The sequence below is a fragment of the Aquabacterium olei genome (assembly GCF_003100395.1).
In the GTDB taxonomy this organism is placed as follows: Bacteria; Pseudomonadota; Gammaproteobacteria; order Burkholderiales; family Burkholderiaceae_C; genus Aquabacterium; species Aquabacterium olei.
In genome coordinates this window covers 683,804-739,995 of record NZ_CP029210.1, presented here as the reverse complement: position 1 = coordinate 739,995, position 56,192 = coordinate 683,804, and the positions used below count along the sequence as shown (strand labels likewise).

Sequence of the window (56,192 nt, the reverse complement as noted above, 5' to 3'; positions counted from 1 at the left end):
ACTTCGACGAATCACTGTACAAGGAGGAGCTCGAACGCATCTTTCAGTCCGGTCCGCGCTACCTCGGCCACGCCCTGAGCGTGCCCGAGGTCGGCGACTACTACGCCCTGCCCCAGGAGAGCGAAGGCCGCGCGCTGGTGCGCACCAAGGACGGCATCGAGCTGATCTCGAACGTCTGCCGCCATCGCCAGGCCGTCATGCTCAAGGGCCGCGGCCACAGCCGCAACAACATCGTGTGCCCGCTGCACCGCTGGACCTACTCGCACAAGGGCGAGCTGATCGGCGCGCCGCACTTCGACCACGACCCGTGCCTGAACCTGAACAACTACAAGGTGCGCGACTGGAACGGCCTGCTGTTCGAGGACAACGGCCGTGACATCGCGGCCGACCTGGCCGGCATCGACGCGCGCTTCAAGCCGGGCGGCGACCTGGACTTCTCGGGCTTCGTGCTCGACCGCGTCGAGCTGCACGAGTGCAACTACAACTGGAAGACCTTCATCGAGGTCTATCTGGAGGACTACCACGTCGGCCCCTTCCACCCCGGTCTGGGCAACTTCGTGACCTGCGACGACCTGCGCTGGGACATGGCGAAGGAATACTCGGTGCAGACAGTGGGCGTGGCGTCCACCTTCGACCGCCCGGGCTCCGACGTCTACAAGAAGTGGCACGACGTGGTCATGAAGTACCGCGGCGGCGAGAAGCCTTCGCAGGGCGCCGTGTGGCTGACCTACTACCCGACGATGATGGTCGAGTGGTATCCGCATGTGCTGGTGGTGTCGAACATGTACCCGCAGGGCCCGCAGAAGACGCTCAACGTGGTGGAGTTCTACTACCCCGAAGAGATCGCCGCCTTCGAGCGCGAGTTCGTCGAGGCCCAGCAGGCCGCCTACATGGAGACCTGCATCGAGGACGACGAGATCGCCGAGCGCATGGACGCGGGCCGCAAGGCGCTGCTGGCACGCGGTGACAACGAAGTCGGTCCTTACCAGAGCCCCATGGAAGACGGCATGCAGCACTTCCACGAGTGGTACCGCCGTGCCATGGCCTGGCCGGCCGAATCCGACGACCGTCCCTGATCCTCGCCCTTGCGCGCCGCCTTCAACCGCCTGTCGGCGCCGTGGCTCATGGTCACGGCGACCGTGCTGTTCGCGTTGATGGGCGTCTGCGTGAAGATGGCCTCCCAGACGGCCTCCACCGGGGAGGTCGTTTTCTTTCGTGGGGGTGTGGGCGCGGTGCTGATGGGGCTGCTGGCGTGGCGCACGGGCCTGAACCTGCGCACCGCCGTTCCGATGCTGCACCTGCAGCGCGGGGCCTCGGGCGTCTCGGCGCTGGCCATGTGGTTCTACACGCTGGGCACGCTGCCGCTGTCCACCGCGGTCACGCTGAACTACATGTCCTCGGTGTGGATGGCGGTGTTTCTGGTGCTGCAGGTGGCGTGGCGCCGCTGGCGAGGCCAGGCCGCTCCCGCCGTGCCGATGCCGCTGCTCGCGGCCGTCGCCATCGGCTTCCTTGGGGTGACGCTGGTGCTGCGGCCCACCATCGAGCGTGACCTGTGGCTGCCCGGCCTGGTCGGGCTGGTCTCGGGCACGCTGTCGGCCACCGCCTATTTCCAAGTCGCCAGCCTGGGCCGCGCGGGCGAGCCCGAGGTGCGGGTCGTCTTCTACTTCTCGGTGTTCGGTGCGGTGTCGGGCCTGCTCATCAGCGCCGTCGAACTGCTGTACCAGGGGCACGGCTGGACACCGCCCACCGGCACCACGCTGATGTGGTTGCTGGGCACCGGCCTGTTCGCCACACTGGCCCAGGTCTGCATGACGCGGGCCTATGCGCGGGGCAACGCGCTGGCGATGGCCAGCCTGCAGTACCTCGGCATTGCGCACGCCTTCGTCCTGGGCGTGCTGCTGTTCGACGATCCGGTGCATGGCATCGCGGTGCTCGGCATGGCGCTCATCGTGCTGGCCGGCATCGGGGCCACTCAGGCCAGCGCGCCCCTGAAAGCACGACGCTGAGGCGGGTTCAGCGCGCCGGGGTCTGCTCGGCCGGAGCGGGCTCGTGCGCGTGGTCCGGCGTGTGCGCGTGGCCCGTGCCATGGCCCTGTTCGTGCAGGCCGCTGACGATCAGGCCGATCATCCCCAGCCCCACCGCCAGCCACACGATCTGCAAGGCGGTGTCCCGCCAGTGCAGACGCTTCTGCAACTGCGGGATCAGGTCGGCCACGGCGACATAGATGAAGCTGCTGGCCGCCACCACCATCATGTAAGGCAGATAGGCCTGCCACGGCGCGATCAGGAAGTAGCCCAGCACGCCGCCCACCACCGCCGCCAGGCCCGAGATCATGTTGTAGGTCAGCGCCCGCATGCGTGAAAAGCCCGCGTTGACCAGCACGATGTAGTCGCCCACTTCCTGCGGGATCTCGTGCGCGATGATGGCCAGGGCGGTGACCGCGCCGATGTGCGGGTCGGCCAGGAAGGCGGCCGCGATCAGCACGCCATCACAGAAGTTGTGGATGCTGTCGCCGATGAGCACGCTCCAGCCACCGCGCCCGGCCTGCTCGGCATCGAACCCGTGGTGATGGTCGTGGTCGTCGTGCTCGTGGTGGTGACCGTGGCGGTACAGCTCGGCCTTCTCCAGCAGGAAGAAGAACATCAACCCGCCCAGCAGCGTGAGGAACAGCGAGTGCGGTGCCACGTCGCTTTCGAAGGCTTCAGGCAGAACATGCAGCAGGGCCGTGCCGAGCAGAACCCCTGTGGACAGGCTGACCAGGTGACGGACGATGAGGCCCAGCAAGGGCGCCGACACGGCCGCGGCCAGGCCGACAGAGATCACGCCGCCGAGGAAGGTGACAGCGACGATGTAAAACAGGGTCATCCAGTGATCCTAGCAAACCTGTCAACACCGCCCCGGCCGCCTCGGCGGGACTGTCATGCAGTCGGAGGACAATACGCCGATGGACACACTGCTGCGCACCAAGACGGCCAAGGGCCAGGGCACCCTTGAAACCAGCCGCTTCCCCCATCTGCTGGCCGCCATCGACATGGGCTCCAACAGCTTCCGGCTCGAGATTGCCGAGCTGAGCAAGGGACGCTACAAGCGGGTCGACTACCTGAAGGAAACGGTGCGCCTGGGCGCCGGACTGGACGCCCGTGGCCTGCTGACCGAAGAAGCGACGCAGCGTGGCCTGGCCTGCCTGGCGCTGTTTGCGCAGCGCCTCAAGGGCTTTGCCCCGTGGCAGGTGCGGGCCGTGGCGACGCAGACGCTGCGCGAGGCCCGCAACCGTGATGCCTTTCTGCAACGCGGCAACCTGGTCCTGGGCCACCCGATCGAGGTGATTTCCGGCCGCGAAGAAGCCCGGCTGATCTTCCAGGGCGTGGCGCGCCTGCAGGCCAGCGAACTGCCCCGTCTGGTGATCGACATCGGCGGGCGCTCCACCGAGATGATCCTGGGCCACGGCCGCACCCCGCAGCGCACCGAATCCTTCGGCGTGGGCAGCGTGAGCCTGTCGCTCCAGCACTTTCCGCAGGGGCGCTACACGGCCGAGGCCTTCCGGGCTGCGCAGATTGCCGCCGGGGCGGAACTGGAAGAGGCGCTGACGCTGTTCCAGCGTGACCAGTGGCAGGAGGCGCTCGGCTCATCGGGCACCGTGGGTGCGGTTTCGCAGATCCTGGCGGCCAACGGCATCACCGACGGCACGATCACGGCCGACGCGCTGCGCTGGTGCATCTCGCGCTGCATCGAGGCCGGCCACCAGGACGCACTCAACCTGCCGGGGCTCAAGCCCGAGCGCAAGGCGGTGCTGGGTGGCGGCCTGAGCATCCTCTACACGCTGGCCATGCAGTTCGACATCGAGGCGCTGCGACCGGCCAAGGGCGCGCTGCGCCAGGGCGTGATCTTCGATCTGGAAGAGCGCGTGGAGGCCGCGCGCAACCACCGCCTGCCCGACCCGCGCGACAGCTCGGTGCGCGAGCTGCAGCAACGTTTCCAGGTCGACGCACTGCAGGCCGAACGGGTGCGCCAGCGCGCCTTGCAACTGTGGGGCAGCCTGCGGGAAGGCCAGACATCCGGCGACGGCGAAGACGTGCGCGAACTGGGCTGGGCCGCCGCCCTGCACGAGATCGGCATGATGGTGTCTCACCACGACCACCACCGGCACAGCGCCTACCTGCTGGGCCATGTGGATGCGTCGGGCTTCTCGCAATCGCAGCTGCGGCGGCTGGCCACGCTGGTGCTGGGTCAGCGCGGCGAACTGATCAAGCTCGCCGAGTTCCTGCACGACACAGCGTTGATGAACCAGGTGCTGTGCCTCAGGCTGGCGCTGATCCTGCACCATGCACGGGTCGACCTGCCGACAGAAGTGGCGGCCCTGCGGCATGGCCGTACGCGCACGCGCCTGATGCTGTCGCGCCGCTGGGCCGAGCAACACCCGCGCACGCTGCACCTGCTGAACGAAGAGGCCCTGCGCTGGGCCCGTCAGGGCGACCGCAAGTTCGAGATCGCGCTGGTGGACTGAGCCTGCTTCGGGACGGCGCTCAGCGCGCCGTCTTGCGAGCTGCGCGCGGGCGCGTCTCTGCCATGGCACGCTGGTACGTGCGCGCCCACATCGGGTGACCCGACTCGGTCTTGCTCAGCGCGAAGGCCGGGTCCGCGGCCCGGGCAGCCTTGAAAGCGTCCAGGCACAGCTTCTCGCGCTGGCTGGTGCAGTAGATGAACGCCAGGTGCTTGTGTGCGCTGGCACGGTCTGCCGACGCGGCCAGGCCTTCTTTCAGTGCCAGCTTGAGCTGCACTTCGGCCATCGCGTACTTGCCGCCCTGGTACGAGCGCACCCCTTGCGCCAGGGCCTGCTCCGCCGCAGGCAGGGCAACAGGCGCAGCGGGCGGCGGTGAGGCCGGGGCGGCCGCTGCCGTCGGGGTGGCCGACGTCAACACAGGCGGCGCGCCCGGGTCCACGCCCGGACGGGTCGGCCCGCTCTGGCAGGCGACCAGCGCCAGCAAGGCCGGCACGGTCAGCCAGCGCGCGTGGCGCGCCCATGCGGACACGGCCCCTCCCTGGGGACGACGGCTTGATACAGACTTCATGGTGTGTGGGGTCAGAACTTGTGGCGGATGCGCAGCTCACGACCGGGCTGCACCTCGACAGTCTGCCGGAAAACGGGCGCCTCGCCGTTGCGGATCGTGACGGTGTACCGGCCGGGCGCCAGCTTCAGCTGATTCAGCGGGGGCGTGACGCCCTTGACCTCGCCGTCCACCGCCACCTCGCCCCAGGGGCTGATGGCGAGACGGACGGTGCCCGGGGTCGTGTCCGCCGCCTCCACCGGACCGGAGGTCGCCACGGCCGCGGACGCGGGTGGGGGCGCAGCGAGCGGCGGGAGCGAGCGCGATTCAGCGACAGCCGCCCGTGCGGGGGGTGGCGTCGATGACACCGCGGCCACCTGGGATGCGGCGACACGCCGGGCGGTCGGGGTCGAGCTCATCCACCAGCCGGCCACGGCTGCGGCGCCAACCACCGCCACCACACCGCCGAGCAGGCGCCGATGCGGTCGTGTGCCGCCGGAACGGGCTTCCCGGGCGGCGTCTCGCCCGATCTTCGGCAAGGCGGCGTCACCATGGCCGGCCAGCCCTTCCTGGGCCCGCTCGGCGATCTCGAGCCAGTCACGCAGCTCTTGAGCCAGCCGCCGGGCCGACCGTGTGCGTTGATCCGGATCCCGCGCCATCGCGCGCTCGACGATGCCCGACAGCGCCTGGGGCACGGCGGGGTTCACGGCACGCACCGGCTCGCGGGGACCGTTCAGCACCGCATCGGTGATGGCCTCCAGCGTGTCGCCCGCAATGGCCCGCCGGCCCGTCAGCAGCTCGTACAGCACCGCTCCCAGACCGTAGACATCCACGCGGCGGTCAACCGGCAGACGGCGCATCTGTTCGGGCGCCATGTAGTACGGCGAGCCCCCGGCGATGTCCTGGAAGCGGCTCTGCGGATCGTCGCGCTGGGCCAGCGACTCCACCTGCCGGATGCGGGCGATGCCGAAATCCAGCACGCGTGGCTGGGTGCGGCCGACCATGAAGATGTTGGCCGGCTTGATGTCGCGGTGGATGACGCCCTTGTGGTGCGCGTAACTCAGCGCATCGGCCACCCGCCTCACGATCAGCGCGGCCTGAATGGGCGAGGGCTGCCAGCCCATCTGCAGCAGCTGCCGCAGGTCCTTGCCCTTGAGCAGCTCCATCGCGATGTAGGGGCCGCGCTCGCTGGCACCGGCGTCGTACACGGTGACGATGTGGGCGTGGTTCAGGCTGCCGGCCGCCTTGGCCTCGTTCAGAAAGAGCGCATCGAACTGCGCCCGGTCGGCCTGCGGCAGGTCGACGTGCAGCGTCTTGATGGCAATCAGCCGCGACAGCAGCGGGTCATAGGCCGCGTAGACCGTGCCCAGCCCGCCTTCGCCGATCACGTACTTGAGCGCGTATCGGCCGATGTGCCCGATGCTGGGCAACAGGTCCGGGCGTTCGGGCGTCCGCTCCGAGGGCGTGGGGTCGGGCAGGGGCCGGGTCTCGGCCACCGTGTCGCGGTCGTCGTCCGCCGGCGCGTCCAGGTCGAGGTCGAGTGGCGCGTTCAGCGCGGGGCGGCTCGGCGACGTGGACACGGAACGGCGATCTCCTGCGTGCGCGCCCTCAGCGGGAACCGGAGCGCGCGGCCTTGACTTCCTCCGGACGGAGATCCGGCGCCAGGTGGTCCAGCACGCCGTTGACGTACTTGTGGCCGTCAGTCCCCCCGAAGGTCTTGGCCAGTTCGACCGCTTCGTTGATGGCGACCTTGTACGGCACTTCCAGGCAGTGCGTCAGCTCGTACGCGCCCACCCACAACACGGCATGCTCGACCGGCGACAACTCTTCGACCGGACGATCCAGAAACTTGAGCAGCGTTGCATCCAGTTGCACGCGCTGCTCGATGCAGCCGTGCAGCAGCGCGTCGTAGTGGGCGCGGTCGCACTTGGCGAAGTCGTCCTGCTCGCGCACGTGGGCGTCGATGGCGCCCGGATCGCGTGCATTGATCTGCCACTCGTACAGCCCCTGCAGGGCGAACTCGCGTGCGCGGCGGCGCGAAGACTTGGCACGGTCACGGCCAGGCACGCCGCCCTTGCGGGCAGGACGGCCTTCCAGCGGCTTGGGGGTGTCAGACGGGGCGCTCACAGCAGGTCATCCAGCAAGTTGGCCATCTCGACGGCAACACGGGCCGCATCACGGCCCTTCTCTTCAATGCGGGCTTCGGCCTGGGCGAGGTTCTCGACCGTCAGGATGGCGTTCGCGATGGGCACGTGATGGTCAAGGCTGACGCGGGTCACGCCGGCGCCACTCTCGTTGGCCACCAGTTCGAAGTGGTAGGTTTCGCCGCGGATGATGCAGCCCAGCGCCACGAGGGCGTCGAAGCGCTCGCTGTCGGCCATGGCCTGCAGGGCCACCGCCACCTCGAGCGCGCCCGGCACGGTCACGTGCTGGATGTGCTTGCGCACCACGCCGAGCTTCTCGAGCTCGGCGATGCAGACCTCGGCCAGCCGGGAGGTCAGTTCGTCATTGAAGCGGGCCTGGACGATGCCGACACGCAGATCGTGTCCATCGAGCCGGCCGGCTTGTCCTTTGTCAGCGCCTTGCATGGTGGGATTCCGTAAAGAGCGAAAAGTGAAGGTGAAAAGAGCGAGGGATACCGCGCGAGGTCAGTGTCCGGGCATGGGGTGCTGGCTGCCGTCGGCCTTCATGAAACCGACGACCTCCAGGTTGTAGCCCATCATGCTCGGCAGCCGCTGGGGGTTGCCCAGCAGGCGCATCTTCTGCACGCCCAGGGCACGCAGGATCTGGGCGCCCACGCCATAGGTGCGCAGGTCGACCGGGGTCTTGGGACGGGCGGCCTGCGGGTCGGGCAGCAGGCGGCCCAGCAGGCGCTCGTTGTCATCGCCCGCGTTGAGCAGCACGATGACACCGCGGCCGGCTTCGCGCACGGTGCCCAACGCCTTGGGCAGCGGCCAGGCGTGGCCGCAGTTGCCGGCGTCGAGGAAGTCAAGTGCCGAGAAGGGCTCGTGCGCACGCACCAGCACCTCGTCGTCCGGGCCCCAGCTGCCGACGCTCAGCGCCAGGTGGGTTGCGCCGGTGCGGTCGCGGAAGACCTGGGCCTCGAACTCGCCTTCCGGCGTGGCCAGGGTGCGGGTGCCGAGGCGCTCGATCAGCGATTCGTTGCGGCTGCGGTACTGGATCAGGTCGGCGATGGTGCCGATCTTCAGCCCATGCTGCTGCGCAAAGACTTCGAGGTCCGGCAGGCGGGCCATGGTGCCGTCGTCGTTCATGATCTCGCAGATCACGGACGAGGGCGTGAGGCCGGCCATGCCGGCGAGGTCGCAGCCGGCTTCGGTGTGACCGGCGCGCATCAGCACGCCGCCATCCTGGGCCTGCAGCGGGAAGATGTGGCCGGGCTGCACCAGGTCGGTCGGCTTCGCGTCGCGGGCAACGGCGGCCTGCACGGTGCGGGCACGGTCGGCGGCCGAGATGCCGGTGGTCACGCCTTCGGTGGCCTCGATCGACACGGTGAAGGCGGTGCCGTGCTTGGTCCCGTTGCGCGTGGCCATGGGCGGCAGCTGCAGGCGCTCGCAGCGCTCGCGGGTCAGCGTCAGGCAGATCAGGCCACGGCCGTACTTGGCCATGAAGTTGATTGCCTCGGGGGTGACGTGGTCGGACGCCAGCACCAGGTCGCCTTCGTTTTCGCGGTCCTCTTCGTCAACGAGGATGACCATGCGGCCGGCGGCGAGTTCGGCAATCAGCTCGGGAATCGGGGAAATCGGCATCTGGACATTGTAGAGGGGGCGCCGTGGCGTTTCCGGGAAAACGCCCGGTTCTCCCCGCTGAAATCAAAGGCGCCGAACTTGAATGGCGTTCAGCCCGCCAGCTTGCCATCCGACGACAGCATGCGCTCGACGTAGCGGGCAATCAGGTCGACCTCGAGGTTGACCGGGCTGCCGGCCTTGAGTGCGCCCAGCGCGGTGTTGGCGATGGTGTGCGGAATGAGGTTGATGTCGAAGGCGGTCTGGCCGTCGGGCAGGTCTTCGACACGGTTGACCGTGAGGCTCACCCCATTGACGGTGATCGAACCCTTGTAGGCCAGGAAGCGACCCAGTTCGCGCGGCGCGTGGATGCGCAGCAGCCATGACTCCCCCACCGGCTCGAACACGGCCACGCGGCCCACGCCATCGACGTGGCCGGTGACGATGTGGCCGCCCAGACGGTCGTGCGAGCGCAGGGCCTGCTCCAGGTTCACGGGGCCCAGCGTGTCGAGGCCCGCCGTGCGCGCCAGGCTCTCGGCCGACACATCGATCGTGAAGCGACCAGCGGCCACGTCGAACGAGGTGACCGTCATGCAGGCACCGTTGATGGCGATGCTGTCACCCAGGCCCACGCCGTCCAGGTAGCCGCCGGGGGTCTGCAGGGTCAGGCGGCGGCCGTGCTCGGGCGCGTGGCCGAGCGGCTGGGAGTCGACGATCTGGCCCACGCCAGTGATGATGCCGGTGAACATGGTGATGAAGTCGGTGTGCGGTTGGTGATGGGGCCGGTCAGAACAGGTCTCGGCCGGGCGGGCGGGCCACGACGCGCAGGTCGTCGCCCACCAGGGCCACGTCAACGAAGCGCAGCGTGGTCGCGTCGGCCAGTCGGGCCAGCGGGGGCAGGTCGGCCAGCGCGCGGCCCGGACCGATCAGCTTCGGCGCAAGATACAGCAAAAACTCGTCGACCCAACCGGACTGGATCACGCTGGCGTTGAGTCGGGCGCCCGCTTCCAGATGCAGTTCGTTGACACCGCGCGCGGCGAGGTCGGCCAGCACCCAGGCGAGGTCGGGCCGGGCGTCCGCGCCCGTTGGCGCGTCGATGGCGGTCGCCCCTGCATCGACCAGGGCCTGCCGGCGCGCCATGGCGGCGGCCGCCTCCGGCCCTTGCGCCGTCGCGCCGTACACCAGCGCCGTGCCGGGCGACTGCAGCAGGCGGCTGCCCGGGGGGGTGCGCCAGTGGGTGTCGAGCACCACGCGCCAGGGCTGGCGCGGCGTCTGCACGGCGCGCACATCCAGGCGAGGGTCGTCGTCCAGCACCGTGCCGACACCCGTCATCACCGCTGAGGCGCGGGCGCGCCAGGCGTGGCCATCGGCGCGTGCGTCCGGGCCGGTGATCCACTGGCTCTCGCCATTGTCGAGGGCCGTGCGGCCGTCGAGCGAGCCGGCAATCTTCATGCGCACCCACGGGCGCTGGCGCACCATGCGCGAGAGGAAACCGATCATGGTGTCGCGGGCAGCCCGGGCCTGCGGGTGGTCGGGCGGCAGCAGGGTCACGTCGATGCCGGCGGCCCGCAGGCGTTCGACACCGCGGCCGGCCACCAGCGGGTTCGGATCGGCGAGGGCCACGACCACGCGCGCCACGCCCTCGCGGACCAGGGCGTCGGCGCACGGCGGCGTGCGCCCATGGTGAGAACAGGGTTCGAGCGTCACATACGCCGTGGCGCCGCGGGCGTGGGCGCCGCGCGCATGGAGGTCGGCCAGCGCGGTGGCCTCGGCGTGCGGCCCGCCCACTTCGGCCGTGTGGCCCGTGGCGATCACCTGCCCGTCGCGCACCAGGGCGCAACCCACCGGAGGGTTGGGCGCCGAGCGCCACAGCGCCTTGCGCCCTTCAGCCAGCGCCAGCGCCATGCCTTCGAAATCGTCCACCTGCCCGCCTTTCGCGATACGTCCCATACAGCCGGCGACGTGTCAGCGATAGGACTCGTCGTCGGACGCAATTTCTATCACGAGGTGAGCCGCCTGCGGCTGGCCGTGCCACTGCCCGGGGCGCATCGGGGTCTGGGGCAGGCGGGTCAGGGCCAGGGCCGCCCATTCGCCCGGTGGTTCAGCGTGCAGCAGGCGCCATCGCACGATCTGCCCCTGGGCGGACACCCACAGCGCGATGGTGAGGCGGGCCCGCCCCTGCTGCTGAAGCAAGGCTTCGTCAAGCCACCAGTCCGTTTCCGGGGTGGGCGCCACATCAAGTTCGTGTGCGGGACGAAAGGCCGTAGGGTGCCAGCCGGGTGCAGGAACGATGCCGGATGCCGCGGCCGTTGCCGGCTTCTCGGGGAGGGCGTCTGGCACACGGTGAGGCACCCGCGCCAACGCCTGAGACGGGGCCAGCCCCGCAGCGGGCAGCCCGGCGTCGTCCGCGCCGCGATCGGCTGGTCTGGCCACCATCCGCACCTGCCAGCCTGGCGCGACCTGTGCCGCGCGGTGCGCCAACTGCGTGGGCCCCGTGCGCCAGGCCCACCACCCGGCGACATGCGCCAGGCACACACCGACCACAATGGCGACCAAGGTGCGCCTGCTCGCCACGTGCACCGGCCGCATCGACGCCACGGCGGTGCTCATGGGCAGCGCCACCGCCTGCCCGTCAACGCCAGCAGGCCGCCACGGCCGCCGCTGCATCGGCATACCGCGTGCCGTACGTGGACGCCGCCACACCCTTGACGCCCTTGCCCGTGAGTGTCGGGTTCCCGCAGGGGTCGGCCGACATCGGTCCGCCGGCGGCCCGCGTGGCGGTCAAGGTGTAGGACTGGCCATCGGCCGCGACGGCCACGGCAAGGGTGTAGGCTGTGGCGCCCTCGCCTGCTGGCGGGCTGGTGCTGAAGGGTTGCGCGGCAAACAGGCCCGCCACCGCATTGCCCGCCGTGTTCTGGTCGTAGCGGTAGGTGTCGCTGTAGAAGCGCTCCATCCATTGCTGCGCCAGCACCATCTGCGTTTTCACCTGGGTACGATGGCCCTTGGCCACATGCTCGGTGTAGGCCGGGTAAGCCACCGCAGACAGGATGGCCACCACGGCCACCGTGATCATCAGCTCGATGAGGGTGAAGCCGGCCGCAACGCCCGTGCGATGCGGCAGCCGGTGCCGAAGAGTCTCACTGCAAGGCAACATCACTGGGTCCTCATTCCCGGAATTTCACGCCACTGGATGCGCAGCTGGTTCGCTGGCGCACACATGTTGGCGTCCGTGCTGGCGCCCAGCCGGCGCGTCTTCATCTTGCCCGGCGGGCACACCGAGGTGGCATCCGTCACGCAGGTGCCGTCGGTGCACACCTTGCGCACTGAGCCGTCGCTCACGTTGATCACGCGCTGGTCGTTGCTGTCCACGCCGTAGGGGTTGACCGACGTGGTCGTGGTGCCGTCGGCGTTGGTGATGTTCACCTGCCGGAAGAGCCCCGGTACCGGCAAACCCGAGACCGGGCTGAGCGCATACACCGAGGCCAACGGGGCCACGCTGCACGATTGCGACTCGTCACCGGCTGGCCGCACAGTGGTGAACAGCATGAAGGTCTGCCGGTTCACCGGGGAGGCGATCACGGCCTCGCCCCCCGTGGGGAAGTCGAAGAACCAGCCGTCATGGGTGCTCGGGTCGAAGCCCGAAGCGACCTCGGTCGATCCCACAGGCACCACGTTCGCCCCCACCCGGCGCGCCAGGTAGATGGAGCCCGTGGTGGGGTCACGCACCAGCAGGCGCTCGAGGAATGCCGTGCTGCCCACCGTGCGGGTGCCCGTACCCGGCAGCGCGCGGGGCGTGCTGTCCGCAGCCGGCGGATAGACCTGGTCGCCCTCGTAGCGGCCCCTGTCCCACACGGTGAAGAACCGATGGGTGACGGTGCTGCGCGGGAAGTCGCTCGACTCGATCGCCCGCCCGGTGCCGAAACTGACCAGCGTGCCGCCAAAGCTCGGGAAGCTCACGATCGGCGATGTGGTGATGGGCAGCGCCGCGCCGGCAGCGTCCACCGCGCGGAAGAACGGAACAGCGACGCTGCTCGCATCCAGGAACGCACTGCGCCATTGCGCGCGGTCACTGGAGCGGATGTCGAACTTCCACACCTGCCCCTTGAGGTCCGTCGCGTAGACGATGTCGGCCGTGGTGTTGTTGTCGAGGTCCACCCAGGTCAGCCCCATGAGGCCGTTGTCGGTGTCGCTGGCCGCCGTCAGCAGCTTGCGATAGGCCTGCGGGTTGCCGGCGCTGTCCTTCCAGCCCGTCGACCCGGGCCCGGCCGCATCGAGGATGAACAACGCCGCCCGACCGTTCGCCGAGCGATAGCCGTTGGGCACCAGCACGCCGAAACCACCGGAGTTGAGGCGGACCAGCGGTGTGGCCTGGCCCGATGCGTTGTGCCGCTGCGGCTCCATCAGCACGTGCCCCAGGTCGGCGTCGTCCTGCGCGGAAAACACCCACTTGAACACGTTGCTGGCCTGGGCTTCGTTGAGCGTCGACGGGTCGGTGACGTCCAGCGCAAACACGGCCATGCCGCCCCGACCGAGGCTGCCGTACAGGTAGGTGCGCCAGGTGGCCGCTGTGCCGCTGCCGACCAGCACATCGCCGGTGAACGGGCTGCCGTCGACCAGGGGCGTGGCGCCCGTGTTGCTCACGTCAAAGGCGGCACTGAGCTGGGCCACCACCGGGCTGGGCACGTAGGACAGCACCGGCTCGCCCGTGGTGGCCCGGAAGCCGTGCAGCATGCCATCCTGCGCGCCCACCCAGAGCAGGCTGTTGCGCGACGCCTTGGTATTGGCAAAGCTGCTGTACGACGGCGTGCCGCTCGGGAAATCGGTGTCCATGAAGCGGGCCGCCGACTTGGCATCCTGCAGCCACGGCGACGAGCTGACGACCGCGCCCATCAGATTCGATTCATCGCGGCCGCGGAACACGGTGCGCTCGTCGCTCCGCCCGCCGCGCACATAGCGCACGAGCTTGTCGGCGCGGGTGCGCAGCGCGGTGGTGTCGCCACCACCCAGCGCAATCTTGTAGAACGGCGTGGCGCCCGGGCTCGCCGCCGGCGAGGCGTTGATGGCGGTCACCGTGAAGGGCATGCCCTGCGCCACCCCGGCCGCATTGACCTGGTTGGTGATGACCTGCCGCGTCCCGGCCCCCGAGGCCGCCGTCAGCTTCTTGCCAGCGTCCCAGGTTTCGGTCGTTGCGAAGTCGCCATTGACCAGCTGGTAGGCCTTCACCGTGCCATTGAGCGTTTTCGCGTTGAACTCGGCAACGAACTTGTAGCTGCCATTGACCAGCTGGGCCGACGACACCGCGGGCGAGGCGTTGCTGTTCTGAACGATCTTTTCGAGCAGCACGCGCAGCCGGGCCTCGAGCAGCTCGGGCCGACGGGCCAGAAAGTAGCCGTCCGGCTCGCCGTCGGAGCACACCGTGCCGCTCGCACAAGCCTGGCCATTGTTGTTTTCCTTGTCCCAGTTCACCGCGGTGGTGCCCGTCCGGGTCTGCGGCATGGTCGATGTCGAGGCCGCAAACGCGGTCTCGCCGGTGTCGAAGCTGCCGTACTTGGCCATGTACCAGAGGGGATCGCGCAGCGTCACGGCGTCCACCCCGCTCGACACACGGAACAGCGTGCGGGCCGTGGTGGTCAGCGGCGCGGTGGTGTCGTCGATGAAGCCGACCGTCTGCTTGGCGCCCCCCCCGATCGACACACCGGTGGGCCAGGCATAGCCGTCCGGTGTCGGGCTGCTGGTGCTCGTCGTCGTGGGCATGCCCTGGTCGACGAAGTTACAGCGGGTGGCAAACAAGGCCGTGCCGCGCGTTGCACTCGCACACGTTCCGGCCGATTGCCAGCCGTTCGAACCATGCGTGAGGTAACGGCCGTCCCCACGGTAGCTCGTGCTGGGCGGTGCGTCGGCCCCGATCACACTGAAGCCATGCGAGCCCTGCGCGCCGGCGTTGTGGTTGAGCACGTCGGTCAGGACTTCAAGGTCATACGCCCCACCCGCGGCGGGGGTGAGCCGCCAGCGGATGAAACCGACCAGGTCCATGTCGTAGTCGCCACCGAACTGGGTGTCGTTCCAGGTGACCACATAGGCGCCGGAATCCGAGCTCGAGTAGATGGACCGGAAGGTCAGCATCGCCCCCGGAATCAGGCCCTCGGCGACCCCGTGGTTCCACGAGCTCTCCGGCGTGATGTAGACCTTGCGCGACGTGCCGGGAATGGGCACCTCGATGCGCGCCACGCCACCGGCCAGCGAGGCAGCGTAGGTCTTGACGCGCAGGGCCGTCGCCGGCAGGCGGCTTTGCAGCACGGTACCGCCCGTGGCGGCGTTCAACTCGGTGGTGCGACCGCCCCCACCCACTTCACGGATGGCGCGCGTGTTGGCGTAGAACGCGGCGCCGGCACCCAGGTAGCTGCCCTTGATGCCGGGCGCTTCGGGGCAGACCCCGGCCACACCGGCCAGGCCTGCGGAGTAGGCGCCGCCCACGACGTTGCCTGCCCCGATGGGTTTGGCCGTGCAGTCTTCGCCATAGGCCCCGGCGTTCGAGCCGACCGAACGCGATGTCCCGTTGATGCCCTCGTGGCTGCCGATCTGGTCGGTCAGGCGTGCCAAGGTCTGGCCCGACAAGCCGTTCAGGCTGCCAAAGCGGGAGAACAACTCATAGACATCTTCGGTGCCACCCGACTCGTCCGTGTCGTAGCTCATCGTGCCGCTGGAGATCGCCAGCAGGTTGCTGGCGCGGCAGATGCCACGGCCGTACAGCGCCTTGCGGGTCAAGCCCGAAACGGCGTCGGTCAGGTCGTCGTTCAAGGGGTCGCGGCGTGTCACACCGGTCGGCAGCCCGACGGCCGCGTCCCGGGTGGTCGAGGTGGGGTTGGCCACGTCCTGCCCGGCCAGGTAGGACAGGGCCTGCACCACCATCTCCGACATCGGGTTGCCCCAGGAGGCGAAGTTGCCATTGCCCACCACGCTGGGGTGCACCCAGTCGCCGGAGCCGGACGGCTTCGTGGCGCCGTAGTTGCCAGTGTCATACAGGCGGATCGCATCGAACGATGCGAGGATGCCGCCCGTGCCGCAGGTGCTGGGCCGGCCGGTGGCGGGCATGCGGTGGCACAAACGCCCGGTGGCCGGGTCGATTTCGTCGTTGAGCGAGCCGATGTTCTTGCGCAGCGCCCCGCCGCGCAGGTTGGAGTCATAGCTGCCGGTGATCAGGCCGAACTCCGCGCGCGGGGCCTGCGTGGTGCTGCGCGTCGTGCCGAACTCCTGCAGCAGGCCCACTGGCTTGAGCACCGGCGAGGCCGCCGTGCCGTAAGCCTGACAGCGCTCACTGCCCAGCAGGCTGGCGTTGCACACCTTGACGCGGATGGCCAGTTCCGGCCCCACGGTCGTCCCGCCCGAGCTGTAGGTGGCGCCATTCGTGGACAGCGTCGGCAGGCTCGAGCGGTGTGCCGTCGGATCGGTGGTCGACACGCCCTGGTTGGGGCCGTACTTCGTGTAGAACGCGGTGGCCTTCGCACCGAAGCTGAACCCGCTCAACTCCGAACTCCATCGGCACACAGTGCCGGGAATGGTCGCCCACAGGCTGTAGTTCCCCTTGACCACACGCATGACAGGCGCACCGGGTGAGCTTGCCGTCGGGTCGCTGTTCTGCGTGCTGCGGCTGCAGATGGTGAGCCCCGCGCGAGCCAGATCCGTGTCGAAGGCAAACGGGGTGTAGTTGCGAACGTCCGAGCCGGCGTAGTACTTCACGAACGAGTGCGCGTCCTGCGACATCTGCGCCATCTCGAGCGTGGTGTCGGTCGACGTGTCCTCCCGGCGGAAGCCCCCGTACATCATCTTGCGCACCACGTCGATGCGCGTCATCGTGGCCCAGTTCAGGAAGTTGCCGCTCCAGTAACTCCCCGTCGTCGGGCACGCGTGCGTGGTGGTGCTCGCCACCGCGATGGCCGGCTCGAAGCGCGCGCCCCCGGCATGCGACGCGTTGTAGCTGTAGCACTTCACCGGATCGAAATAGCCGTAGTAACGGAACGTCGGCTTGAAGGTGTAATCGTCGACCCCGTCGCCGTCGATGTCCTCGTAGTCGGTGTAGATCGGCGAGAACAGCGACTGGTCACGCGATGCGGTCAGCATCATCATGGGCCCGCCCACCCCGTAGCCCACATTGGGTGGATAGGCCGACAGCGGCGTGGAAGCGAAGTACGACGACACCGTCGTCTGTGCCTGGGCGGCCAGCCAGCAACCGGCAGACACCGCAACCAGCGCGAACACCGCGCGGCGACCCAGACGAAGAACAGCGTGCGCAAGCATGGCAGGGGAAGAGGACAGGTGCATGGTCGGGCTCACAGTGGCGGCACGAGGAAGTAGCTCTGCAGGACCACCTCGGTGCCGAGCCGGTAGCCGAAGCCGCGGGCCGTGATGCGAAAGAAGAAGGACTCGCCGCGGCGGATCGGCTCGATCAGGTATTCAGGCTGGCGCGCCACACCGGAAATCGCCGCGGTGCCCGTGAACGTGCCCAGGGGCACCGCACCGTCGAAGTTGGCACACGTGCCTGCGCTGCCGCGAGATGGTTTCGTGGCCACCGTGTTGTTCCACTGGCCGCCTTGCGCGACCGGCCACCAGGCCTCTCCGACAGAGGTGGGCGAGGCGGTCGAGAAGTCGGCGGCCAGGCGGGCGCTGTCCGACAGGCTGCACTGCCCGCGCCGGCATGCCGTGCTGAAGCGGGCGATCTGGTTGAGCACCGGTCGATCATCCCCGCGCGGACACACCGCGCCGGCTGGCGCACTGCCAGAAGGCAGCAGCAGGTCCTTCTCGGCATCCCGCAAGGCGGCCTCGGCAGACTGGCGGGCCACCTGGATGTCGAGCTGGTTGCGCGACACCGACTCGCCCATCAACGCCGAGCGCGCACTCAACAAGGCGATGCCGGCCAGGGCGACGATGAACACGAGCGCCACGACGAGCGCCACGCCGCGCTGGTAACGAACCACGGCCAGGTGGGAAGGCCCCCGGGAACGCTGGATGGAAGGATGGCGGATGATCACAGCGGCAGGTCCACGGTGCGGAGCTGGCGGTTCTTGACGCCAAACACCTGGGTGAAGGTCCGGTAGCTCACCCCGGTGGGCGGGGTGACTGCGGTGCCGTTGCAGTCGGTCACGCTGGCGGCGCCCGTGCCGCCATCGCGGAAGCGGGTGGCCGCGGTCGAGCGCACCATCACGCACAGCCGCACCGACACCACGCGCTGCCACGGCTGGAACACGCGCCCGTCGGCCAGCGTGAGCGCCGTGAGCCCGTTGACGCCCGTGGCCGTCAGGTACTGCTGCGGGCGCAGGCTGTCATCCGACAGCACCCCGTAGCGCGCCGTGAACTGCAAGACCCCGGGCACCAGCGGCACCGCGGCGCCGCCGGCATTGCCCTGACATGACAGCACGAAGGTGTTCACCGTGCTGCCTCGCTCGTCAACGTAGCGCATGGACTGCAGGAAGTAGCGGTTGGCCACCAGCAAGGGCGCCGTCGGCGCGAGGCCGGTGGTGCCACGAGCCGACGTGACCGCCACGCCCGATGCATTGACCGTGGTGACCGTGCCCGCACGGCCAGCGTTGTACAGCGGGTCGTCGCCCACGTTGGTGTTGCTGCAATCGGCACGGTGCCCGACGTTCAGCGAGAACGCGTCGTTGGTGAAGTAGGAAACGACCAGCGTGTCCGAACCGCTCGGATCCCCTGCCCCATTGGCCGAACAGCCGCTGAGGGTGGCGTTGAGCTTGCCGTCGGCACAGCCGTACAGGCCATGCAGATAGGCGGCCGGCACCACGCCCCCGTTGAGGCCGGCCACCGCGGTGTCGTACGTGGCCAGCACATTGCTGGACGGCACGCCGCCCGTCGGCGTCGGCTCGACGCTGACCACAGGGTAGAAGCCGGCGTTGCTGACCTCCCGGCCCAGCAACTCGAGCACGAGCTGGCCGGTCTCGAACAGCGCAGCCTCGTCATCGGTGCCCTTCTGCGTGCTGCGCGTGCCGACAAACAGCCGTGCGGCCACCAGCACCACCACCAGGCCGATGACCATGGCCACCATCAGCTCGACCAGGGTCAGGCCCCGGGACTTGCGGCGCGTGCCGCCTTGAAGCGTGATCGTCATGGCATCACCGTGAAGTTGGCGCAGCGCACGCCGACTGCGGCCCCTGCAGCGGCCGGGCAGCGGCTGGCCGACGCGAGCGCGGCTTCGCCGGCCGCGGCGGTGCTGGCGGCCGCCGCCCCGAGCGTGCCGCCGGCACCGGTCAGTTCCTTGTCGGCCCACATGAAAGTGACTGTCAGGCCGCGCGCTGCCGTGCCCTGCACGAACACCGCGCCCAGCGGCAGGCTGCGGCGCACCGAGGCGCGCCACTGCGCCATGTCATAGGCCGCCAATTGCGCGGCATCGCAGGTCTCCGTCGCGCAATCGCGGGCCGCGGCACTCACCGCCGATGCCGCCTGGGTCGACCAGTTCACCGCATGCAGGTAGGGCGATGCGGCCACCACCCCAGGGGCCTGATCGAGGTTGGCGCGCACACGCTCGGCATAGTCCGACAGCAGCACCGACAACAGCGCGCGCTGGCTGGATCCGCGCTGGTACTTCAGGGTGGCAGACTGCAGCGCCGCCATGCTCACCATGCCCAGGGCCACGATCAGCAAGGCCACCAGCACCTCGATCAGCGTGGCACCGTGCATCGCCCGCCGACGGCCGCCGGGTGTGCTCCATCGCGCCATCAGCAGCCTCCTCCGCTTGCAGGCATCTCGGCCATCAGACGCCCCTGCATGCTCAGGCGCAGGCATCGGGCATGGGGGCTGTCGGCCTGGCCGGTGTCGGCCAGCGTCAGCGTGCGGCCCGACCACCGCAACAGGCCGCGGGCACTGAAGGTGTGTTGTGCAGGCGGGCTGCCGCCCTGGTCGATCAGGGTGTAGCGCGCAGCGCCCGGTTCGCGCACCGCGATGATGTCGGCAGCGGCTGGCCCACCGGCTGGGACGGCGCCGCAGGCGGCGTTGACGTAGGTGATCCAGCCCTGATGCCAGTTGCCCTGATTGGCGGCCGTGGCCTCGCAGGTGTTGGCCGTGCTGCTCGACAGCGGGCACACGGAAACGCAGGTGTTGCGGCTGATGGCATCCAGCCGCGCACGGTTCATCGCGCTGGTGAAGTCGTTCTGCAGTCCCTGCATGGCACTGCGCGCCACGAACTGCCCGATAGCCGGCGCGGCCACCGCCACGAGGATGGACAGCACCGAGACGGTGATGACCAGTTCGACCAGCGTCACCCCGATTTCGCGACGCCCCTTCCCTTGCATTTTCATGCAAGCGAATATATCCGGCGTGACAAAGTTCACAACGCCGCTCGTCCGGCGCGGCATGCCGTCTGTCGCTCAGGGGGCCCGCAGACGACGGGATGAGGCCCCCGCCCCTTCACTCAAGGGGTAGGTTTCTTCCCGGTCTCCTTGATGGCGGCCACGAACTCGCTGACGTCGTCGAAGCTGCGGTAGACCGAGGCAAAGCGCACGTAGGCCACCTTGTCCAGCCGGCGCAGCTCCTTCATCACCCACTCGCCGAGCTGCGTCGACGTCACCTCCTTGTCGCCCGACTGGCGCAAGCGGGCCTCGATGGCCTCGATGGCCGACTCGACGGATTCGGCGCCCACCGGCCGCTTGCGCAGCGCCAGCATCAGCGAGGCCTTCAGCTTGGCACGGTCGAAGTCGGTACGGCGACCGTCACGTTTGACGATGGCCGGCAGCTCGATCTCGGCGCGCTCGTAGGTGGTGAAGCGCTTGTCGCAGGACTGGCATCTGCGGCGCCGGCGGGTGGAGTCGCCTTCGTCCGAGTCACGCGTTTCCACAACCTGGGTGTCGTGGTGTCCGCAAAAAGGGCAACGCATCGGGATGGGTCTTTCTGGCAGTCGGATGCAAAAAACCCGGCGGGGACTCGCGGTCCGCGCCGGGCTTTCATTCAGGCACGCATGCGCGCGCGGTTCAACGGTAGACCGGGAACTGGCGAGTCAGGGCCGACACCTGCTCGCGCACGCGGGCAATGGTGGCCTCGTCATGCGGGTTGTCCAGCACGTCGGCGATCAGGTTGCCCACGGCCACGGCCTGCTCTTCCTTGAAACCACGGGTGGTCATGGCCGGCGAGCCCAGACGGATGCCCGAGGTGACCATGGGCTTCTGCGGGTCGTTCGGGATGCCGTTCTTGTTGCAGGTGATGTGCGCGGCGCCCAGGATGGCTTCGGCTTCCTTGCCCGTCAGGTTCTTCGGGCGCAGGTCGACCAGCATCACATGGCTCTCGGTGCGGCCCGAAACGATGCGCAGACCGCGCTTCGTGAGCGTCTCAGCCAGCGCGGCGGCGTTCTTCACCACCTGCTGCTGGTAGGCCTTGAACTCGGGCGACATGGCTTCCTTGAAGGCAACGGCCTTGCCGGCGATGACGTGCATCAGCGGGCCGCCCTGGATGCCGGGGAAGATGGCCGAGTTGATCTTCTTGGCGATTTCTTCCGAGCGCATCAGGATGATGCCGCCGCGCGGGCCGCGCAGGCTCTTGTGCGTGGTCGAGGTGACCACGTCGGCGTGGGGTACCGGGTTCGGGTAGACGCCCGCGGCGATCAGGCCAGCGTAGTGGGCCATGTCCACCATGAAGTAGGCGCCGATTTCCTTGGCGATCTTGGCGAAACGCTCGAAATCGATGCGCAGGGCGAAGGCCGAGGCACCGGCAATGATCAGCTTGGGCTTGTGCTCACGGGCCAGGGCTTCCATCGCGTCATAGTCGATGTCTTCCTGGGCGTTCAGGCCGTACGACACCACCTTGAACCACTTGCCCGACATGTTCAGCGGCATGCCGTGGGTCAGGTGGCCGCCTTCAGCCAGGCTCAGGCCCATGATGGTGTCGCCGGGTTGCAGCAGGCCGAAGAACACGGCCTGGTTGGCCTGCGAGCCGGAGTTCGGCTGGACGTTGGCGAATTCGGCGCCGAACAGCTGCTTCAGGCGGTCGATGGCCAGTTGCTCGACGACGTCGACGTGCTCGCAGCCACCGTAGTAGCGCTTGCCGGGATAGCCTTCGGCGTACTTGTTGGTCAGCTGGGAGCCCTGGGCTTCCATCACCGCCGGCGAGGTGTAGTTCTCGGAGGCGATCAGCTCGATGTGGTCTTCCTGACGGGTGTTCTCGGCCTGGATGGCGGCGAACAGTTCGGGATCGACGTTGGCGATGGTGTGCTTGGCGCGGTCAAACATGACTTGGCAGTCCTCTTCATGGAGTTGAAGACCCGCGGCCCGATCCGGCCCGGACGGGGCTGGTGGTCGGCGTGAGGGCTGCCCAGGCGAACGGCACATCGGCGTGGCCCTTACGAGCCAGCCGGCCGCGCTTCCCGGTGGTTCACCACCTCAGGCGGGTCGTTGTTGGAAACGAAAAACCCGCCGTGTATCGCCAGTTGCGCAGCGGGTTTGATTGTAGCGGAGGGCAGCCAAGCCCGCCAGCCGGGGGCCGGCCAGTCGGGTCAATGCACCAGCAAGGCCACCTGCTCTGGGCGATGCGGAACCGCGGGGGTGTCGCTGGCGGCCGGCGCCACGCCCGAGGCCCCGGCCGGGGCGGCCGTCGGCACCACCGTCACCGCAGGCGACGCGGCCGGGGTGGCGGCCTGCACCGTGGCCTGGGGCAGCGGCGCCATCACAGGCACCGAGCGGCCATTGGCCACCTGACGCAGGTAGGTCTGCTCTGCGAGCACCTTGGCGCCGTATCCACGGTCATCGGCCAGGTTGGCGGCGCCGACGTAATACTTCAGTCCGCCCTCCAGGCTGCCGGCACGCCGGATGCAGTCCTTCAAGACTTGCACGCCCACCCGCAGGTTGGTCACCGGGTCGAACGCCGCATTCTTGCCGCCGAAAATGGCGTACTTGTCATGGTGCACGCCGGTCATCACCTGCATCAGCCCCTGGGCGCCGACGTGGCTCTGGGCGAACGGGTTGAACCCGGACTCCACCGCCATCACGGCCAGGACCAGCGTGGGCTCAACCCCCATGCGCTGCCCCACCGACCAGGCCTCCTGGACCAGGCGGCTGATGGGCTCGGGGGCCACGTTGTACCGGCGCGCAATCCAGTAAGCCACCGCGGCCTGCTGGCGATTGAGCTCGGCCGGATTGGCCGCCGTGGCGCGCTGGATGGCCTCAGGCTCGGCCAGCTCGACCAGAGCGGCGCCGTCATCCGCCTCGCCCTCGGTCGCGTTCGCCAGGCGCACATTGGCCCGCTCGACGAGCCAGCTCAGCGCCCGACCTTCCAGTTCATGGCGCACTTCGGGACGATGGAACAGGAACAGGGCCACCGCCACCGCGGCCAGCCCCAGCATGGCCAGGGCGTTGTGACTCACCAGGCGCAGGCCGCCCAGCACATCGGACAAGAACAGGCGCAACGCACCCGACACACCACCAGAGGCGGCACGGACGGACTTCAACCACTGAGGCCCGACCCATGCGGAGGGCTCCTGCCCATCCGCTGCACGATCAAACGCTGTCATGTTTCTCCTTTCCACACCGGCACCCGGGACACGACGGCGTCAGGCTCAAGGCCAGACCGTGCCGCGCCCGAGCGGCAGTGATAATGGCCCCGGCTGGACGATGGCGGCGCTGTGCAGTGCGCGGTCGCCATCACGAAGGGCGGTCCGAACAACGTGGACCGCAGGGGTGTGCCAGGGCTGGCAGCGTTGCACCCCGCAGTGGGGCACAAGGGGAAACCCGGAGAATTCAGACACCGGGTTCAACGGAGGCGGATTCTAGGCACCGCTGTAATAACCAGTCAAGCATAACGGATTCAATCCTTATAACACCGACTGATGAAATACCGCGATCTTCGTGACTTTGTGGCGGGCCTCGAGGCCCAGGGTGAACTGTGTCGCGTGCATGACCCCGTTTCCGTTCACCTGGAGATGACGGCGCTGAGCGACCGGGTGCTGCGTGCCGGCGGCCCCGCCCTCTGGTTCGATCAGCCCACTCGGCCGGGGGGGGGCCAGGGGCAGGCTCAGGCCTATCGCATTCCTGTTCTGGCCAACCTGTTCGGCACCCCAAGGCGGGTGGCCCTGGGCATGGGCGCGCAGGACGTGAGCGAGTTGCGCGACATCGGGCGCGTGCTGGCCAGCCTGAAGGAACCCGAGCCCCCGCGCGGGCTGAAGGACGCCGGCAAGCTGCTGCAGATGGCCAAAGCGCTGTGGGACATGAAGCCCGCTTCGGTACGGCGAGCGGCATGCCAGGAGGCGGTGCTGGAAGGCAGTGATGTCGACCTGACCACCCTGCCCATCCAGCACTGCTGGCCCGACGATGCCGCGCCGCTGCTGACCTGGGGCCTGGTCGTGACCCGTGGGCCGCAAGGCGTGCCGCAACCACGTCGCAGGCAGAACCTGGGCATCTACCGACAACAGCTCATCGGCCGCCGCCAGCTCATCATGCGCTGGCTGACCCACCGCGGCGGCGCGCTCGACTTTCGCGAATTCGCGCTGGCCAACCCAGGCCAGCCCTTCCCGATCGCCGTGGCGCTGGGCGCGGACCCGGCCACCATCCTGGGTGCCGTCACGCCCGTGCCGGACTCGTTGAGCGAATACCAGTTTGCGGGCCTGCTGCGCGGCAGCCGCACCGAGGTGGTGGACACCGGCGTGGGCGAAGGCGAGGCGCGCCTGCAGGTGCCGGCCTCCGCCGAGTTCGTGCTGGAAGGCCACATCCCCCCTGCTGCTGCCGGCTTCGAAGGTGTGAGCGAACACGGCGTGCCCCTCAAGGAGAAGGGCGGCTACCTGCACGCTCTGGAGGGGCCCTTCGGCGACCACACGGGGTATTACAACGAGCAGGACTGGTTCCCCGTGTTCGAGGTGAACCGCATCACCCACCGCGACAACCCGGTCTACCACTCGACCTACACCGGCAAGCCGCCCGACGAGCCCGCCGTGCTGGGCGTGGCGCTGAACGAGGTCTTCGTGCCCATCCTGCAGAAGCAGTTCCCGGAGATCGTCGACTTCTACCTGCCGCCCGAGGGCTGCAGCTACCGCATGGCCATCATCAGCATGAAGAAGGCCTATGCGGGGCACGGCAAGCGCCTGATGTTCGGGCTGTGGAGCTTCCTGCGGCAGTTCATGTACACGAAGTTCATCGTCGTGGTGGACGACGACGTGAACATCCGTGACTGGCAGGAAGTGATCTGGGCCGTGACGACCCGCATGGACCCCGTGCGCGACACGACCCTGGTGGACAACACACCGATCGACTACCTGGACTTTGCCTCACCGGTGAGTGGTCTTGGCGGCAAGATGGGGCTGGACGCCACCAACAAATGGCCTGGCGAGACGCACCGCGAATGGGGCCGCACGATCACCATGCCGGAGGCGGTACAACGCCGCGTGGACGGACTGGTGGAGGCGGTGTTGGCCTCGGGGCGCCGCGCTTGAAGCGGCTTGACCGGCCTCTGTTCGAGACCCAGCTCACGCGCTGCGCTGCAATGTGTAACAAGGGCTTGCGTGGCTGTCGCACCGGGCGTAATCTGACTTCACCTGCTTGATGCAGGCACCCAAAAGAACGCAGTCACTGCGTTCTGGGAAGTGCAGACAATCCGCTCTGTGCTTTCCTCGGACGGCCCGCGCGCCGCTCCAGCCCCCGGCTTAGTCCGGGGGTTTCTCATTTGGGGCGGCCGATTTCCGTCATGCGCCGGCCAGCCAACCCAGCCACTCGCGCGAGACTTCGCGCACATGCGCCATCCCGTCACGCGAAGGCAGCCAGTCGAGCACCGGGCGCTCGCCGCGGCGCCAGAACGCGACCGGTGCGGGCGTCACGCGGATGATCGGCCAACCCGGGTTCTGCACCAGCGCCCGGCGAGCGGCCTCGATGAAGGCGCGCTGAGCGCGGGGCATGTGGACCGCATCGGTGACGAGCACGATCTCCTGCACGCCCTGCGGCGCCAGCATGGCGATCGTCCTGGCCGCGTTCTCACGCGTGTCCGACGAGCCAGACTCCTGCCACACCAGTTGCATGCCATGGTCGCGCTCGATCACGCGGGCCGCCACCTCGGCCTCACCCGGCCCCACCTGCCCGCCTTGCTGGGCCCAGCCCACGCCCCCACTGAAACCGAGGGGCAGGCCCGTCTGTCGACTCAGCCAGACGCCATAGTGGAGGCGTCGCTCGCTGCCCACCGACAGGGCCGCCACCCCGTACTCTGGCGCAAGCCGCTCGAGGCCCCCACCGAGCACGATGATGGCCGCCGGTGGCGCCACTGGCGCCACTGGCGCGGCACGTGGCGCGCGACGCGCCTGCGACGCGTACAGGCGCCCTTGCGATGCCAGCCGGGCCTGCTCCGCACCAAACAGCGCGGGCGGGGGGCGCATCGCGCCGTTCTGCAGCCACAACGCCGTCTGCTCGCAACTGCTGAACCACAGCCCGGCCACGCCCAACAGCACCAGCAGCCAGCCCAGCCCACGCCGCGGCAGGATCAAACGCGCGCCCACCAGCACCAGCAAGAGAAACGGCACGGGCGGCAAGGCCAGAGCCGCCAGCACCGGTTTGTAAAGAGCCCAGTCCGTCATGGAAAACACACCTCCCGAGCCTGGTTCACCGACCGGCTCTGTCATCGTGGATACCGCCGTGGAGGCGTCGCACCGTTCGAACACACCCTCGCGACAAGGGGAACGCCCGGGCCGGATAATGGCCGCAGTCTAAGCAGGAGAAGCCGGTCATGGAATCACATCAACCGGGGACGCCGCCCGCCCCCACGCTGTCCGAAGCCACCTTCGCTGGCGGCTGCTTCTGGTGTGTCGAAGCCGTGTTTCTCGGCCTGCGCGGCGTGGTCGCGGTCGAGTCCGGCTACAGCAACGGGCACGATCCAGCCCCCACCTATGAGGCCGTCTGCGCTGGCGAGACCGGCCACGCCGAAGTCGTGCGAGTACGCTTCGATCCAACCCAGATCAGCTACCGCCAGCTCCTGGAAGTGTTCTTTGCTGTGCACGACCCGACCACGCTGAACCGGCAAGGCAACGACGTCGGTACGCAGTACCGCTCAGGGATCTACACGCACGACGCGCAGCAGGCTCAGACCGCGCGTGACTTCATCGAGCAGCTGGCCATGAGCAGCATCTACGAGCGCCCCATCGTCACCGAAGTGGCGCCCCTGTCCAATTACCACCCGGCCGAGGCCTACCACCAGCGCTATTTCGAGCAGCACCCGCATCAGGGCTACTGCGCCTTCGTGGTGGCCCCCAAGGTGGACAAGTCCCGACGCCTGTTCCCCGACCTGCTCAGGCAGGGCTGAGGTGCGGCGGCCGCCCCGGGGCGGTTCGCCTTGCGACCGGTCAGGGGGCCAGCCGCTGCCGCTGCCACGTTCCGTCTGCCAGACGCTGGTAGACGATGCGGTCATGCAGACGGGACGGGCGCCCCTGCCAGAACTCCCAGCGGTCCGGTACGAGGCGGTAGCCACCCCAATGCGGCGGGCGCGGAGGATCGTCGCCGAGGGCGGCTTGCTGCCGGGCCCAGGCTGCTTCGAGCTCGCTGCGCGAGGTCAGCACACGGCTCTGCGGTGACACCCACGCACCGATGCGCGAGCCCAACGGCCGGCTGCCATAGTAGGCGTCGGATTCCTCGTCGCTGACCCGCTCGACCCGCCCTTCGATGCGGACGACACGCTCGAGCTCGCCCCAGAAGAACTGCATGGCGGCAAACGGGTTGGCGGCGAGCTCGTGGCCCTTGCGGCTTTCGTAGTTGGTGAACCAGACGAGGCCCTGCGCGTCGGCGCCCTTGAGCAGCAGCACGCGGGTCGACGGTCGACCGTCGGCGCCCACCGTGGCCACGGTCATGGCGTTGGGCTCGAGGGCCTTGGCCCGAACGGCTTCATCGAACCAGCGATGGAACTGGTCGATGGGCTCGGGCGCAACCTGCGCCTCATCGAGTTCGGCCAGCTCATAGCTCTTGCGCATCTGCGCCAGATCGTGAGGAGATGATTTGTCCATGGCACGAGTATCGGGCACTTTGCGGCGCCCGCGCGATGACGCCCGTCAAGTCCATCCGGCACGGGTATGCACCTAAGTGAAGCCACGGTGGTGCACTGCAACAACCCGGCTCAAACTGGACTTCCACCCCTCGCGAATCACCATGACCTCCTCCGCCACCGTCATCGTTCTGGCCGGCCCGGTTTCGGAAGCCGGCCCGCGCGGCAACACGGGAGCCAGCGGAGACCCGCAGGCCCTGGCTCAGACGCTGCACAACGTCCTGTCCACCGGCCTGCCGGCTCTGGTGGTCACGCCGCCTGGCATGGCCGCGCACGCGCAAGCCATCCTGCCGGGCAATCACGTGCTGACGATCGAGGATGACGGCGAAGAAGGGCCAGGCCAGTGGCTGGGGCGCGCCATTCGCGCCGGCGTGGAGGCCAGCCCTCAGGCCGGAGGCTGGCTGCTGCTTCCACTGAACGGCGCGCCGCTGCCCGCAGTCAGCCTGCACGCGATGGCCGACTGCCTGCCCAGCTTCCCGGTGGTCCACCCTGCGCCCGGCTCAACAGGTGCCAGGCCGATCGGCGTCTCGGGTGAACTGTTTTCGGAGCTGCTTCGGCTCGACAGCGCGCGGGATCTGGAGCGGCTGGCCACGCGTTATCCGGCTGCGACGGTCGACCTCGCTGCGCCACCCAGCGCGCCGTGAGACAGGCTTCGGGCAGCGCCTGAGATCAGAAGCTGCGACCGATGCTGATGTTGAAGATGGTGTTGGTCAACGATTGGTCCTGCTTGCGGACGTAGGTGCCTTGATCCGCCCCACCTCGATTGCGAGCAACCAGCTGCATTAGCTTGGTTGTGAATTGTGGATCCGCGCCGGTTCTACCTTCAGCCAACTTAATAGCCTCCCCCACGGTCGTCACGTAATCAGCCAGAACTCGATCGCCCGACCTGATTTGAGTGTTATAGCTGGTCACCGTGGCCTCCGTCTTGATCTTTACTTGACCAACCGCCAAGCTCACATGCCAATCGTCATCGATCTGCCACTTTAAGCCGGCAAACGGACCTACTCCGAACGCATTCTTGAGCTTGGCAGTTGAACGGCCGCCCACATAGGATTCGTAGGCATTGGTCGTACGAGTGTCGAAGAACACGGCATAGGTAGCCCCCACGCCGAGGTAGGGGCGGAAGCGCGATTCGCGATTCCCAAAATACCGACCGAAGACGGCCAGCGGAGGCAACATCTTGGTTTCGATTATTTCCTTGCCAGCAAGACCATTTGGCTTGCCGTTGACATTCACCCCGTCGCCATAGGCCTTGACCGTCAACGGCGCTGCGAGCACGTAGGCTTCCGCCACCCAGGTGTGGTCGTCGCTCAGCCAGTACCCCAGGCTCAAGGTCACGGTTGCCGAATTGCCGACTTTGGCCTTGATGCCTTTGGGAGTGCCCAAGCCTCCGCCCTCCTGAGCCACCGCGCTCCGGAACAGGTCCATGTAGGAGGAATAGATGGCCTCTGGCCCATCTGGAGAATTCCCCGGCGTAACTCCGTCATCGATGTTGCTCTTGAGTTGCCACGCGCTCAGCGGATCCGATGCGGGAAGGCTGTCACCGAGCGCTGCGGCGGCATCGAGGTCCGCCATGGTGACAACAGGGCCGGTAATGTCTCGCGCATCGCCGGACTTGTTTTGAACTGAAATGCTTGTGTAGCCGAGGCGCATGAACAAATTGCCGCGAACCGCGCTCGAAAGCTGTTTGGCAATATAGGGGTCAGACGCTTGCGCTTGCACACCGCCGGACAGGCTGGCAGCGAACGCCAGGGAAAAGAGGTTCAGAGCAAAACGTCCACGGCGGATCATGCGGTCTCCGTTATATCTACAGCGTTCAGGCGTCGAGAAGAAAACAGCCGCTCGGAGCGGCTGCTCTGGGGGGCGGCATCACGCGCGCCCCCCTTCTTCATCCAGGAACTGGATTACTTGGCGCGGCGACGGGCCACAGCCGCGATGCCGACCAGGCCCAGGCCCATCAGGGCGTAGGTGGAGGGCTCAGGCACGGCCGGGGTGACGGCGCCCGCCTTGGCGGTGATGCTCGAAGCGATCGAACCGTAGTTCGTGATGCCACGCATGGCCACGATGCCGGTCTCGGTCAGGCCCAGCGACTTGGCGAAGGTGTTGAACGCTTCGCCCGTGGTGCCGCCAGCGATGGTCAGGCCGGTGATCGAGGTCAGCGCGGTGCCGTCCTTCAGGGCGGTGTCACCCGAAATCGTGGTGACGTCCCACAGGTAGTAGTTCGTCTTGGTGCCGACGCCGTTGGCACCGTTGATGTCCACGAACACTTTCTTGGCGACCAGGTCCACGTGGATGTTGGTCACGGACAGCGAACCGCCAGTCGAGGCCAGGTTGGCGTCGCCTTCGATCTCGGCCGGAGCCACCATCAGCGCGCCACCGGCGGTGTAGGCGTCGGTGACCTGGTTGGTGGCGGTGTCCACCTTCAGCGAGGTGATCGGTGCGTTGAACACCGGACGGCTGCCTTCGACGTTGCTGTACTTGCCGGTCGAGGTCTTGACCAGGGTCGCGGTCGCCGGCGTGGCAGCCGACAGTTGGATGGCGCCGGTGTTGATGGCGGTCACCAGCGAACGGTCGAACGTCAGGGCGCCCGTGCCGCCAACCAGCGTGAAGCCGTTGACCGAACCGCCCACTGCAACGGTCTGCGTCGCAGCGCTGGCAACACCCACAGCCAGGAAGGCAGCCGCGGCGACGATGCTCTTCATTGCAAATTTCATGTCTATCTCCACTTCAAAGCGGCCCTTTGAATTCTTCTGCGCTCCGGAGGCATCCGCGTCTTCCTTCGGCTCGCACAGACCTTTAAACGTCTGTTCGATTGAAGGATAGCGGCGCACTCCGTGTGGAGACAACGCGGGGGACCCTCCAGACACGTGTTAAATCCCTCAGGAAAACACCAGTGACCCGGACCCTCCCCCGTGATCATGCGTCGGGGTTACCCCCGAATCAGCTTGAAAGCGTCACGCGGGCGAACTTTCGCTTGCCAACTTGGACCACATGGGTACCAGCCGACATTCTGTGACTTTTTTCACGGATCACCTCACCATCCAGGCGGACCCCGCCCTGCTCGATGAGGCGCAGGGCCTCGCTGGTCGAGGCCACCAGGCCGGCCTGCTTCAGCAACGCGCCAATGCCCAGACCATCGACCGGCAAAGTGACCGCGAGTTCCGGAATGTCGTCCGGTATCCCCCCGCGTGATCGGTTGACGAAATCCTGCAACGCCTCTTCCGCAGCCTGTGCGCTGTGGAAACGGGTCACGATCTCCTGCCCCAGCATCACCTTGGCATCGCGGGGGTTGGCACCGGCCTCACAGGCGGCCTTCAGGCGCGCGATTTCCTCCAGCGGGCGGAAGCTGAGCAGCGTGAAGTACTTCCACATCAGGTCGTCGCTGACGCTCATCAGCTTGGCGAACATGGTGTTGGGCGCCTCGCTGATGCCGATGTAGTTGTTCTTGGACTTCGACATCTTCTCGACGCCATCCAGCCCCTCCAGCAAAGGCATGGTCAGGACGCACTGCGGCTCCTGGCCATACTCGGCCTGCAGGTGGCGCCCCATCAGCAGGTTGAACTTCTGGTCGGTGCCGCCCAGTTCCAGGTCGGCCTTCAGGGCCACCGAGTCATAGCCCTGCATCAGCGGGTACAGGAACTCGTGCACGCTGATCGGGGTGCCGGCCTTGAAGCGCTTGGTGAAATCGTCGCGCTCCATCATGCGGGCCACGGTGTAGCGGCTGGCCAGCTGGATCATGCCGCGCGCGCCCAACGCGTCGCACCACTCGCTGTTGTAGCGGATCTCGGTGCGGGCCGGGTCGAGCACCAGGCTGGCCTGCTTGTAATAAGTTTCGGCGTTGGCCTTGACCTGTTCTTCGGTCAACGGTGGGCGGGTGGCGTTGCGGCCGGAAGGATCGCCGATGAGCGAGGTGAAATCGCCGATCAGGAAGATGACGGTGTGGCCGAGGTCCTGGAGTTGGCGCAGCTTGTTGAGCACCACCGTGTGGCCCAGGTGGATGTCCGGCGCGGTCGGGTCCAGGCCCAGCTTGATGCGCAGCGGCACGCCCGTGGCCTCGGAACGGGCCAGCTTCTTCACCCACTCGGCCTCGGGCAGCAGCTCTTCCACGCCACGCAGGGTCACGGCAAGCGCCTCACGGACACGGTCGGAGACGGGGTGATCGGGCGTAACGGGTGCGGGATTTTCAGGGTGCAACATGACGGGCCATCGTGTGGAATTCTGCGGATCAACGCACCCCGGGCCGGGGCTATACTCCGCTGATTGTGCGCGCGCGCGGGCTGCTGCCTGCGTACGACGCGGGCTGATTTTAGGGGAGCGGGGCGCAGGCTCTCTCCCGAACCAGAAGGATTCCCGTTTTGACTTCTTCCAAGCAGATCAAGACCGCCACGCCCTCGCCGCTCACCGCCCTCCTCCACCGCGCCCAGACCCTTCAGGCCGCGGCCCACCGACACCCTCGCCGTGTCAGCGCCGCCGTGCTCGCCCTGCTGGCTGGCTCGGCCGTGACCGCCTTCGGTGTCGCCCCCCTGACAGCCTTGCCCGACACCGGTCAGCCCGCCGTGGTCGAGGTCGTGGAAGCAGTCCAGGCGCCCGCGCTGGCTGCCGAGCTGGGCCGGCTGGATGCCGAGCCGCTGGCGCTGTACCGCAGCGACGTCACCCGCAGCAGCGACACCGCCGACAGCCTGCTGCGGCGCCTGGGCGTGGACGACGCCGACGCGGCGCGCCTGCTGCGTGAAGACGCCGTGGCAGCCGGCGTGCTGCAGGGCCGGGCCGGCAAGGCGATCAAGGCCATCGTCGACAACGGCCGCCTGCGCGAACTCGTGGTGCGCGGCCCCGCAGCCCACGCCGAACAGGCCGACACCCACTTCACCCGGGTGACCATCCAGCGCGCAGCGCCGGGCGGGCAGACTCAATGGGACGTGCGCTCCGAACAGCTGCCGCTGAGCCGCGCGCAGCAACTGGCATCGGGCACGATCCGCTCGTCGCTGTTTGCTGCCGCCGACGACGCGCGCGTGCCGGATGCGGTGACCAACCAGCTGGCCGAGATCTTCGGCAGCGACATCGACTTCCGCCGTGAACTGCGCAAGGGCGATGCCTTCAGCGTGCTGTATGAAGCCCTGCTGGCGGATGGCGAGGCCGTCACCTGGACAAGCGGCACCGGCCGCGTGCTGGCCGCCCGTTTCATCAACAAGGGCGAGACCCACGACGCCGTCTGGTTCCAGCAACCCGGCAGCAGCAAGGGGGCCTACTTCGACCTGAACGGCCGCAGCAAGACCCGCGCATTCCTCGCTTCGCCGCTGGCCTTCTCGCGCGTGACCTCCGGGTTCGCAATGCGCTTCCATCCGATCCACAAGACCTGGCGCGCCCACCTGGGCGTCGACTTCGGTGCCCCGACCGGCACGGCCGTGCGCAGCGTCGGCGAAGGCGTGGTGAACTTTGCAGGTGTGCAGAACGGCTACGGCAACGTGGTGCAAGTGCAGCACGCGGGTGACCGTCAGACGGTCTATGCCCACCTGAGTCGCATCGACGTGCGCAAGGGGCAGCGCATCGACCAGGGGCAGCTGATCGGCGCGGTGGGCGCGACCGGCTGGGCCACGGGCCCGCATCTGCACTTCGAGTTCAAGGTCAAGGGACAGCAGGTCGATCCGATGGTGGTGGCCCGCGCGTCCGAGGCGCTGCAGCTGTCGCCGCAGGCCCTCGCCAGCTTCCGCAGTCAGGTCGGCGCCATTGCGGCCCGACTCGACATGGCCAGCGAGTGGGCGGCCGCCGGCACCCAGTCCGGTCCGCGCTTCGAATAAGCCATGCCCGGCGACCCGGCCCGCGCCTTGCCGTCACTGCACCTCGAGCCCTCCGGGCACCCCGGTCCGATGCGGTCCAATCTGTACATCGGCCTGATGTCCGGGACCTCGCTGGATGGTGTGGACGGGGTGCTGATGCGCCAGGAGGACGGCGCGTGGCGCACGCTGGCCCATGCGCACCGCCCGCTGCCGCCTCCCCTGCGGCAGGCGTTGCTGGACCTCAATACACCCGGGCACGATGAACTGCACCGCAGTGCCGAGGCGGCACAGGCCCTGGTGGTGTTGTACGCCACGATCGTGCACGCCCTGTGCACGTCCGCCGATGTGCTGCCCAGCGAGGTGCAGGCGATCGGCGCACACGGGCAGACGGTTCGCCATCGGCCGGATCTGGCCTACACCTGGCAGCTGAATCACCCCGCCCTGCTGGCGGAGCTGACGGGCATCGATGTGGTCGCCGAATTTCGCACCCGTGACATGGCGGCCGGTGGGCAGGGTGCGCCACTGGTGCCCGCCTTCCACCAGGCGCTGTTCGGCCACCCCGACCAGACCGTGGCCGTGCTGAACATCGGCGGCATGGCCAACGTCAGCATCCTGCGACCGGGCCAGCCCCCACTGGGCTTCGACTGTGGCCCGGGCAACGCCCTGCTGGATCTGTGGTGCGAGTCGCAGACGGGCCACGTCTACGACGCCAACGGCGAATGGGGCGCCGCGGGCGAGGTGCGCGAGGACTGGCTGACCGACGCGCTGGCCGAACCCTTCTTCAGCCTGCCGCCCCCCAAGAGCACCGGGCGCGACCTGTTCAACCCCGACTGGCTGGCGCGCTGGCTCGCCCCGCATGGCCTGACCGACGGCCCCCTGGGAGACGCCGATGTGGCACGGGACGTTCAGGCCACGCTGTGCGAGCTGACGGCACGCAGTGCCGCGATGGCCATTCAGCAGCACGCCCCGGATGCCACCGATGTGGTGGTGTGCGGGGGTGGCGCCCTCAATGGCGACCTGATGCGCCGACTGGGTGAACAACTGCCCGGTGTGCGTGTGGGGCGCTCGGACACCCACGGGCTGGATGTGATGCAGGTGGAGGCGGCCGCCTTTGCCTGGCTGGCGTGGCGGCATGTGGCCCGACTGGCGGGCAACGTGCCCGAGGTCACCGGGGCACGCGGCCCTCGGGTGCTGGGCGCACTCTATCCGGCGCGCTGAGCACTGCCGTCTGGCATTGCGCAACAAAAAGGGCTGCCTGCCGGCAGCCCTTCTTCGTGGTGGATTCCGATCCCGGTGTCAGACCGAGAAGCTGGAACCGCAACCGCAGGTGGTCGTGGCGTTCGGATTGCGGATCACGAACTGGGCGCCTTCCAGATCGTCCTTGTAGTCGATCTCGGCGCCCACGAGGTATTGAAGGCTCATCGCATCGATCAGCAGCGTCACGCCGTTCTTTTCCATCTTGGTGTCGTCTTCGTTGACGATCTCGTCGAACGTGAACCCGTACTGGAAGCCCGAGCAACCGCCGCCCTGCACGAACACACGCAGCTTCAGATCCGGATTGCCTTCTTCGGCGACCAGCTCGGCCACCTTGCCGGCGGCGGCGTCGGTGAACACGATGGGGGCGGGGGGCATCTCAGCGGCAAAGGCGTCTGCGTTCTGGGTTTCTTGGGCAACAGCGGTCATGGGATCAACTCCGGGAGGGGATTTCAAATCTTGTGCAGCGGGTTCGAGGCGGCAGGCTGCGACAGGCCGCGGTCGGGTACTCCGGTGGCGGACGCAGCGAGCTTGAGGCTCGGCTTGTCGTCGACCTGAAGCGGGAGGAGACCACCCTGGATGGTGGCACCCTGGTGCATTTCAAGGGCTTCGTATTTCACATCACCCACGATGCGGGCCTTGGGCTGCAGTTCGAGCAGGGTTTCGGCCACCACCGGGCCATGGACAGACCCATTGATGATGACATGCCCCGCCCTGACCTTGCCATGGACACGGGCTTTTTCGCTGATGACGAGCAAGGTGCGCCCCTCGCCCGAGGCGACCACGTCGCCCTGCACTTCGCCATCGATGCGCAGGCCGTCGCTGAACCGCAGTTCACCGGTCACGACGGTGCCCTCGCCAACCAGCGTGCGTATGGGCGGGGTTTTCTTCCATCCGAGCATGTGCTTCCTCAACCTCGACAGGGCCGAAACATCAAGCGTACACCGTTGCAGGCACAGGTCAACGGCCTCACAGCTTCAGGGACTGGCTTGCACGCACGGAACCCGTGCTGTCCAGCACACGAACCTGCACCGTGCGCAATTGCACGTCCGCTGGGCAGCGCGCCACGCCTTCCACGCGGCTGTACTGCTTGAACTGCAAGGGGCGCGCGACCACCGGGCTGCTGTCGGTCCAGGGCTTGCCATCCCGGGTGCCCGAGAGCCACAGCTCGAACCGGCCCAGGAAGTCACTCTGGATGCGGCCATCGGCACGCTGCATCACCAGCAGCTGGTAACGCAGCTGGCCTGAGCCGGTCAGCTCACCCTGCAGGCCGCGCACCGAAACGCCGGCCCCGCCGGTGGCAGGCAGCAGGCGCTCGAAGAAACCGAGGTCGTCCTTCAGCGCCAGGTTCTCGGCCTCGAGCGCCTTGACCTGCTCGGCCAGCCGCTGCTGCGTCACGCGCTCGGCCTTGAGCAGGCTGTCCGCAGAATTGGCCACCGACTGCGCGCGGTCACGCTCCTCACGCACCTGCGCCAGTTGCTCACGCGTGTGCGTCAACGCCTCATTCAGCCGATCTGCGCCCTGATTCAGCCCGGCAATGTTGCGACCGAACTCGAACGCCCACAGCGCGAGTGCTGCCGAGAAACCCAGCATCAACGCCGCCACGGCCCACCGCAACGGCCAGGGCAAGTGGCTGCGCACTGCCATGCGCGGCGCGCTGATCGACAGCCGCCGGCGCAAGAGCCGCCAGCGCATCAGGGCAGCACCGGCACGCCCGTCAGGCCCAGGTGCTCGTCGAGGCCACACATCAGGTTCATGCACTGCACGGCCTGCCCCGACGCCCCCTTGGTCAGGTTGTCTTCCACGACCAGCACCATCACGGTGTCGGGCTGCGGGCGGTGCACGGCGATGCGCACGGTGTTGCTGGCACGGACGCTGCGCGTCTCGGGGGCACTGCCGGCCGGCAGCACGTCGACGAAACGCTCGCCCTGGTAGAAGGCCTCGAAGGTGGCCTGCAGGTCGGCGGCCTGGCCGGCGTCATTCAGGCGCGCGTACAGCGTCGAGTGGATGCCACGGATCAGCGGCAGCAGGTGGGGTACGAACAGGCAGTTGACGCTGTCGTCGCCAGCAATGGCGCGCAGCTGCTGGTTGATCTCGGGGCCGTGGCGATGGCCCTTGACGCCATACGCCTTGAAGTTGTCCGACGCCTCGGCCATCAGCGTGTGGACCTCGGCCTTGCGGCCTGCGCCCGACACGCCCGATGCGCAGTTGGCGATCAGGTGGGTGGGGTCGATCAGCTTGTGGCGCAGCAGCGGCGCAAAGCCCAGCTGCACCGACGTGGGATAACAGCCGGGATTACCGATCACGCGGGCGCCCCGGATGGCGTCGCGGTTCAGCTCAGGCAGACCATAGACAGCCTCTTCCAGCAGGTCGGGGCAGGTGTGTGCCATGCCGTACCACTGCTCGAACACGGCTGTGTCCTTCAGGCGGAAATCGGCCGCCAGGTCGATGACCTTGACGCCGGCCGCGAGGAGCTCGCGCGCCTGGGCCATGGCCACGCCATGCGGCGTCGCGAAGAAGACCACATCACACTCGGTCAGCCCGGCGTCATCGGGCGTCACGAAGGCCAGATCGACATGACCACGCAGGCTCGGGTACATGTCGGACACCGGCATGCCGGCTTCCTTGCGCGAGGTGATGGCGTGGATGCGGACCTCGGGGTGCTGCGACAGCAGGCGCAACAGTTCCACCCCGGTGTAACCGGTGCCGCCGACGATGCCGACCTTGATCATGTGAGGGTCCTTTCAGCTGAGGCGCCATTGTAGGGACACGCAATGACGCCAGAAAAAACAAACCCGCCCGAGGCACGGGCCTGGGGCGGGTGCTGGAGCCCGGCGGCCGAGGCCACCGGTCCAGGAGATCGATCAGCGCTTGCTGAACTGCTTGCGGCGACGGGCGCCGTGCAGACCGACCTTCTTACGCTCGACTTCACGGGCATCGCGGGTCACGAAACCAGCGCGGCTCAGTTCGGGCTTCAGGGTTGCGTCGAAGTCGATCAGGGCGCGGGTGACACCGTGACGGACAGCGCCGGCCTGGCCGGATTCGCCACCACCGTGCACGTTGACCTTGATGTCGAACGCTTCGGCGTTGTTCGTCAGCACCAGCGGCTGCTTGACCACCATGATGGAGGTCTGGCGGCCGAAATACTGCTCGACAGGCTTGCCGTTGACGATGATCTGGCCGGTGCCCTTCTTGATGAAGACGCGGGCCACGGAGGACTTGCGACGGCCGGTGCCGTAGTTCCAGTTACCGATAGTCATGGCCGATCCTTAGATTTCCAGGGCCTTGGGCTGCTGGGCTGCGTGCGGATGCTCGCTGCCTGCGTAGACCTTCAGCTTCTTGATCATGGCGTAGCCCAGGGGACCCTTGGGCAGCATGCCCTTGACGGCCTTTTCGATGGCGCGGCCAGGGTGCTTGGCTTGCATGTCCTTGAACTTCGTGGCGTAGATGCCGCCGGGGAAGCCCGAGTGACGGTAGTAAACCTTGTCGGTGGCCTTGGTGCCAGTGACGCGGATCTTGTCGGCGTTGACGATGACGATGAAATCGCCGGTGTCCACGTGAGGCGTGTAAATGGCCTTGTGCTTGCCGCGCAGACGGAGAGCGACTTCGCTGGCCACTCGTCCGAGCACCTTGTCGGTGGCGTCGATCACAAACCACTCGTGCTTCACTTCGGCCGGCTTGGCGCTGAAGGTCTTCATGAGATTTCCTAAGTGGTAAAACTGGCTGACAGTCGCCTTTGGAACCACTTCTTGGAAGGTGGTGGCCTCTCCGGCAACGAAGCTGTCCGACGGCAACCGCGCTGAAAGACATGCAGGCAAACACCTGCATCGCGCGGCCGACCGGGTGTCGACCAGCCCCGGCCCCTGCAAAAAGCAAAGGCCCTCCCGGCAACCATGTCGGGAACCCGCGATTCTAGCCGGGAATCACGCGGCGCGCCAAGCTCTTTTGCGCGACACCGGGAGTCGGGATGCGGAGCCCGTACGGCACACGTTTGTCGTGAATGCCATCACGCGATACGGGGGCACCTGCATGAGGGCGGTTGCGCGACACAGGGAATTCCCTTACCCTTCGGGAAAACCCTAGGTGATGCACCATTCGAGGGGCGCAGCATGTTGAGCGCTCCAGCCTTGGGCAACGAGAGGTCACCAATGACCGCAACCAAGACACCCGACACACTCGACCGCTTCGGTCTGGACAAGACCGGGGGCACCCCGCCCAGCCGCCCAACCCATCACGATGGCTGGGTGCCGATCCGCGACCTGCACGCGCGCCACCGCGCCCGCATCCTGGATCACCTGCTGCAGTTGGACGACCACGACCGCTACCTGCGCTTCGGCTTTCAGGCCTCGAAGGAACAGGTGGCCCGCTATGTGGCCTCGATCGACTTCCGCCGCGACGAGGTCTTCGGCATCTTCAACAGCCGGTTGCAGCTGGTGGCAATGGCCCACCTGGCCGCCATGCCGGGCGAAGGCCCGCACGGCGCCGAGTCGTCGCGCGGCCGCGCCATGGAGTTCGGCGTGTCGGTGCTGCCCCAGGGCCGCGGCAAGGGCCTGGGCTCGCGGCTGTTCCAGCACGCCATCATGCACGCCCGCAACCGCGGCGCCAGCCACCTGATGATCCACGCCCTGAGCGAGAACGCCCCGATGCTGCGCATTGCCAGCAAGGCCGGCGCCGCCGTCGAACGGGATGGCCCGGAGGCCGAGGCCTGGCTGAAGCTGCCGCCGGACACGGTGGCCAGCCACATCGACAGTTCGCTGCAGTCCCTGGCGGCCGAAGCGCTGTACCGGATCAAGTACCAGGCGCTCCACGCCAGCGACTGGCTGCGCCTGCTGATGACCTCCGCTTGAGGGGGGCTGACACTGAAAGCCCCCTCCACAGGGGGTAGAACTGGACCCGGCCGCCCCCTTAGCATGACCCAAAACGGGGGCTTCGGGGGTCGATGTGAACAGTGCGCAAGTGGCGGCAGCCGTGGCATGCGGCCTGCTGCCCGGCATTTTGCTGGGATGGTGGCTGCACGGTCGCCGCCAACGGCAGCATGTGCGCACCTGGCCGGACAGCTGGCCCTTGCGCCCTCGGCCGCTGTTCACTGCACACGAGCGTGCGCTGTACCGCGAACTCAAGGCTGCCCTGCCCCAGCATGTGGTGCTGGCCAAGGTGAGTCTCGTGCGGTTCTGCCAGGCGGCCGAGCCGCGCACCGCCCGCCAGTGGTATGACCGGCTGCAGGCGCTGACGGTGTCGATGCTGGTGTGCACCCCGACCGGCACGGCCATCGCGGCGATCGACCTGGATCTGCCCGGCGCCATGCCCTCACCCCGTACCGCGCGGCTCAAGCAGGCCGTGCTGGATGTCTGCCGGGTGCGCCATCTGCGCTGCCAGCCGGGGCAATGGCCTCCGCCGCCGTTGCTGGCGGCGTGGGTGCTCGGTCACGGTGTCGAGGGCCAGCCGATGCGCGCCACAGACCCGCTCGAGCCGGGCGCGCTGTCCCACGCGGGCGACCAGCTGGCACGCCGGCTGAAGGAGCGTCGCGCCGAGCGCGCCGTCCGCTGGGCCGAGTCGGGCTTCGCGCCCGACTCCTTCTTTGCCTTTGACAGCCGCCTCGACGCGGCCGCCAACTCGGCACCCGCCCCACTGACGGAAGTGACCGAAGTCCCCTCGGCCACCGAGGCGCGCCCCAGGCCGGGTCAGGCCCGGCGCTGAATCACGCCTGCCTCAGACGGCAGACGTGGCCAGCAGGCTGTTGACGCGCCGCACATAGGCGGCCGGGTCTTCCAGCTGCCCGCCTTCGGCCAGCAGGGCCTGATCGAACAGGATGTGGGCCAGGTCGTCGAAGTGCTCGCTGGCTTCGAGCTTCTTGACCAGCGCGTGTTCAGGATTGACCTCGAGCACGGGGCGCACTTCCGGCGCGGTCTGCCCGGCCTGCTTGAGCAGACGCGCCAGGTGGGCACTCATGTCACCCTCTTCGGTGACGAGGCAGGCGGGCGAATCGACCAGGCGGGTGGTGACGCGCACGTCCTTGGCGCGCTCACCGAGTGCGGTCTTCAGGCGCTCCAGCAGGGGCTTGAGGCTCTCGGCCGCCTCTTCGGCCTTCTTCTTTTCTTCCTCGTCCTGCAGTTTGCCCAGGTCGATGGCGCCCTTGGTGACGTTCTGCATCGGCCTGCCGTCGAAGTCATAGAGGTGCGACAGCACCCACTCGTCGACGCGGTCGGTCAGCAGCAGCACCTCGATGCCCTTCTTCTTGAAGAGCTCGAGCTGCGGGCTGTTCTTGGCAGCGGCCAGCGAGTCGGCGGTGATCACGTAGATCGCGTCCTGGCCTTCCTTCATGCGGCCCACGTAGTCGGCCAGCGACACGTTCTCGTCGGCATGCGTGGAGGCAAAGCGCAGCAACTTGGCCAGGCGCTCCTTGTTGGTGAAATCCTCGCCCACGCCTTCCTTCAGCACGGCGCCGAACTCTTTCCAGAACGCGGCGTACTGGTCGCGCTTGGCCTGGTCCTCGTTGTTCGCCAGCTCCTCCAGCATCGACAGCACGCGCTTGGTGCAGCCCTCACGGATGGCCTTGACGTCGCGGCTTTCCTGCAGGATTTCGCGGCTGACGTTGAGCGGCAGGTCGGCCGAGTCGATCACGCCCTTCACGAAGCGCAGGTAGGACGGCAGCAGCGCTTCGGCGTCGTCCATGATGAAGACGCGCTTGACGTAGAGCTTCAGGCCGCCCTTGCGGTCGCGGTTCCACAGGTCATACGGCGCGTTCTTCGGCACAAACAGCAGCTGCGTGTATTCGCTGCGGCCTTCGACGCGGTTGTGCGTGTAGGCCAGCGGCGGCTCGCTGTCGTGGCTGATCTGTTTGTAGAAGTCGTGGTACTGCTCTTCCGTGATGTCGCTCTTGGAGCGCGTCCACAGGGCGGCGGCCTGGTTGACGGTGTCCCACGCGTCCTGCGTGACGTACTCGGACTTCTCGGCATCCCATTCTTCCTTCTGCATGAGGATGGGCAGCGAGATGTGGTCGGAGTACTTGTTGATGATGCCGCGCAGCTTCCATGCGGTCAGGAACTCGTCTTCGCCTTCGCGCAGGTGCAGGATGATGTCGGTGCCGCGGGTGGGCTTGGTGATGGCCTCGACCTCGAAGTCGCCGGTGCCTTCGCTGCTCCAGCGCACGCCCTCTTCGGCCTTCAGTCCGGCACGACGCGACTCGACGGTGATGCGGTCGGCCACGATGTAGCCACTGTAGAAGCCCACGCCGAACTGGCCGATGAGCTGGGCGTCCTTCTGCTGGTCACCCGAGAGGCGGCCCATGAACTCCTTGGTGCCCGACTTGGCGATGGTGCCGAGGTGGTCGATGGCCTCCTGCGCGCTCATGCCGATCCCGTTGTCACGGATGGTGAGCGTGCGGGCGGCCTTGTCGACCAGCACGCGCACTTCGAGGTTGGGAGCGTCTTCGTACAGGGCGCTGTTGTCCAGGGCCTCGAAGCGCAGCTTGTCGCACGCGTCCGATGCGTTGGAGATCAGCTCGCGCAGAAAGATCTCCTTGTTCGAGTACAGCGAGTGGGTGACCAGGTGCAGCAGCTGCTTGACCTCGGCCTGGAAGGAATGGGTGGTCTTGTCCATGGCTGTTCTTGTGCTTCGATCACTAGGGTGAAACATGGGCTGCCCACGAAGGCAAGCCCGACCGCCAGCTAAATGGGGCGCCCCGCGGCCATTTCAAGAGGCGCCCAGCACGTTGCCGCTCCTGGTCGATCAGGGCAGCAACACGGTGGACCCGACGGTGCCACGGCCCGCCAGGGCGCGGTGGGCCTCGGCGGCATCGGCCAGGGCAAAGCGCTGCCCGATCTCGACCGTGATGGCGCCTTGCTGCACGAGTCCGAACAGTTCATCGGCCATGGCCTGCAGGCGCTCCGGGGTGCTGGCGTAGGTGCCGAGCGTGGGTCGGGTCACATACAGCGAGCCCTTCTGCGCCAGGATGCCGAGGTTGACGCCTGTGACGGGCCCCGATGCGTTGCCAAAGCTGACGAGCAGGCCGCGCGGGGCGACGCAATCCAGCGAGGTGGCCCAGGTGGCCGCGCCCACGCCGTCGTAGACCACGGGGCACTTGCGACCTTCGGTCAGCGCGTGCACGCGGGCGACCACGTCTTCGCGGTCGTAGTCGATGCCGGCCCAGGCCCCGGCGGCCAGCGCGCGGGCCACCTTGTCCGGACCGCCCGCGGTGCCGATCAGGCGCACGCCCAATGCTCTGGCCCACTGACAGGCCAGCAGCCCGACGCCCCCGGCCGCAGCGTGAAAGAGCACCGTGTCGCCGGCCTGCAGCACATGGGTCTGGCGGAACAGGTACTGCACCGTGAGGCCCTTCAGCATGATGGCCGCAGCCTGCTCGAAGCCGATGCCGTCAGGCAGGCGCACCAGGTGGGCCACCGGCAGCACGTGGTGCTCGGCATAGGCGCCCAGGGGCCCGGTGCCGTAGGCGACGCGGTCGCCCGGCTGGAAGGTGGTCACGCCCGGTCCGACGGCCTCCACCACGCCGGCGCCTTCGGAGCCCAGGCCCGACGGCAGGCTGGCCACGGGATAGAGCCCGCTGCGCTGGTAGGTGTCGATGAAGTTGAGACCGATGGCGTGGTTGCGGACGCGGACCTCACCCTCGCCGGGCTCCGGCACAGGACGGGACACCAGAGAGAGGACTTCGGGGCCGCCCTGAGCGGTGAATTCGATGCGACGGGACATGGTGAGCAGACCTCCGGTGCAGCCGGCCGGGATGCCGGCGAGACGAAAAAGCGACGCCACTTGCGTGACGCAAAGATTTCAGTGTATAGTCTTGGTCTCGATGGCGCTTTAGCTCAGCCGGTTAGAGCGACGGAATCATAATCCGCAGGTCCGGGGTTCGAATCCCTGAAGCGCCACCAAATACCTTCAAGCGTGTGAACGTTCTTGAAAGCAGAAGCCACCCTCGCGGTGGCTTTTTGCTTTGCGCACCCTCCCCGGGTGCGCAAAAGGTCTCACTTGGCAGCGCTTCATGCGCCTTACGCGGGTCCTTACCCCTCCAATGGTGGGGTCATCCCCCGATATAGTGGTCATGACATGTGAGGACGGCCGCAGCGTGGCGTGGCTGAACCGAGCAGCGATTCGCCAGGGAACACCGCATGGACGTACGTCCGCCAAGCCACACTGCCATCGAACCGGAAAGCCAGCTCCGCGCCTACCGTGCGATGGTGGCCCATGCCAATGACGCGATGCTGCTGCTCGACAGCGAGCAGATCGTGGCGTGCAACCCCGCCGCAGAACGGCTGTTCGGCCGCCCGGTGGCCGAACTCGTGGGCATGAACCCGGCGGCACTGTCGCCGGCGCAGCAACCGGACGGACAGGCATCGGCCGTTGGTGTGCGCGACCACATCATGCGCGCCCGCGAAGGAGAGTCGCAGCGCTTTCTGTGGCTGCACCAGCGGCAGAACGGCGAGACCTTCACGGCCGAGGTGACGCTCAGCGCCGCGCTGCACGATGCGGCGTCGGACCGCCTTCAACTGGTGGCCGTCTTGCGGGACGTGACGGCTGCGCAGGCCGCCGCGCAGGCGCTCCAGGCGAGCGAGCAGCGCTTTCGCAAGCTGTTCGAACTGGCACCGATCCCGCTGGCGCTGACGACGGCAGACGGCAGCCTCGTCGACATCAACCGGCAGTGGACCCGCTTGCTGGGCTACACCGCAGCCGACCTGCACCACATCGACCAGTGGTGGTCGCTCGCCTACCCCGACCCGGCCTACCGTGCCCACGTGAAGGCACTGTGGACGAAGGGCTACCAGGACGTGCGTGAACAAGGGCGAGAACTGCACCCGGTGGAACTGCGCGTGCATGACAAGGCGGGCCGGGCTCACCATCTGGTGGTCGGCGGGGCGATGGTGGGCGAGCACATGCTCACGAGCTTCTACGACGTCACCGACCGGCGCAAGGCGCAGCAGGAACTGGAAGACCTGAACGCCAGCCTGGAAGCCCGCGTGCAAGCCCGCACGGCAGAACTGCAAGCGGCCTTCGAAGAACTGCGCCACACCCAGGACGAACTGGTGCGCAGGGAAAAACTGGCGAGCCTGGGCGCGCTGGTGGCCGGCATGGCGCACGAACTGAACACGCCGATCGGCAATGCGGTGATCGTGGCCAGCACGCTGTCGGACCTGCGCAGGCAGTTCGACGGCGAGGTGGCCCAAGGCCTGCGCCGCTCTGCACTGACCCGTTTCACGGCCGACGTCGCCGAGGCGGTGGACGTGATGGAGCGCAACCTGCGCCGCGCCGCCGAGCTGATCGCCGGATTCAGGCAGGTGGCCGTGGACCAGTCCAGTCACCAGCGACGCCCCTTCGAGCTGAGCGAGGTGGTCCACGAGCTGCAGCTGGCGCTGAGCCCCACCTTGCGACGCCGCGGGGTGCAATGGGTCGAGCAGGTGCCGGCGGGCCTGCAGATGGACAGCTACCCCGGCCCGCTGAGCCAGGTGCTGATGAACATCGTGAACAACGCGGTGATGCACGCCTTCGATCAGCAGGCCTCGCCCCGCATTGCGGTGCACGCCGAGCCAGTGTCCGACACCCACATCCAGATCACGCTGCACGACAACGGCTGCGGCATCGCCCCCGAGCACCAGCAGCGGGTGTTCGACCCCTTCTTCACGACCCGGCTGGGCCGTGGCGGCTCCGGTCTGGGCATGCACATCGTGTATTCGCTGGTGACGGGTCTGCTCGGCGGGCGCGTGCACCTCGACAGCACGCCCGGCCATGGCTGCACCCTGACCCTGACCCTGCCCCGCACGGCCCCTGCCGCCACGCCACTGCCCACATCATGAGCCTGCCCCCCACTTCCCCCGAACGCCCGCTGCCCGGTGGTGAGGCGGCCGACGCGGACGAGTTGCTGCCGCTGATTGAAGACGGCCCGGACACCGACGCCCCGGCCAGTACCGAAGCGGGCACGCCGTGGTCCGTGCTGGTGGTGGACGACGATGTGGACGTGCACCACGCCACCGAGATCGCCCTGCGCGGCCTGCTGATCGAGGGGCGACCGCTGACCCTGCTGCACGCCCACTCGCGCGCCGAGGCGCTGGCCCTGATCGAGCGCACCGAAGACCTGGCGGTGATGCTGCTCGACGTGGTGATGGAGTCGGACGACGCGGGGCTCACGCTGGTGCGGGAGGTTCGCACGCGCCTGCGACGCGAAGCGCTGCGCATCATCCTGCGCACCGGGCAGCCCGGTTATGCGCCGGAACTGGTCACCATCCGCGACTACGACATCAACGACTACCGGACCAAGTCGGAATTGACACGGGTGCGGCTGTTCACGAGCCTGACCACCGCGGTGCGCGCATACCGCCAGATGCGGGCACACGAGCAGACGCGGCGCGGTTTGGAGATGGTGGTGCGCGCCAGCACCGAGCTGAGCAAGCTGCATGGCATGCAGCTGTTTGCGCGCGGGGTGGTCAACCAGCTGTGCGCACTGCTCGGCATGCTGCCGGAGGGCCTGATCTGTGCGCAGGCCGGGCTGGAGAACGAGGACGACCCCGCCCGTGTCATCGCTGCGGCCGGCCAGTATGGCGAGCTGATCCAGCGCCCCCTGCACGAGCTGGGCCTGCCACGGGTGCAGGCCGCGCTGGAGCGTTGCCTGAACGAACGGCGCAGCCACTTCGAAGAGGGCATGACGCTCTACTTCGCCACCTCGGAAGGCCGGGGGCTGGCGGCCTACATCGACCACCAGGCCGACCTGCCGCCGCTGGACCGGCATCTGCTGGAGGTCTTCTGTTCGAGCATCTCGGCGGGCTTCGAGAACGTGCTGCTGTACGGCCAGCTGGCCGACCAGGCCTACCTCGACCCGCTGCTCCACATTCCCAACCTGAACCACTTCCTCAAGTGCCTGTCGGAGCTGTCGATGCCCGATGCCAAGCAGAACCTGGCGGTGGTCGACATCGACAGCTTCGCGTCGATCAACGACATGCTGGGCCACGGCTTTGGCGATGCCCTGCTGCGCACGGTGTCGAACCGGCTGACCAGCTCATTGGGTGAGCGATGCACCGTGGCGCGAGTGAGCGCCGATGTGTTTGGCGTGCTGGGCCCGAAGGAACTGGTCGACGCCGAGCCCTTGCAGCGGCACTTCGCCATGCCCTTCCTGGTGCAGGGGCAGACGGTGCGGCTCTCGGCCACCATGGGGCTGGTGCGGCTGGGGCAGCCGGCGGGCGCCGGGGCCGAGTTGCTGAACGACGCCCACCTGGCGCTCAAGCGTGCCAAGGGCCTGCAGCGTGGCACAGCGTGCTACTTCTCTGCAGAGATGGGGCAGGACGCACGCACGCGGATGCAGTTGCTCAACAGCCTGCGCGCCGCCACGGGCTCGAGCCAGCTGTTCACGGTCTACCAACCTAAGGTGTGCCTGCAGACGGGCCGCGCGCTCGGGCTGGAGGCCCTGCTGCGCTGGCGCAAGCCCGATGGGGAGCTGGTGCCGCCCGATCGCTTCATCCCGCTGGCCGAACAGGCCGGCCTGATGTCGGTGCTGGGCAGCTTTGTCCTGCACACCGCGTGCGCGCAGTTGCGGCGCCTGCACGAAGCAGGGTACCCGCATCTGACCATGGCCATCAACGTGTCGCAGGCCCAGTTGCGCGAGCCGGACTTCATCCCCCTGCTGGCCGACATGCTGAACGAAACGCGCGTGGCCCCCGCCTGCGTCGAGCTCGAGGTGACCGAGTCCATGGCGGCCGACGACCTGAACCTGATGCGGCAGCGGCTGGAGGAGATCCGGGCGCTGGGGCTGACCGCTGCCATCGACGACTTCGGCACCGGTTTTTCTTCGTTGAGCGTGCTGCGCCACCTGAGCGCAGACCGGTTGAAGATCGACCGGGCTTTCGTGGCCGAGATCGAGCAGGACAGCCGCATTGCCCGCATGGTCGTCAACCTGGGCCACAGCCTCTCGATGACGGTGGTGGCCGAAGGAGTCGAGACGCCTGCACAGCGCGAACTGCTGCTGCAACTGGGCTGCGAGGAGGGGCAAGGCTGGCTTTTTGCACGGCCGATGACCGAGCCCGATCTGTTGAACTGGCTGGCGGCACAACGGCCCTGATGGCACGCGCCGGGGCAGAGCCCGTTACAGTGCAGGCTGCGCTGTCTCGCCTCTCGCCATGTCTCCTGCCTCGCCGCCTTCCCTCCCCGGGCGCCTGCTGCGTCTGCTGACCGAAATCCTGTTCTTCGTGGCCGTGTGGTGGGCGGCCGATCGCCTGGTGCACGCACTGGGCTGGCCCCTGCCGGGCGGCGTCATCGGCCTGCTGGTGGTGACGGCGCTGTTGCTCACCGGGGTGATCGCGCCGCGCCGCATCGAAGCGGGTGCCCGCTGGCTGCTGGGCGAGATGCTGCTGTTCTTCGTGCCCCCGTTGATGGCGCTGATCCGTCACCCTGAACTGCTGAGCACCATGGGCCTGAAGCTGGCCCTGGCCATCGTGGTGGGCACCCTGTTCGTGATGGGCGGGGTGGGCCTGGTGGTGGCCCGTGTGATCCGGATGGAAGACCGCATGGGCATGCACGCGGTGGATCAGGAGGTGAGCCGATGAGCGCCGTCGACCTGTTCGGCGCGCCGGCCGTCGCCGCCGCCAGCCTGGTGCTGACCCTGGGCATCTACCACGCCGCGCGCCGCCTGTTCCAGCGCCATCCGCGCATCTGGCTGACGCCCATCATCGTGACACCGCTGGTGCTGCTGGTGCTGCTGCTGGGCAGTGGCACGCCCTACGAGGTGTATTACACCCACACGCGCTGGCTGACCTGGATGCTGGGGCCGGCCACGGTGGCCTTCGCCTACCCGATCCACCAGCAGCGCGGGTTGATCCGGCGTTACCCCATCACGCTCAGCATTGGCGTGCTGACCGGCGTGGTGCTGGGTGTGGGCAGCTCGTGGGTGCTGGCCTGGGCACTCGGCCTGCCTGACGAGGTGATGCGCAACATCCTGCCCCGCTCGGTGTCATCGCCTTTCGCGATGCCGGTCGCGATCATGCTCGGGGTGCAACCCGAGCTGGCCGTGATGTGCGTGCTCGTCACCGGCGTGTTCGGCATGGTCGTCGGCCACGGCTGGCTCACCTGGCTGAACGTGAGCCACCCGGTGGCCGTGGGCTCGGCCTTCGGGGCCGCCACGCACGGGGTCGGCACGGCCAAGGCCTGGCAGATCGGGCCCGAGCAAGGAGCCGTCTCGAGCCTGACGATGATCTTCTCGGGAATCGTGCTGGTGTTGATCGGGCCCTTGCTGGCCCGCGCGCTGGCCTGAGGGCTCAGCTTGCGGCGGCTGGGGGCTCGGCACCCAGCAGGGGCAGCGTCACGGTGAAGACCGCCCCGCCCTCGGGCGCGTTGGCGGCCGTGAGCCGGCCGCCGTGCTGCTCGATGGTGCCGAAACTGATCGACAGCCCGAGGCCTGTGCCCTTGCCCACCGGCTTGGTGGTGAAGAAGGGATCGAACAGCCGCCCCATGTGCTCGGGCGGGATGCCGGGCCCGTTGTCGCGCAGGGTGATGGTGGCCTCGCGTTCATTGTGCGCCAGCGTGATCCACAGCTCGGGCTGCGCGCTGCGCGCCGAGGCCGCGTCATAGGCGTTCTGGATCAGGTTCATCAGCACCTGCAGCAGTTGGCCGGCACTGGCACGCACCAGGCAACGGGGTTGTGGCGCCCAGTGGATGGTGAAGCCCGGTGCCGTGCCCTTGCGCACCCAGTGGATGGCCCGTTCGATGACGGCGTTGAGGTCGACCGGCTCGCGGTCTTCCCGGTCCATGACGGAGAAGCGCTTCAGGCCGTTGACGATGTCGGTGGTGCGCTGCGCGCCTTCGAGGGTGCCATCGATCAGCGATGGGAGGTCGGCCAGGGCGTGGTCGATGCGCAGACGCTGGCGCAGCTCGGCCAGCAGCGCAGGCGGCTCGCCAGCGTGCACGGCCTGCAGGTAGGTTGCCATGCGGTCGGTGTACTTCTTGAGCGCGTGCACATTGCCCAGCACGAAGCTGATCGGGTTGTTCAGCTCGTGCGCCACACCGGCCACCAGGCGTCCCAGCGACGCCATCTTCTCGGAATGCAGCAGCTGCTGCTGGGCCTGCTTGAGGGCCTCGTGGGCGCGTTGCAGCTCCTGGTAGGCGCGCTTGATCTCGCCCATCGGCCGCCCAACGAAGACGTAGCCCACCACGCGCGCGCTGGCGTTGCGGCGGGGGGTGCAGTTCAAGTCGACCGGCACGCTCTGGCCCTGCGCGTCTCGCAACTGGATCTCGAGCACTGCCCCCCCGCGTGAGGGGCGCCACGTTCCCAGCACCTCGCGCAGGCGCTGCACGCTGTCCTCATCGGCGAGCAAGTCCAGCGCGCTGCGGCCGCGCAGGCCAGCTTCGTCCTGGCCGACCAGCTCGCGCAGCGCGGCGTTGGTCTCTTCGATGCGCCCCTGGCTGTCGCAGGCCACCAGCACGTCGCTCATGGACGAGAGCAGACTCAGGATGAACTGCTGCGACTGCTCGAGCTGGGCGTTCTTCTCCTCCAGCGCGATCTCGTCACGCACCAGCTGCTGGTAGACCTCGTCCATCTTGTGGATGACGTCCAGCCACGCCGTTTCATCCAGGCCATCGGGCGCGACGGTGAGATCAGGCAGCACCGGCAAGTTCGGAGGCGTCGAGGACAGGCTCATGGTGTGATCCTTTCCTCAATGCACGGTGCAGACCATGCACGGGTCGAACGAGCGCACCACGTGCTGCACGGCCACCGGCGTGGTCTCACCGGGCTGCACGGGCACACCGACGAGCGCCTGCTCCAGCGGGCCGGGTGTGCCGTCGGCATCGCGCGGCGAGAAGTTCCACGAGGTGGGCGCGACGATCTGGTAGTTGGCAATGCGGCCGTGTTCGATGCGCAGCCAGTGGCCCAGCGCGCCACGCGCCGCTTCGGTGAGGCCCGTGGCGCGCGCCGTGTCGGGCAGCGGGGTGGGCTGGTGCCACGGCTCGCCGGGCCGCACGGCACGCAGCCAGTCTTCCATCAGGGGCACGACGCGGGCCAGCTCGAGCAGGCGGGCCAGTACCCGCGTGAACACGTTGGTGCCGGTGCGCGCCACGGCATCGCGGATCAGCGGGTGACCATCGTTGAGCTGCCGGGCCACCGCGCCGGTTTCGGCGACGCGACCTGCCAGACGGGGCGCCTTGTTCCAGGTGTAGGCAGCCGGCTTGTCGGCATCGGGCAGGGTCTGGCCATCATGCGGGTGCAGGGGACGGTCGCCGTCCAGCCAGGCGTGCGTCGCGTCTTCGGTGATCTGCGCCAATTCCACGGGCAGGCTCAGGCCCTGAGCCGCATCCCAGACCCCGCCTCGCATCGCGGGCTGGCCATCGGGCTGCACATAGGCGCCGTAGGACAGGCAAGGGCCGTCACCCCGGCCCAGATCACCCAAGGCCAGGTCGGACGCGATGGTGAGGAACAGGCGCAGGTCGCCGTGATCGGGTGCGGCCTGCTGCCACCAGGCCATGAGTGCGGCCTCGCTGTCGAGGGACGCAATGGCCTCCAGCGGCGCGGCGAACAGCGTCTGCTCCAGAAAGGCCCGAAACTCGCGCACCTTGCCCAGCAGGCGCAGCCGCTCGGCCAGGTCGATGGCCCTTGCGCTGCCCCCGGGCAGCACCGACTGCGTGTGCGGCCACTTGCCCCCCAGTGTGCCGAGGATGGTGAACCAGCGCTGGCGCGCCGCCGTGGCCTGGCGGGCATGGTGGCCCTGCAGCGGCGCAAAGCGCGCATGGGCCTCGGCAAACCACGGCCGGTCGGCGTACACCGGACGGGTGAAGTCCGGCATGAAGAACAGGTAGAAGTGCGTGAGGTGGTCGGCCAGGTTCTCGGTGGCGAGCATCAGGTTGAGCGCGTGGCGGCCGTTGGCGGGCATGCCCTCGGGCGTCAGGCCGGCCGCATCGCGCAGGGCGTAGGCCGCAGCCACCGACTGCGACACCGAGCAGATGCCGCAGATGCGCGGCACGTAGACCAGAGCGTCATGCGGGTCCTTGCCCTGCAGCATCTGCTCGAATCCGCGGTACATGGTCGCATTCACGTGGGCGGCGTGCACGCGGCCGTCGGCCACATCCAGGCGCACTTCCAGATCCCCTTCGACGCGGTTGAAAGGGCCGACCAGCAGGCGGGTGGTGCTCATGGGCTGGCCCTCACTTCAACCGCGTGCGCCGGATGGCAGGCGGCACCACGACGTGGTCGGCCGTGGCGTTGTGCTTGACGCGCTTGGGCGTGGCCGACTTCGACAGCGAGGCCAGCGCCACATACCAGGCCTTGGGCATGTCGGTGGGCAGGCCGATGGGGATGCCGGCGATCTTCGGCGTGGCGTGGAAGGCGTGGCCCGGGGCCTGGAAGCCGGGCTCGGTGCAGCTGATGCAGGCGTAGCCGCCGCGGGTGCACGAGCCCTCGCCGTTCCACAGCCGGGTGTTGCAGTCGGCATGCGCCTGCGTGCCCTTGCAGCCCATGTGCTCCATCATGCAGCCCAAGTCGGAAGGCTGCTCGGCACTGGCCTTGAACTCGTAATACTCGTTGCGGGTGCAACCGTGGTGCACCAGCTGATCGGCATAGAAGCGAGGGCGGCCGAGCGCATCCAGGTCGGCCGGGGTGAGGGCATCGGCGGCCAGCGCCATCAGGGTGTCCAGCACCCAACCAGGGTGGGTGGGGCAGCCGGCGATGTTGATGACGGGCCACTCGGCCCTTGTCCCAGGTCTGCCCGGGGTGCGGAAGGACTCGCCCAGCAGACCGCCGGGGTGCTCGTCTTCGTGCTGCAGGCCACAGGCTTCGGTGGGGTTGTCGCCCCCGGCCGTGATGCCGCCCCAGGCTGCGCAGCTGCCCACGGCCGCAACGAGGTGGGCCTTGGCCGACAGGCGCTGCACCCAGTCGATCATCGGCAGGCCGGTGCCGGCGAGCATGTGAAAGCGGCCGGTGCCGTTCGGGCCGCGCAGCAAGGCCCCCTCGATGCACAGCACATCGAGGCGCAGGCGATCGGCCAGCACGTCTTCCATCAGAGTGATGACGTCGACGCCCGTCTCCAGGCTGAGCGACGGGTGCCACAGCAGGCGGATGCCCGCATCGCGCCAGGTGCCGGGCAGATCGGGCGTGTCGGCGCACAGCAGCGACATGCTGCAGCCACCGCAACCGCCCGACTGCAGCCACAGCACATTCAGGGGCTCACCGGGCGAGCGAGCCAGCGATCCGGATGGCAGCGCGTTCATTTGGGCTCCAGGCCAAAGCGTTGCAGCTTGGCGCGCAGGCCGACACGTGAAAGACCCAGCTCGCGCGCGGCGTGGGTCTTGTTCCAGCGCAGGCGCAACATGGTCTCGCGCAACACGGCCGCCTCGATGCGATCGAGCCGCTCCTGCAGCGTGCCGCTTTGGGGGATGTCTAGGTGCAGCCCGCCTTCTGGCCGGGTCTGCGACACCTCCGACCCCGCGCCCTGCAGCACCTTGCGCGAAAACGCGTGGGCATCGATCAGGCCCGCCCCATCAGGCGCCGCGAGCGGGTCGGACAGGGCCACGGCGCGCGTGACCTCGTTGTTCAGCTCGCGGATGTTGCCGGGCCACGGATAGGCCTGCAGCACCGCCAGCGCATCAGCCGTGAAACGCAGCGCGCCGCGCCCCAGGCTGCGCGCCACCTCGTCGAGCAGGCGCTGCGCGATCAGGGCCACATCGCCACCCCGCTCGCGCAGCGGCGGCATGGTGACCGTGACGTTGGCTAGGCGGTAATACAGGTCTTCACGGAAGCGGCCACTGCGCACATCGGCTTCGAGGTCGCGGTGCGTGGCGGCGATCACGCGGACGTCCACCGCCACCGGCTTGGGCGCGCCCACCGGCCGCACCTCGCCTTCCTGCAGCACACGCAGCAGCTTGACCTGAAACGCGGGCGAGGTCTCGCCGATCTCATCGAGGAAGATGGTCCCCTTGTCGGCGCGCTGGAACAGGCCGATGTGGTCGTCGTAGGCGCCGGTGAAGGCGCCACGCTTGTGGCCGTACAGCTCCGATTCGATCAACGTGTCGGGGATGGCCGCACAGTTCTCCACCACGAAGGGGCCGGCCGCGCGGCCGCTCGCGTAGTGGATGGCGCGGGCCAGCAACTCCTTGCCGGTGCCCGACTCGCCGTGCACCAGCACGCTGAGGTCGTAGCGGGCCACCTTGGCGGCCATGCGGCACACCTCTTCCACCGGGCTGCCGGGCGAGCACTCGATGCGCCCGAAATCGAAGGTGTCCTTGGCGCGGGCCAGTTGCTCGGTGGCGCGCTGGCGCAGCACGCCCGTGCCGGCGCGCAGGTCGATCTCCATGCGGTGCAGCGCGCCTTGCAGGCTGCGGCTTTCCGCGGCCTGGCGCACCGTGTCCAGCAGGTGATCGGGCACCCAGGGCTTGAGGATGTACTGGTAGATGCCGGCTTCGTTGATGCCGGTGATGATGTCTTCGCTGTCGGTGTAGCCCGAGATGACGATGCGGACCGTGTCCGGCCAGCGCGCGCGCACCTCTTTCAGGAAGGCGACGCCCGTCTGCCCGGGCATGCGCTGGTCGCACAGGATGACGGCCACCGGGTACTGCTCCAGCAGCGCACGGGCCTGCTCGGCATCGCCCGCGGTGAGGATGCGAAAGTCCTCTTCCAGCGTGCGACGCATGGCCTCCTGGGACCGGACCTCGTCGTCAACCAGCAGGACGGTGGGCAGGTCGATGGCATTCATGCCGGCAGCTTAACAAATGCGAGGCAGCTGCTCGCCGGTGAGCCAGTCCACCACGCGACGGCCGCCGAAGCGCGTGCGCATCTGCACGAAATGGTGGGGGTCTTCGGTGACCGTGCCGATGCGGGCGGCCCCGGCGCCCAGCGGGTGGGCGCGCATGGCGGCCAGGAGCGCGTCTGCCTGCTCGGGGGCGCAGATGGCGACGAGCTTGCCTTCGTTGGCCACGTACAGCGGATCCAGGCCGAGCAGCTCACACGCGGCCTCGACCTGCGGCAGGACGGGGATGGCCGCCTCGTCCAGGTCCATCCCGACGCCGCTCTGGCGGGCGATCTCGTTGAGCGTGGTGGCCAGGCCACCGCGCGTGGGGTCGCGCAGCACGTGCAGACCCTGGGGCACCGCCTGCAGCATCGCGGCCACCAGTGTGTGCAGCGCGGCCGTATCCGAGACGATCTCGGTTTCGAAGGTCAGCGACTCGCGCTTGGAAAGGACCGCCACGCCATGCTCACCCAGCGTGCCGGACACGAGGATGGCATCGCCCGGCTTCGCGGCCGCGCCATCGATGCGCACGCCCGCCGGCACCACGCCCACGCCGGTGGTGGTGATGAAGACGCCATCGCCCTTGCCCTGCTCGACCACCTTGGTGTCGCCGGTGACGATGGGCACGCCGGCCTCGCGGCTGGCCGCGGCCATGGACTCGACCAGCGCCTTCAGCTCGGACAGCGGAAAGCCCTCTTCGATGATGAAGCTGGCGGCCAGGTACAGCGGACGGGCGCCGGCCATGGCCACGTCGTTGACGGTGCCGTGCACACACAGGCAACCCAGGTCTCCACCGGGAAAGAACAACGGGGACACCACATGGCCATCGGTGGCCATGACGAGGCGGCCGCCCTGGGCCAGCTCGGGCGGCGCGTCGAACGCGGCCTGGTCGTTGCCCTGACGCAGCCACGGGTTGTCGAAGGCCTTGAGAAAGAGCTCGTCGATCAGCTGGGCCGCTGCACGCCCGCCCGCACCATGGCTCATGTCGATGCGGCCGTGCTTGAGGTCGAGCGGGCGGATGTAGTCGGGGCGAACGGGCATGGGATCAATCGGTGAGCGGGGGCAAATCAACGAGGCGGGGTCAGGCCGCACGGGCCTGGGGAGCGGCCGGCACGATGGGGATGTCGCGGAAGCGGCCGTAGCTGTAGTGCGCCGCGCACGCCCCTTCGCTGGACACCATGCACGAGCCCACCGGGTTGTCGGGCGTGCAGACGTTGCCGAACAGCTTGCAGTCGGTCGGGCGCTTGACGCCGCGCAGGATGGCGCCGCACTCGCAGGCCTTGTGGTCGGGCACGGGTTGGTAGTGCAGATCGAAGCGACGCTCGGCGTCGAACGCGGCGTAACGCTCGCGCAGCTTCAACGCGCTATGCGGCACCACACCCAGGCCGCGCCACTCAAAGCTGTCGCGCACCTCGAAGACCTCGTCCATCACCTTCTGCGCCGCCACATTGCCCTTGGGCGTGACTGCACGGGTGAACTCGTTTTCCACCTCGGCGCGGCCTTCGTTGACCTGGCGCACCAGCATCAGGATGGCCTGCATCACATCGAGCGGCTCGAAGCCGGCAATCACCACCGGCTTGTGCCAGCCCTCGGCAAACGGCACATACGGATCGGAGCCGATGACGATGCTGACGTGGGCTGGGCCGATGAAGCCGTCGAGCTCGACCTTGCCATGCTGCTCGG

The 56,192-nt window shown here is 68.1% G+C and carries 51 protein-coding genes, 1 tRNA gene and 1 riboswitch (2 of these 53 running past the window's edge); of the genes, 15 read left to right on the top strand and 37 right to left on the bottom strand.

Features of this window, described 5'->3' with window-relative positions; all coding sequences use genetic code 11:
• Both DEH84_RS03315 and DEH84_RS19600 read left to right on the top strand, forming a co-directional pair.
• Positions 1–1,076, top strand: the 3' portion of a protein-coding gene (locus DEH84_RS03315) for an aromatic ring-hydroxylating oxygenase subunit alpha (RefSeq protein ID WP_109038190.1). 67 nt of this gene lie to the left of the window's left edge; only the last 1,076 of its 1,143 coding nucleotides appear in the window; the start codon falls outside the window, past its left edge; it ends in the stop codon at positions 1,074–1,076.
• 9 nt (positions 1,077–1,085) lie between these two features.
• A complete protein-coding gene (locus tag DEH84_RS19600; RefSeq protein ID WP_281262558.1) occupies positions 1,086–2,006 on the top strand; it encodes a DMT family transporter in 921 nt (306 codons plus the stop codon).
• Positions 2,007–2,013: 7 nt separating this feature from the next.
• Here DEH84_RS19600 and DEH84_RS03305 read toward each other — a convergent pair whose 3' ends face one another.
• Positions 2,014–2,865, bottom strand: a complete 852-nt coding sequence (locus DEH84_RS03305; protein WP_109034749.1) for a ZIP family metal transporter — start codon at positions 2,863–2,865, stop codon at positions 2,014–2,016.
• Between the two features lie 166 nt (positions 2,866–3,031).
• Between DEH84_RS03305 and DEH84_RS03300 the strand changes: the two genes are divergently transcribed.
• On the top strand, positions 3,032–4,504 hold the full coding sequence (locus DEH84_RS03300) for a Ppx/GppA phosphatase family protein (protein WP_245932738.1): 1,473 nt from the start codon (positions 3,032–3,034) through the stop codon (positions 4,502–4,504).
• A 19-nt stretch (positions 4,505–4,523) separates the two neighbouring features.
• Here DEH84_RS03300 and DEH84_RS03295 read toward each other — a convergent pair whose 3' ends face one another.
• The 17 genes from DEH84_RS03295 to DEH84_RS03215 all read right to left on the bottom strand — a co-directional run bounded on the left by DEH84_RS03295 (position 4,524) and on the right by DEH84_RS03215 (position 23,288).
• Positions 4,524–5,069, bottom strand: a complete 546-nt coding sequence (locus tag DEH84_RS03295) for a TssQ family T6SS-associated lipoprotein (RefSeq protein ID WP_159098829.1) — start codon at positions 5,067–5,069, stop codon at positions 4,524–4,526.
• 11 nt (positions 5,070–5,080) lie between these two features.
• Positions 5,081–6,625 carry a serine/threonine-protein kinase gene (locus tag DEH84_RS03290; protein ID WP_159098828.1) on the bottom strand — a complete coding sequence of 515 codons (1,545 nt, stop codon included), beginning with the start codon at positions 6,623–6,625 and terminating at the stop codon, positions 5,081–5,083.
• 28 nt (positions 6,626–6,653) lie between these two features.
• Positions 6,654–7,142, bottom strand: a complete 489-nt coding sequence (gene nusB / locus DEH84_RS03285; protein ID WP_425429003.1) for a transcription antitermination factor NusB — start codon at positions 7,140–7,142, stop codon at positions 6,654–6,656.
• Between the two features lie 26 nt (positions 7,143–7,168).
• Positions 7,169–7,633, bottom strand: a complete 465-nt coding sequence (gene ribH, locus DEH84_RS03280) for a 6,7-dimethyl-8-ribityllumazine synthase (protein ID WP_109034740.1) — start codon at positions 7,631–7,633, stop codon at positions 7,169–7,171.
• 60 nt (positions 7,634–7,693) lie between these two features.
• A complete protein-coding gene (gene ribBA / locus DEH84_RS03275) occupies positions 7,694–8,812 on the bottom strand; it encodes a bifunctional 3,4-dihydroxy-2-butanone-4-phosphate synthase/GTP cyclohydrolase II (protein ID WP_109034738.1) in 1,119 nt (372 codons plus the stop codon).
• Between the two features lie 89 nt (positions 8,813–8,901).
• On the bottom strand, positions 8,902–9,537 hold the full coding sequence (locus DEH84_RS03270) for a riboflavin synthase (RefSeq protein WP_109034736.1): 636 nt from the start codon (positions 9,535–9,537) through the stop codon (positions 8,902–8,904).
• 37 nt (positions 9,538–9,574) lie between these two features.
• The gene (ribD, locus tag DEH84_RS03265) at positions 9,575–10,738 is read right to left on the bottom strand and encodes a bifunctional diaminohydroxyphosphoribosylaminopyrimidine deaminase/5-amino-6-(5-phosphoribosylamino)uracil reductase RibD (protein WP_245932669.1); all 1,164 of its coding nucleotides are present in this window, start codon (positions 10,736–10,738) and stop codon (positions 9,575–9,577) included.
• Between the two features lie 15 nt (positions 10,739–10,753).
• The gene (locus DEH84_RS03260) at positions 10,754–11,398 is read right to left on the bottom strand and encodes a hypothetical protein (protein ID WP_159098827.1); all 645 of its coding nucleotides are present in this window, start codon (positions 11,396–11,398) and stop codon (positions 10,754–10,756) included.
• 22 nt (positions 11,399–11,420) lie between these two features.
• Positions 11,421–11,942 carry a type IV pilin protein gene (locus tag DEH84_RS03255; protein WP_109034732.1) on the bottom strand — a complete coding sequence of 174 codons (522 nt, stop codon included), beginning with the start codon at positions 11,940–11,942 and terminating at the stop codon, positions 11,421–11,423.
• Positions 11,942–17,107, bottom strand: a complete 5,166-nt coding sequence (locus DEH84_RS03250) for a pilus assembly protein (RefSeq protein ID WP_109034730.1) — start codon at positions 17,105–17,107, stop codon at positions 11,942–11,944. The genes DEH84_RS03255 and DEH84_RS03250 overlap by 1 nt, the downstream gene beginning before the upstream one ends.
• Positions 17,108–17,115: 8 nt before the next feature.
• A complete protein-coding gene (locus tag DEH84_RS03245) occupies positions 17,116–17,814 on the bottom strand; it encodes a pilus assembly PilX family protein (RefSeq protein ID WP_109034728.1) in 699 nt (232 codons plus the stop codon).
• Positions 17,811–18,905, bottom strand: a complete 1,095-nt coding sequence (locus DEH84_RS03240; protein WP_109038187.1) for a PilW family protein — start codon at positions 18,903–18,905, stop codon at positions 17,811–17,813. Before DEH84_RS03240 ends, DEH84_RS03245 begins: the two co-directional genes overlap by 4 nt.
• Positions 18,902–19,513 carry a type IV pilus modification protein PilV gene (gene pilV / locus DEH84_RS03235; protein ID WP_159098826.1) on the bottom strand — a complete coding sequence of 204 codons (612 nt, stop codon included), beginning with the start codon at positions 19,511–19,513 and terminating at the stop codon, positions 18,902–18,904. Before pilV ends, DEH84_RS03240 begins: the two co-directional genes overlap by 4 nt.
• Positions 19,513–20,091, bottom strand: coding sequence for a GspH/FimT family pseudopilin (locus tag DEH84_RS03230; protein WP_159098825.1), 579 nt, complete (start codon positions 20,089–20,091; stop codon positions 19,513–19,515). The genes pilV and DEH84_RS03230 overlap by 1 nt, the downstream gene beginning before the upstream one ends.
• A 113-nt stretch (positions 20,092–20,204) precedes the next feature.
• A complete protein-coding gene (nrdR, locus tag DEH84_RS03225; protein WP_109034722.1) occupies positions 20,205–20,666 on the bottom strand; it encodes a transcriptional regulator NrdR in 462 nt (153 codons plus the stop codon).
• A gap of 94 nt (positions 20,667–20,760) precedes the next feature.
• Complete coding sequence (gene glyA, locus DEH84_RS03220) at positions 20,761–22,011, bottom strand: serine hydroxymethyltransferase (RefSeq protein WP_109034720.1); 1,251 nt, start codon at positions 22,009–22,011, stop codon at positions 20,761–20,763.
• A 73-nt stretch (positions 22,012–22,084) separates the two neighbouring features.
• A riboswitch (ZMP/ZTP riboswitch) is annotated at positions 22,085–22,222 on the bottom strand.
• Positions 22,223–22,274: 52 nt separating this feature from the next.
• Positions 22,275–23,288, bottom strand: coding sequence for a lytic transglycosylase domain-containing protein (locus DEH84_RS03215; protein ID WP_109034718.1), 1,014 nt, complete (start codon positions 23,286–23,288; stop codon positions 22,275–22,277).
• Positions 23,289–23,603: 315 nt separating this feature from the next.
• On the opposite strand from DEH84_RS03215, the gene DEH84_RS03210 reads away from it, so the two are divergent.
• Positions 23,604–25,199, top strand: coding sequence for a UbiD family decarboxylase (locus tag DEH84_RS03210; RefSeq protein WP_109034716.1), 1,596 nt, complete (start codon positions 23,604–23,606; stop codon positions 25,197–25,199).
• A 249-nt stretch (positions 25,200–25,448) separates the two neighbouring features.
• Here DEH84_RS03210 and DEH84_RS03205 read toward each other — a convergent pair whose 3' ends face one another.
• Positions 25,449–26,327: a YdcF family protein gene (locus tag DEH84_RS03205; protein WP_159098824.1), complete on the bottom strand. Its 879-nt coding sequence runs from the start codon at positions 26,325–26,327 to the stop codon at positions 25,449–25,451.
• Between the two features lie 149 nt (positions 26,328–26,476).
• Here DEH84_RS03205 and msrA point away from each other — a divergent pair, with 149 nt between their 5' ends.
• Positions 26,477–27,049, top strand: a complete 573-nt coding sequence (msrA, locus tag DEH84_RS03200; protein WP_245932668.1) for a peptide-methionine (S)-S-oxide reductase MsrA — start codon at positions 26,477–26,479, stop codon at positions 27,047–27,049.
• Between the two features lie 40 nt (positions 27,050–27,089).
• Here the strand turns inward: msrA and pdxH are convergent, their stop codons facing one another.
• Positions 27,090–27,743 carry a pyridoxamine 5'-phosphate oxidase gene (gene pdxH, locus DEH84_RS03195; RefSeq protein WP_109034712.1) on the bottom strand — a complete coding sequence of 218 codons (654 nt, stop codon included), beginning with the start codon at positions 27,741–27,743 and terminating at the stop codon, positions 27,090–27,092.
• Positions 27,744–27,885: 142 nt separating this feature from the next.
• On the opposite strand from pdxH, the gene DEH84_RS03190 reads away from it, so the two are divergent.
• Positions 27,886–28,425: a glycosyltransferase family protein gene (locus DEH84_RS03190; protein WP_109034710.1), complete on the top strand. Its 540-nt coding sequence runs from the start codon at positions 27,886–27,888 to the stop codon at positions 28,423–28,425.
• Positions 28,426–28,450: 25 nt separating this feature from the next.
• Here the strand turns inward: DEH84_RS03190 and DEH84_RS03185 are convergent, their stop codons facing one another.
• The 3 genes from DEH84_RS03185 to tyrS all read right to left on the bottom strand — a co-directional run bounded on the left by DEH84_RS03185 (position 28,451) and on the right by tyrS (position 31,978).
• Positions 28,451–29,572 carry an OmpW/AlkL family protein gene (locus DEH84_RS03185; protein ID WP_109034708.1) on the bottom strand — a complete coding sequence of 374 codons (1,122 nt, stop codon included), beginning with the start codon at positions 29,570–29,572 and terminating at the stop codon, positions 28,451–28,453.
• A 113-nt stretch (positions 29,573–29,685) separates the two neighbouring features.
• A complete protein-coding gene (locus DEH84_RS03180) occupies positions 29,686–30,495 on the bottom strand; it encodes a PEP-CTERM sorting domain-containing protein (protein ID WP_109034707.1) in 810 nt (269 codons plus the stop codon).
• A 226-nt stretch (positions 30,496–30,721) separates the two neighbouring features.
• Positions 30,722–31,978 (bottom strand): tyrosine--tRNA ligase, encoded by a 1,257-nt coding sequence (tyrS, locus tag DEH84_RS03175; RefSeq protein ID WP_109034705.1) that lies wholly within the window; start codon positions 31,976–31,978, stop codon positions 30,722–30,724.
• A 158-nt stretch (positions 31,979–32,136) separates the two neighbouring features.
• On the opposite strand from tyrS, the gene DEH84_RS03170 reads away from it, so the two are divergent.
• Both DEH84_RS03170 and DEH84_RS03165 read left to right on the top strand, forming a co-directional pair.
• Entirely contained in the window at positions 32,137–33,576 is a 1,440-nt protein-coding gene (locus DEH84_RS03170) for a M23 family metallopeptidase (protein ID WP_245932667.1), read from the top strand.
• Positions 33,577–33,645: 69 nt separating this feature from the next.
• Positions 33,646–34,773, top strand: a complete 1,128-nt coding sequence (locus tag DEH84_RS03165) for an anhydro-N-acetylmuramic acid kinase (protein WP_109038184.1) — start codon at positions 33,646–33,648, stop codon at positions 34,771–34,773.
• Positions 34,774–34,851: 78 nt separating this feature from the next.
• Here the strand turns inward: DEH84_RS03165 and erpA are convergent, their stop codons facing one another.
• From erpA to rplM, 6 genes are all read right to left on the bottom strand, one after another.
• Entirely contained in the window at positions 34,852–35,238 is a 387-nt protein-coding gene (gene erpA / locus DEH84_RS03160; RefSeq protein ID WP_109034703.1) for an iron-sulfur cluster insertion protein ErpA, read from the bottom strand.
• Between the two features lie 23 nt (positions 35,239–35,261).
• On the bottom strand, positions 35,262–35,711 hold the full coding sequence (locus DEH84_RS03155; protein WP_109034701.1) for a bactofilin family protein: 450 nt from the start codon (positions 35,709–35,711) through the stop codon (positions 35,262–35,264).
• 67 nt (positions 35,712–35,778) lie between these two features.
• The gene (locus tag DEH84_RS03150; RefSeq protein ID WP_109034699.1) at positions 35,779–36,504 is read right to left on the bottom strand and encodes a DUF6776 family protein; all 726 of its coding nucleotides are present in this window, start codon (positions 36,502–36,504) and stop codon (positions 35,779–35,781) included.
• Positions 36,504–37,541, bottom strand: coding sequence for an N-acetyl-gamma-glutamyl-phosphate reductase (gene argC, locus DEH84_RS03145; protein ID WP_109034697.1), 1,038 nt, complete (start codon positions 37,539–37,541; stop codon positions 36,504–36,506). Before argC ends, DEH84_RS03150 begins: the two co-directional genes overlap by 1 nt.
• Before the next feature lie 132 nt (positions 37,542–37,673).
• Positions 37,674–38,069 carry a 30S ribosomal protein S9 gene (gene rpsI / locus DEH84_RS03140; protein ID WP_109034695.1) on the bottom strand — a complete coding sequence of 132 codons (396 nt, stop codon included), beginning with the start codon at positions 38,067–38,069 and terminating at the stop codon, positions 37,674–37,676.
• A 9-nt stretch (positions 38,070–38,078) separates the two neighbouring features.
• Positions 38,079–38,507, bottom strand: a complete 429-nt coding sequence (gene rplM / locus DEH84_RS03135; RefSeq protein ID WP_109034693.1) for a 50S ribosomal protein L13 — start codon at positions 38,505–38,507, stop codon at positions 38,079–38,081.
• A 450-nt stretch (positions 38,508–38,957) separates the two neighbouring features.
• On the opposite strand from rplM, the gene DEH84_RS03130 reads away from it, so the two are divergent.
• Together DEH84_RS03130 and DEH84_RS03125 are read left to right on the top strand one after the other, a co-directional pair.
• Positions 38,958–39,656, top strand: coding sequence for a GNAT family N-acetyltransferase (locus DEH84_RS03130; protein WP_109034691.1), 699 nt, complete (start codon positions 38,958–38,960; stop codon positions 39,654–39,656).
• Positions 39,657–39,750: 94 nt separating this feature from the next.
• A complete protein-coding gene (locus DEH84_RS03125; RefSeq protein WP_109034689.1) occupies positions 39,751–40,506 on the top strand; it encodes a DUF2726 domain-containing protein in 756 nt (251 codons plus the stop codon).
• A gap of 12 nt (positions 40,507–40,518) precedes the next feature.
• On the opposite strand, the gene htpG is transcribed toward DEH84_RS03125, so the two are convergent.
• Together htpG and DEH84_RS03115 are read right to left on the bottom strand one after the other, a co-directional pair.
• Entirely contained in the window at positions 40,519–42,408 is a 1,890-nt protein-coding gene (htpG, locus tag DEH84_RS03120) for a molecular chaperone HtpG (protein ID WP_109034687.1), read from the bottom strand.
• 129 nt (positions 42,409–42,537) lie between these two features.
• The gene (locus DEH84_RS03115; protein WP_109038183.1) at positions 42,538–43,515 is read right to left on the bottom strand and encodes a quinone oxidoreductase family protein; all 978 of its coding nucleotides are present in this window, start codon (positions 43,513–43,515) and stop codon (positions 42,538–42,540) included.
• Between the two features lie 102 nt (positions 43,516–43,617).
• Here DEH84_RS03115 and DEH84_RS03110 point away from each other — a divergent pair.
• The 5 genes from DEH84_RS03110 (at position 43,618) to DEH84_RS03090 (ending at position 49,051) form a co-directional block, all read left to right on the top strand.
• Positions 43,618–43,694, top strand: a tRNA-Met gene (locus DEH84_RS03110).
• A gap of 237 nt (positions 43,695–43,931) precedes the next feature.
• Complete coding sequence (locus tag DEH84_RS03105; protein ID WP_109034685.1) at positions 43,932–45,611, top strand: PAS domain-containing sensor histidine kinase; 1,680 nt, start codon at positions 43,932–43,934, stop codon at positions 45,609–45,611.
• Complete coding sequence (locus DEH84_RS03100; protein WP_109034683.1) at positions 45,608–47,863, top strand: putative bifunctional diguanylate cyclase/phosphodiesterase; 2,256 nt, start codon at positions 45,608–45,610, stop codon at positions 47,861–47,863. The genes DEH84_RS03105 and DEH84_RS03100 overlap by 4 nt, the downstream gene beginning before the upstream one ends.
• 58 nt (positions 47,864–47,921) lie before the next feature.
• The gene (locus tag DEH84_RS03095; protein WP_109034681.1) at positions 47,922–48,347 is read left to right on the top strand and encodes a CidA/LrgA family protein; all 426 of its coding nucleotides are present in this window, start codon (positions 47,922–47,924) and stop codon (positions 48,345–48,347) included.
• On the top strand, positions 48,344–49,051 hold the full coding sequence (locus DEH84_RS03090; RefSeq protein WP_109034679.1) for an LrgB family protein: 708 nt from the start codon (positions 48,344–48,346) through the stop codon (positions 49,049–49,051). Before DEH84_RS03095 ends, DEH84_RS03090 begins: the two co-directional genes overlap by 4 nt.
• A 4-nt stretch (positions 49,052–49,055) precedes the next feature.
• Here the strand turns inward: DEH84_RS03090 and DEH84_RS03085 are convergent, their stop codons facing one another.
• The 6 genes in view from DEH84_RS03085 to hypD are tightly spaced (at most 40 nt apart) and all read right to left on the bottom strand, a layout consistent with a single transcriptional unit that may run on beyond the window.
• Positions 49,056–50,435, bottom strand: coding sequence for a sensor histidine kinase (locus tag DEH84_RS03085; RefSeq protein ID WP_109034677.1), 1,380 nt, complete (start codon positions 50,433–50,435; stop codon positions 49,056–49,058).
• 15 nt (positions 50,436–50,450) lie between these two features.
• Positions 50,451–51,923, bottom strand: a complete 1,473-nt coding sequence (locus DEH84_RS03080; protein ID WP_109034674.1) for a nickel-dependent hydrogenase large subunit — start codon at positions 51,921–51,923, stop codon at positions 50,451–50,453.
• A gap of 10 nt (positions 51,924–51,933) precedes the next feature.
• Positions 51,934–52,995: an NADH-quinone oxidoreductase subunit B family protein gene (locus DEH84_RS03075; protein WP_179950608.1), complete on the bottom strand. Its 1,062-nt coding sequence runs from the start codon at positions 52,993–52,995 to the stop codon at positions 51,934–51,936.
• Entirely contained in the window at positions 52,992–54,476 is a 1,485-nt protein-coding gene (locus tag DEH84_RS03070) for a sigma-54-dependent transcriptional regulator (protein WP_109034673.1), read from the bottom strand. The genes DEH84_RS03075 and DEH84_RS03070 overlap by 4 nt, the downstream gene beginning before the upstream one ends.
• Positions 54,477–54,485: 9 nt before the next feature.
• Positions 54,486–55,550: a hydrogenase expression/formation protein HypE gene (gene hypE, locus DEH84_RS03065; protein WP_109034671.1), complete on the bottom strand. Its 1,065-nt coding sequence runs from the start codon at positions 55,548–55,550 to the stop codon at positions 54,486–54,488.
• A 40-nt stretch (positions 55,551–55,590) separates the two neighbouring features.
• Positions 55,591–56,192, bottom strand: the 3' portion of a protein-coding gene (hypD, locus tag DEH84_RS03060; protein WP_109034669.1) for a hydrogenase formation protein HypD. The gene runs 559 nt beyond the window's last position; only the last 602 of its 1,161 coding nucleotides appear in the window; the start codon falls outside the window, past its right edge; it ends in the stop codon at positions 55,591–55,593.

Bases quoted from the DNA above. Each gene is read 5' to 3' on its own strand.
- DEH84_RS03305 (WP_109034749.1), bottom strand. From the start codon at position 2,865: ATGACCCTGTTTTACATCGTCGCTGTCACCTTCCTCGGCGGCGTGATC.
- DEH84_RS03300 (WP_245932738.1), top strand. From the start codon at position 3,032: ATGGGCTCCAACAGCTTCCGGCTCGAGATTGCCGAGCTGAGCAAGGGA.
- DEH84_RS03295 (WP_159098829.1), bottom strand. From the start codon at position 5,069: ATGAAGTCTGTATCAAGCCGTCGTCCCCAGGGAGGGGCCGTGTCCGCA.
- ribH (WP_109034740.1), bottom strand. From the start codon at position 7,633: ATGCAAGGCGCTGACAAAGGACAAGCCGGCCGGCTCGATGGACACGAT.
- ribBA (WP_109034738.1), bottom strand. From the start codon at position 8,812: ATGCCGATTTCCCCGATTCCCGAGCTGATTGCCGAACTCGCCGCCGGC.
- DEH84_RS03270 (WP_109034736.1), bottom strand. From the start codon at position 9,537: ATGTTCACCGGCATCATCACTGGCGTGGGCCAGATCGTCGACTCCCAG.
- ribD (WP_245932669.1), bottom strand. From the start codon at position 10,738: ATGGGACGTATCGCGAAAGGCGGGCAGGTGGACGATTTCGAAGGCATG.
- DEH84_RS03260 (WP_159098827.1), bottom strand. From the start codon at position 11,398: ATGAGCACCGCCGTGGCGTCGATGCGGCCGGTGCACGTGGCGAGCAGG.
- DEH84_RS03255 (WP_109034732.1), bottom strand. From the start codon at position 11,942: ATGTTGCCTTGCAGTGAGACTCTTCGGCACCGGCTGCCGCATCGCACG.
- DEH84_RS03250 (WP_109034730.1), bottom strand. From the start codon at position 17,107: ATGCACCTGTCCTCTTCCCCTGCCATGCTTGCGCACGCTGTTCTTCGT.
- DEH84_RS03240 (WP_109038187.1), bottom strand. From the start codon at position 18,905: ATGACGATCACGCTTCAAGGCGGCACGCGCCGCAAGTCCCGGGGCCTG.
- pilV (WP_159098826.1), bottom strand. From the start codon at position 19,513: ATGGCGCGATGGAGCACACCCGGCGGCCGTCGGCGGGCGATGCACGGT.
- DEH84_RS03230 (WP_159098825.1), bottom strand. From the start codon at position 20,091: ATGAAAATGCAAGGGAAGGGGCGTCGCGAAATCGGGGTGACGCTGGTC.
- nrdR (WP_109034722.1), bottom strand. From the start codon at position 20,666: ATGCGTTGCCCTTTTTGCGGACACCACGACACCCAGGTTGTGGAAACG.
- glyA (WP_109034720.1), bottom strand. From the start codon at position 22,011: ATGTTTGACCGCGCCAAGCACACCATCGCCAACGTCGATCCCGAACTG.
- DEH84_RS03215 (WP_109034718.1), bottom strand. From the start codon at position 23,288: ATGACAGCGTTTGATCGTGCAGCGGATGGGCAGGAGCCCTCCGCATGG.
- DEH84_RS03210 (WP_109034716.1), top strand. From the start codon at position 23,604: ATGAAATACCGCGATCTTCGTGACTTTGTGGCGGGCCTCGAGGCCCAG.
- DEH84_RS03205 (WP_159098824.1), bottom strand. From the start codon at position 26,327: ATGACGGACTGGGCTCTTTACAAACCGGTGCTGGCGGCTCTGGCCTTG.
- msrA (WP_245932668.1), top strand. From the start codon at position 26,477: ATGGAATCACATCAACCGGGGACGCCGCCCGCCCCCACGCTGTCCGAA.
- pdxH (WP_109034712.1), bottom strand. From the start codon at position 27,743: ATGGACAAATCATCTCCTCACGATCTGGCGCAGATGCGCAAGAGCTAT.
- DEH84_RS03190 (WP_109034710.1), top strand. From the start codon at position 27,886: ATGACCTCCTCCGCCACCGTCATCGTTCTGGCCGGCCCGGTTTCGGAA.
- DEH84_RS03185 (WP_109034708.1), bottom strand. From the start codon at position 29,572: ATGATCCGCCGTGGACGTTTTGCTCTGAACCTCTTTTCCCTGGCGTTC.
- DEH84_RS03180 (WP_109034707.1), bottom strand. From the start codon at position 30,495: ATGAAATTTGCAATGAAGAGCATCGTCGCCGCGGCTGCCTTCCTGGCT.
- tyrS (WP_109034705.1), bottom strand. From the start codon at position 31,978: ATGTTGCACCCTGAAAATCCCGCACCCGTTACGCCCGATCACCCCGTC.
- DEH84_RS03165 (WP_109038184.1), top strand. From the start codon at position 33,646: ATGCGGTCCAATCTGTACATCGGCCTGATGTCCGGGACCTCGCTGGAT.
- erpA (WP_109034703.1), bottom strand. From the start codon at position 35,238: ATGACCGCTGTTGCCCAAGAAACCCAGAACGCAGACGCCTTTGCCGCT.
- DEH84_RS03155 (WP_109034701.1), bottom strand. From the start codon at position 35,711: ATGCTCGGATGGAAGAAAACCCCGCCCATACGCACGCTGGTTGGCGAG.
- DEH84_RS03150 (WP_109034699.1), bottom strand. From the start codon at position 36,504: ATGCGCTGGCGGCTCTTGCGCCGGCGGCTGTCGATCAGCGCGCCGCGC.
- argC (WP_109034697.1), bottom strand. From the start codon at position 37,541: ATGATCAAGGTCGGCATCGTCGGCGGCACCGGTTACACCGGGGTGGAA.
- rpsI (WP_109034695.1), bottom strand. From the start codon at position 38,069: ATGACTATCGGTAACTGGAACTACGGCACCGGCCGTCGCAAGTCCTCC.
- rplM (WP_109034693.1), bottom strand. From the start codon at position 38,507: ATGAAGACCTTCAGCGCCAAGCCGGCCGAAGTGAAGCACGAGTGGTTT.
- DEH84_RS03130 (WP_109034691.1), top strand. From the start codon at position 38,958: ATGACCGCAACCAAGACACCCGACACACTCGACCGCTTCGGTCTGGAC.
- htpG (WP_109034687.1), bottom strand. From the start codon at position 42,408: ATGGACAAGACCACCCATTCCTTCCAGGCCGAGGTCAAGCAGCTGCTG.
- DEH84_RS03115 (WP_109038183.1), bottom strand. From the start codon at position 43,515: ATGTCCCGTCGCATCGAATTCACCGCTCAGGGCGGCCCCGAAGTCCTC.
- DEH84_RS03105 (WP_109034685.1), top strand. From the start codon at position 43,932: ATGGACGTACGTCCGCCAAGCCACACTGCCATCGAACCGGAAAGCCAG.
- DEH84_RS03100 (WP_109034683.1), top strand. From the start codon at position 45,608: ATGAGCCTGCCCCCCACTTCCCCCGAACGCCCGCTGCCCGGTGGTGAG.
- DEH84_RS03095 (WP_109034681.1), top strand. From the start codon at position 47,922: ATGTCTCCTGCCTCGCCGCCTTCCCTCCCCGGGCGCCTGCTGCGTCTG.
- DEH84_RS03090 (WP_109034679.1), top strand. From the start codon at position 48,344: ATGAGCGCCGTCGACCTGTTCGGCGCGCCGGCCGTCGCCGCCGCCAGC.
- DEH84_RS03085 (WP_109034677.1), bottom strand. From the start codon at position 50,435: ATGAGCCTGTCCTCGACGCCTCCGAACTTGCCGGTGCTGCCTGATCTC.
- DEH84_RS03080 (WP_109034674.1), bottom strand. From the start codon at position 51,923: ATGAGCACCACCCGCCTGCTGGTCGGCCCTTTCAACCGCGTCGAAGGG.
- DEH84_RS03075 (WP_179950608.1), bottom strand. From the start codon at position 52,995: ATGAACGCGCTGCCATCCGGATCGCTGGCTCGCTCGCCCGGTGAGCCC.
- DEH84_RS03070 (WP_109034673.1), bottom strand. From the start codon at position 54,476: ATGAATGCCATCGACCTGCCCACCGTCCTGCTGGTTGACGACGAGGTC.
- hypE (WP_109034671.1), bottom strand. From the start codon at position 55,550: ATGCCCGTTCGCCCCGACTACATCCGCCCGCTCGACCTCAAGCACGGC.